Raw genomic sequence first — 56,382 nt, 5'->3', positions numbered from 1 at the left:
GGTGTCCAAACAGCCCGGCAGCCGCTGCAGTCCGTGTGACCGGCAGTCATCCCGCTCGGCCCAGGCCATCGCGCGGGCCAATGGTTGCGCCTGGGCGGGGGACAGCCCATCCTGCGTCAGAACCTTCATGGCGAGGTCGATCACCCCTTCGACCGAAAGGACAACCTCGTCGCGCGCGTCCTGCAAGTTCAATTCCATGTCTCCTGTATCGACGGACATCCGTGAGACCGCATCAAATCATTGATTTTACACGATATACATACAGTATACAGAACCTGGCCCACCTTTACCAGCCGACCCGGCCTGCCAGCATGGCCGAAGGACACCTGGATAGGTCGATCCGGGCCATCAAAACCGCTGACAACGGCATCGGTCGATCACCGTCCCGACAAGGCGTCAGTCGGCAACCGAACTGGTTCCACGGGAGCACTTTCTGCCCGACTGGAGGTCGCTCGACTGATAGCCGGTTTCCGCCGCTCGAATTATCGTGTAGGCAGGCACACCTTTTGCAGATTGCTGTGCGGCGCGTCCGGCCGGACGCGCGGGGAGACATTCCGGCTCATGATCGTCGTGCGTTCCATACTGTTCAACCTGGCCTTCTATATCAACCTGATCGGGCAGATGATCGTGCTGTCGCCGGCCTATTTCCTGCTGCCGCGCAAGAAGGCCATGATGATTCCCAAGAACTGGGCTCGCAGCAATCATTGGCTGTTTGATAAGATCGTGGGCACCACTTTCGAGATCGAGGGCCTGGAGAACATCCCCAAGGGGCAGGGCTACATCTTCGCGCCGAAGCATCAGTCGCTCTGGGACACCTATGCGCTGCTGCCCTGGCAGGACGACCCCTTCTATATCCTCAAGCGGGAACTGACCTGGATCCCGCTTTTCGGCTGGTACATCCTGAAACAGCGAATGGTGCCGGTCGACCGCGGCGCGCGCGGCCGGGTCATGGCTGCGGTAATGGAGCGCGCAAAGGCCGAGATGAAGTCCGGACGCCAACTGATCATCTATCCCGAGGGTACCCGCCGGCCGCCCGGCGCGCCGCCGGAGTACAAATACGGTATCGCCCGCCTCTATCGCGATCTGCAAGTGCCGGTGCTGCCCGTCGTCATGCACCCCGGCCTGTTCTGGCCGCGGCGCAAATTCCTCCGCTATCCCGGTCATTTCAAGGTGCGCATCCTGCCGCCGATCCCGGCCGGCATGGACCCGGACGATTTCCTCGCCCATCTGGTCGACGTCATGGAGACTGCCAGCGACAAGCTGCTGCTTGAAACGGTCGAAGCCAATCCGCACGTGCCTCTGCAACCCACCGCCGCGACGAGGATCGCCGAGTTGCGTGCGCGAAGCATCTGACCGGGATCGTCAGCCACCGCACGTCAGCCGCTCGACTGTGCGGCCGACCTCCTCCAGCCAGTGGTCGCGTATGCCCATCTCCCGCAGATGGGCGAGCGTGTTGGCGACGTATTCGGTGTTCGGCCCGGACTTGCCCCTTGCCGTGCTGACGGTGACAGCAGCCTCCTCGACCGAAAGGGCGCCGGCGTATTGATGATGGGCGCGGTCGATCACATAGGCGAGCGCCGGTGCGCGGACCCCATCCAGGAGGGTGACAGGCAGCGTGCGCTCCTTGTAGACGTGGGTGACGAGTTCCCGCTCCCGCAAATAGTCAAGGACGGCGTTCCGGCGCTCCGGCGCGACACGAAAGGCCATCCCCCAGCAGGATCCCCCCCGGTCGAGGCCAAGGACAAGACCCGGCTGGTCCGGCGTGCCCCGATGCACCCAGGAACGAACGCAGAGCGCCCGACGAAAGCCATGGAGGCGCGCAGGCCGGCTCTCCTCGACTTCGAAGCCAGGATTCCACATCAGCGAACCGTAGCCGAAGACCCAAAAATCGTTTCTGTCCACCGCGCGATACCGTATCTACCTGAAAGCCGCCGCAATTGATGGCTCTTTGCCGGCATCAGCACAAGCTATGCAAATCAATTTTCTTCCGTCAAAACGGAGACCATGATGACATCGGCAAACGACGCCACCCCGCGCGGCACCAGCCGCAAGTTCTGGCTCCTCGGCCTCGGCATCATCGTGTTCGCGGGACTCTATAGCGGGGCGTGGTTCTTCGGCGCCGACCGGCTCAAGACCCTCGTGCGTGAACGGCTTTCGGATTCGTCCGTCTCGGTCGCCTGCACCGGCCTCGACGTGAAGGGCTATCCCTTCCGCATCGGCGTCTATTGTGATGCCATCGGCATCGACGACAAGCGCACGGGGACATCGGCGAGCTTCGGCGCCCTTCGATCGGCGGCCCAAGTATACAACCCCGGCCATGCGATTGTCGAACTCGACGGTCCCGCCGTTGTCCGCGTCTCGCCTGACATCGTGGTGACGGCCGATTGGAACCTCCTGCATGCCAGCGGGGTAGCAGGCTTCGGCGGCCTGGATCGCGCATCGATTGCCTATGATGCCCTGAAGGGGACCTTTGTCGCGGGCATGCGCGACGTAAAGCTCGGCTTTACCGCCAGCCATGGCGAGATCCACACGCGTGCGAACGGGACTGCCCTCGATGCGGCCCTGTCGGTGGACGGGCTCGAGCTGACCGTGTCCGACACTCGCGTCCCGAAGGTCGACGTGACGGCCGACGTGACGGTTGCCGACGTGACGGTTGCCGACGCGGCCGGCTGGCTGCAGGACGGCGTGCCGATCAATGCGCCACGTGATACGCGGGGCGATCTGCGCCGGCTCGGCCTCGACTTCGGCAACGGAAATGCGGCCGTCCTTTCCGGCTCCTATGAGATCAGCGCCGAGGGGCTTCTCTCCGGCAAGTTCGAGCTGCAGATCGACGGCATCGACACGGTCCGCGACATTGTCGCGGAGGCGTTTCCGGAAGTCGCCGAGACGGCCACAAGCGTTGCCAGCACGATCCGGGGTCTTTCGGGGGGCCGCGACGATGCCCGGGTGAAGCTCCGGGCAAAGGACGGCATTCTCTATCTCGGCATCATCCCGATCGCCGCCATCGGGCCTCTCTGAGGCTGCTGCCGAGCGCAGATCCGGGAACCGCCTCTAGTCTGGCGGCGTCGCACCGGGTCGACCGAAGTTCGCCGCCGCCGTATCCTGTCCCGCATCGATGATCGAGCGGCGGATGGCGCGGGTCCGCGTGAAGAGGTCGAACAGTTTCTCTCCATCCCCCCAGCGGATCGCGCGTTGCAGATAGGCGAGGTCTTCCGAGAAACGCGCCAGCATTTCGAGGATTGCGTCCTTGTTGTGCAGGCAGACGTCGCGCCACATGGTCGGATCGGAGGCGGCGAGACGGGTGAAATCGCGAAACCCCGACGCTGAATACTTGATCACTTCGGATTCGGTCACCGTTTCCAGATCGTCGGCGGTGCCGACGATGTTGTAGGCGATGATGTGCGGCAGGTGGGAAACAATAGCCAGCACCTTGTCGTGGTGCTCGGTGTCCATTTCGTCCACCTTGGAGCCGAGCGTCTCCCAAAAGGTCGCGAGGCGCTTCTTGGCCGCCTTGTCGGTGCCGTGAACCGGGGTCAGGATGCACCAGCGCCCGCGAAACAACTCGGCGAAGCCGGCATCGGGACCGGAATGCTCCGTACCGGCGAGCGGGTGGCCCGGAATGAAATGCACCCCTTTCGGGATGTGGGGCAGCATCTGCGCGACGACGGACCCCTTGGTGGAGCCGACATCGGTGACGATCGCGCCCTGTTTCAGGTTCGGCGCGATCTCCTGGGCCACGCTGCCGGAGGCGCCGACGGGCACAGAAACGATGACGAGATCAGCGTCACGCACGGCCTCGGCGCTGTCGAGATAGTAGTCGGTGCCGAGTTCCAATTCGCGCGCCCGCTGCAGCGTCTCCGCGCTTCGGGTCGCGATCGCGACGGAGCCTGCAAGCCCCTTTTCCTTGACCGCGCGCGCGATCGACGAGCCGATGAGGCCGATACCGATCAGCGCGATCCTGTCAAACTGTTGCTCCGACATGCTGCCGCCTCTTTGCACAGGGACGCGTGCGCGCCCGATACCCCTCCACCGCCCAGGCGTCTTCGGCCGGAATGGCTGCGCCAGCCATTACCGGCGTGACGGACGATTGTCGAGAGGGCGATAACTGACCCCTGAGCGCGTGCTCGGCACGCCGGAGGGCGCAAGCACCGGCACGAAGACGCGACGCGAGGCGCGCACGGCCACCGGCAACCCCTGATAAAGGCGCTTTTGTGCTTCCACCACGAGCACGCCGGAAAACATCGGCCACAGCCAGCGTCCAAGCCGCTCGAATGCGCTGCGCAGCTTCTGGACGCTGCGATGCTTCGACGGCGGAAAGAACAGCGCCTCGGCGCTGGCGCCGGGCGTGAAGTTGGTTTCGCGCAACAGGTGGGTGAGCTGACCACGCGAATAGGGGCGCCCCGAGCCGAAGGGCGTATGCTCCATGCGTGCCCAGACACCCCGCCGGTTCGGCACGACGATCACCAGCCGTCCGCCGGGCGCAAGCACGCGCCAGAGCTCCTTCATCGTCTCGCGCGGATTCTCGGCGAATTCCAGCGCGTGCACCATCAGGACGCGGTCGATGGATGAGTCGGGTAACGGCAATTCCTCGTCGAACACCAGGGCCGTGGCAGAGGCTTCGCCAACGGGCCAGTTCACGGCCCCCTGCCCGGCCGGCATGAATGCGAAGGTGCGCTCGGTATCCGCGCGAAACCGCTCAAGATAGGGCACGGCGTATCCGAGGCCCATGAGACGCTCTTCCGGCAGCCGGGCCCAGATCGAGGCGAGCGCCATGGTGATGGAGTTCTCCGCGAGGTGGCCGAGGGGGGAATGGTAGAATTCGCGGAGGTCGACGATATCTGCGTGCATGGACAAGATGTTAGCGACCGCCTTGTGGACTTCAAGAGCCAGGTGTCTACATTCGGCCGTGCGCGCGAAATGCCACGGGAAAGGGACCACCAATGAAGCCGCTCGATATCGAACTCTTTGGCTGCCGGAGCGACAATTTCGGGGTGCTTCTGCACGACCCGGCGACCGGGGCCACCGCCAGCATCGACGCGCCGGAGGAAACACCGATCGAGGAGGCGCTGGCGCGGCGCGGCTGGCGGCTGACCCATATCTTCACCACCCACCACCACGGCGATCACGTGGCGGCAAACGCGGCGCTCAAATCGCGCTTCGGCGCAACGGTCATCGGGCCCGCGCCGGAGGCAGATCGTATTCCCGGTATCGACCGGACCGTGGACGACGGCGACCGTTTCGATTTCGCCGGCCACCCGGTGGAGGTGATCGGGACGCCCGGCCACACGGCCGGCCACGTTTGTTACCACCTGCCGGCCGACGGGCTGCTCTTTGCCGCGGACACGTTGTTTGCACTCGGCTGCGGCCGGCTGTTCGAGGGGACCGCGGCGCAGATGTGGCAATCGCTGTCGAAGCTTGCCGCACTGCCCGAGGAGACCGTCGTATATTTCGGCCATGAATACACGCTTTCCAACGCACGGTTTGCGCTCACCGTCGATCCGGACAACGCCACGCTCAGAGAGCGGGCCGCCGAGATCGAGCGCATGCGCGCTGCAGGGCGCTTCACGGCACCCACGACCATCGGGCTGGAAAAGGCGACCAACCCGTTCCTGCGCGCCGCCGATCCCGGCCTCCGCAAAGCTCTCGGCATGCCGAACGCAACCGATACCGAGGTCTTCGCCGAGATCCGGGCCCGCAAGGACCGCTTCTGATGACACCGCGGGAGATCATTGCGACGCTCTGCATGGAGCGCCACCCTGAAGGCGGCTGGTACGTTCAAACATTTCGCGATCCGGAAGGTGGCGCCCGCGGGCACTCCACCTGCATCTACTATCTGCTCGAACGGGGAGAACGGTCGCATTGGCACCGGGTCCGGGATGCCACGGAGATCTGGCACCACTATGCCGGCGGTCCGATCGCACTCTCGCTATCAAACGACGGCATGACCAGCCAGGATCATGTGCTCGGCCCCGATTTGGCAAGGGGCGAGCGACCGCAGGTGGTCGTGCCTGCCAACTGCTGGCAATCGGCCGAACCGCTCGGGGAATGGTCCCTCGTAGGCTGCACCGTGGCGCCGGGCTTTTCCTTTGACACTTTCGAGCTCGCGCCGCCCGATTGGCGGCCGGGCGGATAGGCAGCAAACGAGCCCACGGGTGGAGTCCGGGGGCCGGCCCTTTTAGGCGTTGGCCCGCTCGGCAATCGCGCCCGGCTTGCGCCGGAAGATCATGTCCCTTGCCGCCAGCACCGCCCCCCCGGTCACCAGCGCACAGGCCAAGGCAATCCGCCACGACGGCTCAGCGAACCCGGTGATAACGAGCATCAGCGTTGAAAGAACCGGTGCGGCATAGCTCGCGGCACCGAGGATCTGGATGTCCCCGTTCTTGACGCCGTAGTCCCAGGCGTAGAAGGCCGCGCCGACCGGCAGCAGCCCGAGTCCGAAAACGGCGAACCACTCAAAACCGGTCGCAGGCCAAACGGTCGTTTCCAGCGCCAGATGGCAAAGGAAGGACAGCAACGACGTGACTAGGCAGAAGCCGGTGACCACGTCCGTCGAGACCGCTTCGAAGCGCCGGGTCAGCAGCGAATAGCCCGACCAGGTGAAGGCGCAGAGGAAGGCAGCACCGTAGCCCAGCGTGTAGGCGCCGTCGAAGGCAACGCCGTCGCGGGCGACGATCAGCACCGTTCCTGCAAGCCCAGCGAACGCACCTGCGACGTGATACCAGCGCAACCGCTCGCCCGGCAGCATGGCGGAACCGACGACGATCAGCAGCGGCCACAGATAGGCGATCAGGCCGGCCTCGACCGCCGGCGCATTCCGCAGCGCCGTGAAATAAAGGAAGTGATAGCCGAACAATCCCGCAATGCCGACGATCCAGACCTTCGCCGGTTGGCGCAGCAGCTTCAGCCGTTCCGGCCTGGCCACAAGCACAGCGATGCCCGGGAGGCTGCCGATCAGGAAGCAGATCGCGGACAGCTGGAACGGCGGCATTTGGCCGGAAGCAGCGGTAAACAAGGCCAGCAGCGACCACATCAGAATCGCCGAAAAACCAATAAGCGTCGCCTTCAATTTCCCGCCTCTGCGCTTGAAACGTTGCTGCCATCAGCCGCCAAAACGGGTGGCCGAGACCGTAACCGGACCGAGCGCTGTCGGAATCCGGACGAATACGGGAGCATACATATCAACTGCTTCGGCTTTGGCAAACCAGATCTCCATCGAAGCCAGCTTGCGCAGGTACTCGACGTCCTTGCGCCCCTTGCGATAGCCGGCCCGCGGCACGAACCGCACGCCGCAGACTTTCACCTCGCCCTCGAAGCCTCGCGTCGAGAACGGCCGCGTGCCTTTGTCGAAGAGCTTTATGTCCATGCGGGATTCACCATCGAAGATCGGCAAGGTCTTGGGGCAGACCTTCGTCGAGGCCGGAATGATCAACCCCGAGATCGGATCGAGGACAGAACGCATGTCGCTCGCTTTGACCGGCACCCAGTTTTCCGGCTGACGCTTGCGTTCCGGACGGACGGATGCCCGGACCACGTCGCCGTTGCGGAACGCCACGTCAATCGCACGCGCCCGCTTGCCGCTGCGGTAGGACATGGAATAGTTGGTTGCCCGCAGCTTGCCGTCCGCAAGCGTGCCGGACACCGAGGTCGTGCCATGCGTGCTGGAGAGAATTTCGGCAAGACCGGCGGAATCCATCCGACCGGAGATGGTGTATCTGCGCCCGTCAAAGGCAGAACGGAAACTCGCGGTCGCGACCGGAAATCCCGCCAACCGAATGCTGTAGTCGGTAATGTGACTGATATCGGCAGCCGGCGCGGCAGCGGGGGACCCCGCCAATACCGCCGGAACGGCCGCTGCTGCAAACCAAGCCCGCCAGTTCATTTTCCTGCGCTCCTTGACCTGTGTCGACTACAAATCCTTTGCGGCAATTCTACGCCGGTGCTATCCCTCGCGACATGGAATGCGCGGCGCCAGTCCGGCTATTGGCCGCAAACGGCGGCGATTTGCAATCGTTTTCCCCGAATGCGGCAAGGTTTGGCTTGACGCCATCGCTTCGGGTGACTATAGAACCGCGACTTTTCCAATAAGGCCAGACGGATTGCGGCCGGACACGGCGCCGGAATCGTATTGTCCGAACCCAAAGAAGAATAGGTGCATCCATGTCCCGTAGTTGCGAATTGACCGGCAAGGGCGTCCAGTCGGGCCACAATGTGAGCCATGCCAACAACAAGACCAAGCGCAAGTTCCTGCCGAACCTGTGCAACGTCACGCTCATCTCCGACAGCCTCGGCCAGCGCTTCCGCCTGCGCGTTTCCGCAGCAGCGCTCCGCTCGGTCGAGCATCGCGGCGGCCTCGACGCCTTCCTGCTGAAGTCGGACGAGAACGAACTGTCGATGCGCGCCCGCCTGCTGCGCCGCCAGATCGTCAAGAAGACCGCCGCCTGATCGAGCGCAATTCTTTCTGATTGCTTCGAGGCTTGGCCGGGCGTCCGGACAGGCCTCGTTTCGTTGAAACATCGTCGTCTCCAACTGGTGGCATCACCCAGGATAAAAAAATGCAAGCGAACCGCATTACCCTGATCTACGTCCTGATGATGACGCTCGTCGTCGTCGCTTCCAACATCCTCGTTCAGTACCCGCTGCCCTGGACCCTGTTCGGGATCAACCTCGGCGACATCCTGACCTTCGGCGCCTTCAGCTATCCGGTCGCCTTCCTCGTCACCGACCTGACCAACCGGCAATTCGGGCCGCGGGTGGCGCGCAAGGTGGTGATCGCCGGCTTTGCCGTCGCGGTCCTGTTCTCCTTCGCCGTCGCCTCGCCGCGCATTGCGATCGCCTCCGGCTCCGCCTTCCTGTTCGGCCAGTTGCTCGACATCTCCGTCTTCAACACGTTGCGCCGCCAGTCCTGGTGGCGCGCGCCGCTGGTCGGCTCGCTGTTCGGCTCCGCACTCGACACCCTGATCTTCTTCTCCCTCGCCTTCGCGCCCGCCTTCGCCATCTTCGGCCCGAACGAGCCGTTTGCGATCGAGAACGCGCCGATCCTTGGCGTTTTCGCCGTCGAGACGCAACGCTGGGTTTCCTGGGCGCTCACCGACTTCGGCGTGAAGCTGCTGATGGGGCTGGTAATGCTGCTCCCCTACGGCGCGCTGATGAGCACGCTCAGGCCGATGCCGGGCGTGGAGAAGGCCGCGGCATGAACGTCTATCCGACTTGAAAGCCTCAAAGGCCGCCTGGGGCAACCGGAGCGGCCCTTTTCGTCAGGAGGGCCGAAGGCCGCCGGTCAGGCGGAATTCGAGCATGAGGTTGCGCTGCAGGATCGAGTGGTTGTCATCGGAAACGACGATAATGCGGATGTCGCCATCCGGCATCTGCACCACGTCGACACCTTCCATGTTGTCGATCTGGTGGCTCATGTCGGCGTCGATCAGCACCTCGCCGTCGACGACGGCCCCGGGCCGGATGTCGGCGCCCCTGATGCGGCGGATGCGCATGCCGGCACCGTCGGACAGACGGAAGCGGCGCTCGAGCAGCAGGAGGTCTCCGTTCGGCAGGAAGGCACCGTCGGTGGCGTCATACGGATCGTTGCGCACAACGGAGAACGTGCCCTTCATCGGCCCGTCAAGGATCGCCGCCAGCAGGTTTCCCTGTTCGTCCAGGCTGCGCTCGGCGATGATCACCGCCGCACCGGCAAGCGGCCCCTCCGCAGGCGCGACGACCAGCGTTTCGAAACCGCGATTGCCGCGAAGGCCGGACCGCGGATAGGAAATCTGGTAGCGACCGGACGGGCGGGACGTCTCGAAGCCGGGATCGGGATAGACGTCCACGCGATGGCGCTGCTCGAAACTGACGATCGCGGCGCCCGAGGCCAGCGCCAGACCCTCCGCATCCATCGTTGCCTTCGCATTGCCGCTCTCGCCGTCCGAATTCAGCATCGACGTGATGTGGAGATCGGAGAGACCCGAAAGCGCCCCTTCACCATCGCGCTGGATCCGCCCGGTCAACCAGTGGCCGGTATCGAGCACGGCGACAAAATGCAGCCGATCGGGTCGAAACCGGATGGAGGAAACGGCGCCGAGCAGCCTGTTGGGGGAGGAAAAGGTGATGCCGCCGACGAATTCGAGCTTGCCGAAGGCGCGTTCGCTGGAGCCGACGGCGAAGTGCGAGATGATCCGGCTGTCCACCCGCATTGCGACGCTGGTGGCCGAACTCGGGGCGGCGACAGCGGCGGAAGCAAGAGCCAGGGCAAACAGGGCGGACAATCGCGTCATCGGCTACTCATGCCAAGCGAACGCAGCCGCCCGGGTTCGGTTGATGTTCAGCCGGCGCGGCGGAGGCCGCCCGGCCGTCTGCGGCCTGTCGTTTCGTCGGCGAAGAGCGCCGCGAGCTGTTCCGTCATGGCGCCGGCAAGCTCGTCCGCATCGACGATCGTCACCGCGCGACGATAGTAACGCGTCACGTCGTGGCCGATGCCGATCGCCAGCAGCTCGACCGGCGAGCGGGTCTCGATCTGCTCGATCACCGCGCGCAGATGTCGCTCGAGGTAGTTGCCGGGATTGACCGACAGGGTGGAATCGTCAACCGGCGCGCCATCGGAGATCATCATCAGAATGCGGCGCTGTTCGGGCCGGCCGAGAAGCCGGTTGTGCGCCCAGATCAGAGCCTCGCCGTCGATGTTTTCCTTCAACAGCCCTTCGCGCATCATCAGGCCGAGATTGCGCCGGGCGCGGCGCCACGGCGCATCCGCCGACTTGTAAATGATGTGGCGCAGGTCGTTGAGGCGGCCGGGTGCCTGCGGCTTGCCGCTGGCCAGCCATTTCTCGCGTGACTGCCCGCCCTTCCAGGCCTTGGTGGTGAAGCCGAGGATCTCGACCTTGACGCCGCAGCGCTCCAGCGTGCGCGCCAGGATGTCGGCGCAGGTGGCCGCGACCGTGATCGGCCGGCCGCGCATCGAGCGGGAGTTGTCGATCAGCAGCGTGACGACCGTGTCGCGGAAGTTCGTGTCCTTCTCGCGCTTGAAGGAAAGCGGCTGCATCGGATCGATGATGATGCGCTGCAGACGGGCCGAATCCAGGTAGCCCTCCTCAAGGTCGAATTCCCAGGACCGGTTCTGCTGCGCCATCAGCCGGCGTTGCAGGCGGTTGGCGAGGCGGCCGACGGCGCCCTGAAGGTGGGCGAGTTGCTTGTCGAGGAACGCGCGCAAGCGGTCGAGCTCAGCCTCGTCGCACAACTCTTCGGCGGCAATCGTCTCATCGAACTCTTCGGTGAAGACCGAGTAGTCGACCTTCTCGCTCAAGTCGCCGAAGATGTTCGGACGGCGGACCTCGCCGGGTGTCTCGCTGTCCTCGTTTTCCTCGTCGGCCAGATCGTCGTCGGAAATCTCCGCGCCGTCCATCTCGCCTTCTTCCATTTGCTCCTCAGCCGCCTGGTTCTCGTCGGCGGGCGCCGCGTCATCGCCGGCCTCTTCCTGCGAATCGCTTTCGTCCTGCTCGTTACTGCGCGGCTGGTCCTCGTCGGTCTCGCTCTCCTGGTCGTCCGGTTCGGTGTCCTCCTCGCCGATATCCTCGGCGACGTTCATCGAGGCCAGCATGTGGCGGACCACCTTGGCGAAAGCCTGCTGGTCGTTCATCGCGGCGACAAGATCCGGAAGATCGCCTTCGGTCTTCTCCTCGATGAACTCGCGCCAGAGATCGAGGACCTTGCCGGCGGAGGCGGGCGGCTTCTGCCCTGTGAGCCTTTCGCGGACCAGCAGCGCCACCGCTTCTTCGAGCGGAGCATCGGCCTGGCGGGTGATCGCGCCAAAATTGGCCCTGGCGTATTTTTCCGACAGCATTGAATTGATGTTGGCCGCCATGCCGCTCATGCGGTTGGCGCCGATCGCCTCGACACGGGCCTGCTCCACCGCATCGAAGACGGCGCGCGCGTCGGCGCCGGGCGGCGACATGGTGGCGTGGATGCGCGCATCGTGGCAAGCCTTGCGCAACGCCATGGAGTCACCGAGCCCGCGGGTGACAGCCAGTTCCTCGCGCGTCGGGCGCTTGGAAAGGTCCGGCAGGCGAATGCGCTCGCCGGCAATGCCCGGCCGTTCGTTGGCGAACACCACCTCGACCTCGGCGTCGCCGGCGACCGAACGGATGCAGCCGGTCAGCGCCCTGCGGAAGGGCTCGACGTCGACCGGGGCGCCGGGTCTCGGCCTGGAATTGTCACCGCGAGCAGCCATGTCTCACCTGTTCAGCCGTCAGGCCGTCGCCTCGAGCACGATATTGGCCGCGCTCTCCTTGAGCTCGACTCCGAAGGCGCGCTGGTAGTGTTCGGCAACCAGCGGCCGCTCCAGCTCGTCGCACTTGTTGAGGAAGGTCACCCGGAAGGCAAAGGCGATGTCGCCGAAGATCTCCGCGTTCTCCGCCCAGGTAATGACGGTGCGCGGGCTCATGACGGTGGACAGATCGCCGTTGATGAAGGCGGCCCGTGTCAGGTCGGCGACGCGCACCATGCGCGAAATCGTCTCGCGGCCATCCTTTTTGCCCGAAAGCGACTTCACCTTGGCGGCGACGATGTCGACCTCGTTGTCGTGCGGCAGGTAGTTCAGCGTGGTGACGATCGACCAGCGGTCCATCTGCGCCTGGTTGATCTGCTGGGTGCCGTGGTAGAGGCCGGTGGTGTCGCCGAGGCCGACGGTGTTGGCGGTGGCGAACAGGCGGAAGGCCGGGTGCGGACGGATGACGCGGCTCTGGTCGAGCAGGGTCAGGCGGCCGGACGATTCCAGCACGCGCTGGATGACGAACATCACGTCCGGGCGGCCGGCGTCGTACTCATCGAAAACGAGAGCGACATTGTGCTGGTAGGCCCAGGGCAGGATACCGTCCTTGAATTCGGTGACCTGCATGCCGTCCTTGACGACGATCGCGTCCTTGCCGACGAGATCGATGCGGCTGACGTGACTGTCGAGGTTGACGCGGACGCAGGGCCAGTTGAGCCGGGCGGCAACCTGCTCGATGTGGGTGGACTTGCCGGTGCCGTGGTAGCCGGAGACCATGACGCGGCGGTTGTGGGCGAAGCCGGCCAGGATAGCGAGCGTGGTCTGGCGATCGAACAGGTAATCGGGATCGAGATCCGGAACATAGGCATCCGCCTTCGAATAGGCCGGGACGCGGATATCCGTATCAATGCCGAAAACCTCCCGTACCGAAACCGTGGTGTCCGGGAGGTTGGAAATATCAAGATCCATCTTGCTCATAATGTCTCCGCAGCAGACGCCGCTCGCATCCGCCCTATATCGTGGTGCCGCCGGGATGCTCTAGCAGAACCCGGCTTGCTTTAACAATTGATATGCTTGGATGACCGCCCGAAAACGCTCTTCCGATCCCCTATCTCCGCCATTTGCATCCGGATGGTGCTTTTTGACAAGCGCTTTGTAGGCCGTCTTGATGTCGCCAGCGGTGGCATTGGCATGCAGGCCGAGCGTGTCGAAGGCCCTTGCCTCGAGGGTCTTCAGCTTTCTGGCGCGCGGCTCCATCCGTGGTCCGCGTCCCCGCCCCTCGTTGACGAATCCGAACGGGTCGCGGATGCGTTGCTGCGCGCCTGCCGTGCCCGAACGCACGTTCCCATGCGCCGGACCGCCCTTTGCGGTCTTGTTGACCCCCATTGTCCAGGTCGGGCGATGACCGGTGATCGCCTCCTTCTGGTAGCGCGCGATCTCTGAATCGGAGAGGCCGGAGAAATAGTTGTAGCCCTTGTTGTAGTCCTTCACGTGCTCGAAGCAAAAAAGGAAGAACTGACCTTCGGCATTGCGGCCGACCGGCGCGCGGTGGAGGCCGGGCTTGTCGCAACCGTCCCATTGGCAGGCCGGCGCAACGGGTTCGGGACGCTCCACGCGCCGGCGCGTCCGGATCCGGTCGAAATATTTGGAATCGAGTTTCATGGACGCAATTATGGGACTCGCGGCGAGTCACAACAAGAATTGACAAAGCGGATTGTTGCTGGCTTTTTGGGGCCATTTTGGCGCTGTGGGCCATAGGTTTTGCATCAGGTACAGGGCATCACATGTCAGTAAAATCCCGCATTGAATCTAGGTTGACCGAGGCGCTTTCGCCAGAGCGGCTCGAAGTGATCAACGAAAGCCACATGCATGCGGGGCACCAGCCCGGCTTCACCGGCGCGGGCGAGACGCATATGCGCATTCGCGTCGAATCGGCGCAGTTTTCCGGTGCAAGCCGCGTCGCCCGGCACCGGATGGTCAACGAGCTGGTGAAGGACGAGTTCGACGCCGGCCTTCACGCGCTGGCAATCGAGACGGCGGCACCGGGAGAGCCGGTCCGCTGGTAGTTACCCCTGCCCCGTTGCTCCGTTGGCCGGGCGGATGCGCAGCTTGGTGATACGGTTCTTGACCCGCTTCATCACGATGAAGCGCTTGCCGTGGAACGTAAACGCCTGGCGCTCCTCCGGGATCAATTTCGTTTCGTGGATGACCAGGCCGGCAATCGTCGTCGCCTCTTCGTCCGGCAGCGCCCAGTCGAGGGCTCGGTTGAGATCGCGGATCGGCACACTGCCGTCCACGACGATGGACCCGTCCGCCTCCTGCCTGACGCCCTGGATGTCGATGTCGTGCTCGTCAGAAATGTCGCCGACGATTTCGTCCAGAATGTCCTCGAGCGTCACGAGGCCCTGGACCTCACCATACTCGTCGACAACGATGGCCATGTGCGTCTTGCGGCGCAGGAAGGCGTTCAGCTGATCCTTGAGGCTGGTCGTGTCAGGAACGAACCAGGGCTTGTCGGCGACCTTGGCGATATCGACCGTTGACGGCTCGCACCCCGGCTCGGCAAGTGCCCGAAACAGCTCCTTGGCGTGGACGATACCGATGATGTTGTCCGTCGAGCCACGCCAGATCGGCATCCGCGTGAAGGGGCTGTCGAGGACCGACCGGACGATCGCCTCCGGCGCCTCGTCCGCATTGAGGCCGCGCATTGCGGTGCGATGCACCATGACGTCGGACACCTCAAGTTCGCTGAAGTCGAGCATGCCCGCTGAGCGGTCGGGCCGCGTCGCGGCCTCGCGCGCGGCAAGCTCTGCAGAAACGCGACCGTCGCCCGGCGGCGGCAGAAGCGCGACATCCCGAACAGGCGTCAGGCCCAGGAACCCGAGAAGCCGGCGCAGCATGTCGTTGCACGTGCTCATCGAGGCTGCTTCTCCTTCAGGAAGGCGAGAACCTCGGAGGCCGGCACGTCGTCGGCAACGAAAGACTGGCCGATGCCACGCGTGAGAATGAAGGTCAGCTTACCCGCCTTCACCTTCTTGTCCTGCGCGATCGCGTCCATCAGCACCTCTGCGGAGGGCAAGCCACCGGGGATGGCATTCATGGAAATCGGCAGGCCGACTTCGGCCAGATGCGCCTCCACCCGGCGCGCGTCGTCGGGGCTGGCCAGGTTCATGCGGGCGGAGAACTGGTGCGCCAGCACCATGCCGATGGAAACACCTTCGCCGTGGACGAGACGGGCGCTGTCGTACTCGGTCGCCGCCTCCAGCGCATGGCCGAAAGTGTGACCAAGATTCAGGAGCGCGCGCAGGCCGTTCTCGCGCTCGTCCGCGGCCACCACGTCCGCCTTGGCCTGGCAACTGGTCGCTATCGCCTCGATGCGGGCCGGACCACCGGAAAAGATGTCGCGCCAATTTCTCTCCAGCCAAGCGAAGAAGTCCGGCTTGTCGATCAGGCCGTACTTGGCGACCTCGGCGTAGCCTGCCCGGAACTCGCGCGGCGAAAGCGTGTCGAGCACGTCGGTGTCGGCCAGGACCAGATCCGGCTGGTGAAACACGCCGATCAGGTTCTTGCCGTGGCGCGAATTGATGCCGGTCTTTCCGCCGACCGAAGAGTCGACCTGCGCCAGCAGCGACGTCGGCACCTGGATGAAGCGCGACCCGCGCCGCACGATCCCCGCCGCAAACCCGGTAAGATCGCCGATGACGCCGCCGCCGAGCGCGACAACCGCATCGTTGCGTTCGATGCGCGCGCCAAGCACGCCGTCGCACACCGTCATCAGGTGTTCGAAGCTCTTCGTCTTCTCGCCGGCCGGCAGGATCTGCGACACGGCTTCGATGCCGCTCTGCGCCAGCGACCCCATGAAGGGCTCGAGATAGATGGGCGCGACATGCTCGTCCGTCACCACCGCAACCCGGCGGCCCTTGAGGCGCGCGCTGATCTCTGCGCCGGCAGTGGCAATCAGGCCCGGCCCGATAAGGATGTCGTAGGAGCGATCGCCGAGATCGACACGGACGGTGCGGGAAATTGCGGTGGCGGGGCTGGTCATGCGGATCACTTCTTGATTGGGCAGGCGGCGATGGCGGCAAGCACCTCCTCGACCACCACTTCTTTCTTCACGTCGCGCGAATGGACCGCAAGGTCCGCTTCCGCATAGATGGGATAGCGCGCGTTCATCAGGTTTTCGAGCGTCTGCATCGGATTTTCGGTCTTCAGCAGCGGCCGGGTGTCGCGCTTGTTGACCCGCTCCCAGAGCACGTCGAGATCAGCCTTCAGCCACACGGTCAGGCCGCCGCGCTTGATATGCCTGCGGGTGCGCTCATTGATGAAGGCGCCACCGCCGGTGGAGACGACCTTCGGCCCGGTCTTGAGCAGACGCTTCATGACCCGCGCTTCCAGGGCCCGGAACTCCTCCTCGCCGTAAGCGGCGAAGAGGTCCGAGATCGTCATGCGCGACACCCGTTCGATTTCATGATCCGAATCGACGAACGGCACCGACAGCGCCTGGGCCACCAGCCGCCCGATCGCCGATTTTCCAGCCCCCATCAGTCCGACCAGAACGAGATTGCGCTTGCCGAGCACCATCCGCGCCTTCTGCACGAGTTCCGGGGAGGACGTTTCCATCAGGCCGATCATCAGCGAGTTCCGGTTGTTGTTGTTTTCGGTATCTGCAAAAGCATCGGAAGCGTCAAGTGTTTGAGCCCGGTGACGTCTTGCGCTTGTCGTCCCTCGGAGCGATATAGGACCGCAGTCCCACGGAGCGCGCAATGCCGACACTCTTCCGTTTCCTGTTTTTCTGCGCGGTTGTCGCCGGCATGATCTACGGGGCAATGGTCGCGCTCGTCGCCTTCGTGGAGCCGCGCGAGCGGGACGTCACCATCCGCATCCCTTCCGAACGGGTGAACCCGCAGCCATGACCAACCGCGCGGCGATCCAGATCGAGGCCTTTCTGGAGATGATGAGTGCCGAGCGTGGTGCTGCCGCGAACACGCTGTCCTCCTACGAGCGGGACCTGGAGGACGCCCGATCCTATCTCACGGAGCGGCAGGTTCAGCTTACCGAGGCCAGCCCCGACGATCTTCGCGGCTATCTCGGTCACCTGGCACGTCAGGGGTTCAAGGCATCTTCGCAGGCGCGTCGGCTTTCCGCGCTTCGCCAGTTCTACAAGTTCCTCTACGCCGAAGGCCTGCGCGGCGACGATCCAACCGGAATCCTTGACGCGCCGCGCAAGCAGCGGGCGCTGCCGAAGACGCTCTCGGTGGACGACGTCACCCGTTTGATCGCCCTTGCGCAAGAGGAGGCCAGGGCGCCGGGCGCGAACCACCTGAACCGGCTGCGCATGCATGCGCTGATCGAACTTCTCTATGCGACCGGCATGCGGGTCAGTGAGCTTGTCTCGTTGCCGGCGACGGTCCTGGCGCAGAATGGCAGGTTTCTCGTCGTCAAGGGCAAAGGCAACAAGGAACGGCTGGTACCGCTGTCGCGCTCCGCCATTGCGGCGCTGCAGACTTACGGTGCGGTTCTTGCCGAAGAGCAAGCGCGCCAGGAGAACGCCAAGGAAAGTCCCTACCTCTTTCCCTCCACGAGCAAGGAGGGCTATCTGCCGCGGCAGGTCTTCGCGCGCGACCTCAAGGCGCTGGCGTCGCGCGCCGGAATCCGCGCATCGACGCTTTCGCCGCACGTGCTCCGCCACGCCTTCGCCAGTCACCTGCTGCAGAACGGTGCCGACCTGCGCGCCGTCCAGGAACTGCTCGGCCACTCGGACATTTCGACCACCCAGATCTACACGCATGTGTTAGAAGAGCGCCTGCATCGGCTGGTGCAGGACCATCACCCCCTTGCCAAACAGGCAAAAAAGCCGGCATAGAGCCCCCATTCCGTCGCCAGGCCTCCAAAGGCAGGTCGACGGGACAGTTGGAGCAAACGATCGGAAACGCATCTCATGCACAATTACCTCGACTTCGAAAAACCCATCTCGGACCTCGAAGGCAAGATTCACGAGTTGCGCAAGCTCGCCGAAGAGGACCAGAGCATCGACACGTCTGACGAGGTGAGTCGGCTAGAGGGGCGTGCCCGCGAGGCGATGGTCGACATCTATGCGAAGCTGACGCCGTGGCAGAAGACGCAGGTTGCCCGCCACCCGCAGCGACCGCATTTTCTCGACTACGCGGCAAAACTATTCGAAGAATTCACGCCGCTTGCCGGCGACCGCAAGTTCGCCGAGGATGAGGCGATCCAGGCCGGCCTCGGCCGGTTCCGCGGCCAGTCCGTCGCCATCATCGGCCAGGAGAAGGGCAACGACACCAAGTCGCGCCTGAAGCACAACTTCGGCAGCGCCCGTCCGGAAGGATACCGCAAGGCGATCCGCGTCATGGAAATGGCTGACCGTTTCGGCCTGCCGATCATCACGCTGATCGACACCGCCGGCGCCTATCCGGGCATTGGGGCGGAGGAACGCGGTCAGGCCGAGGCGATCGCGCGCTCGACCGAGATGTGCCTCAATGTGCGTGTGCCGATCGTTTCCGTCGTTCTCGGCGAAGGCGGCTCCGGCGGCGCGATCGCGATCGCGACCGGCGACCGGGTCTACATGCTGCAGCATGCAATCTACAGCGTGATCTCGCCGGAAGGGGCTGCCTCCATTCTCTGGCGCGATGCCACCCGGGCCAAGGAAGCCGCGAGCAACATGAAGATCACCGCCGACGATCTGAAGGCGCTTGGAATCATCGACGGCATCATTCCCGAACCGATCGGTGGTGCTCACCGCGACCCGGAGGCTGTCATCACGGCGACCGGCAACGTTGTGGCCGATGCGCTGCGCGATCTTGCCGCCAAGCCGGGCGATCAGCTGCGCCGCGACCGGCGTCAGCGTTATCTCAACATCGGCCGGCAACTCTGAGCGGAAACGCTGCGGGAATACACCGATTTCACATCGCTGACGGGAATATGGCCAAACCTTGGACATATTCCCGTGTTCTCAGCGTATCCACAGATCGAGAGTGAAGGATTCAAGGCTAACACTTGATTAAGTATAAACGCCTATGATTCCGTGTCCGGCGTGCCGGTATGGATGAAGTAGACAGATTTTTTGGAACTGACGCATGCGCCTCAAGGTACTCGCCGCCGTTTCCTTGCTCGCCGTGGCCGTTGCCGGCTGCACCAACGAGACGCTCGATAGCGTCGGCGTTGACGTCAAGAAGATTTCCAACAAGACGCAGTACGAACTCTCCGGCCCGGTTGTCTCCAAGATGGCCTCGCTGAACATCGACCGCCATGCGCCGTTGATGATCCGCATCTTCAAGGAAGAGGGAACGCTGGAAGTGTGGAAGGCCGACCGGTCCAACCGCTTCCAGTTGGTCAAGACCTATAATATCTGCGCCTGGTCCGGCAAGCTCGGTCCGAAGCAGAAGGAAGGCGACCGGCAGGCGCCGGAGGGATTTTATCCGCTCGGCCCGCAGCATATGAACCCGAATTCGCAGTATTATCTTGCGATCAACACCGGCTTTCCCAACCGCTACGATCAGGCTAACGGCTTCTTCGGCACCAACCTGATGATCCACGGCGCCTGTTCGTCCTCGGGCTGCTATTCGATGACCGACGAACAGATGCTCGAGATTTTCGCCTTCGCCCGCGACGCCTTCAAGGGTGGTCAAAAGACGATCCAGCTCCAGGCCTTTCCCTTCCGCATGACGGCGGAGAACATGGCGCGTCACCGCGACAATCCGAACATCGAATTCTGGAAGATGCTGAAGGTCGGCTACGACCATTTCCATGTCACCAAGCGCCCGCCGGAGATCGGCGTGTGTGAGAAGAAGTATGTCTTCAACCAGCAGGTTGCGGAGGGCGCCCTCAACGCCAGCGGGCAATGCCCGGCCATGTCGACGCCGGCCCCGCTCCAGATGGCTCTCACCGCCTACAACAAGACCTATGCTGCCGACTACGCCAAGGCGATGAAGAAGTACGAGGGCACCGTCTGGCTCGAGCCGTCGGAAGCCCAGCGCAAGGCGATCGTTGCCGACAAGCGCAAGGGGCGCGAACTCGCCTATGCGCCGACCGGCAATTCGATCGATGCAGGCAAGCTGATGAGCGTGCGGCAGATCGAGGCCGAGAAGAAGAAGGCCGAAGAAGAAGCCCGGCGCAAGATCGAGATGGCTGAGAAGGCCAGGCAGGAGGAGGAAGCCCGCAAGGCGGCCGAACTGCAGAAGCTCGCTGACGACGTTGCCGCACAGAAGGCTGCCCAGCATACGGCGGGCACCGGCGTGCCCGTGCCTCAGAGCAACCCCGGCCATGCGTCCGCTCAGGCCGATGCCGATGTCTCGAGGAAGCCGTTCTGGAAGCTCTGGTCGAACCAGAGCAAGGCGGCAGCCGGAACAGCGGGAAGCGCCGCAGCAGCAACAGTTACCGCCGCGCCGCCACAACCCGCGCAGCAAAGCCAAGCTGCGGCCGAGGCGAATATTGCCGCCGCAAATGCTCCAGCCGCCAAGCGGCAGCAGCCGACCGAGCAGGCTCAGCCGCCCCAGAATACCGGCGCCGTGGGTGACGGCGCTTCGTTGACGGCACCTGCCGTGGAAACGACCGCCGACGCCAGCGCCACCCAGAAGTCACCGTTCTGGAAGTTCTGGAAGAAGCAATGAGCCGCACCGCCACCAGCCCGGCCGAGATCTACGACCTCAAGGGGCTGAAATGCCCCCTGCCGGTCTTGAAGACGAAGAAGCGGCTGGAACAGCTTCCAACTGGAGCCACGCTCTGGATTGAGACGACCGACCCGCTCGCCGTCATCGACATACCGCATTTTTGCAGCGAGCAGGGCCATACGCTCGAAGCCAACGAAAAGACCGAGGGTGGCCACCGGTTCCTGATCCGGAAGTAGCCCCGAGCATCGCCTGACGGTTGCCGGACTTGTCTCTCCTCTCCGCAGCGCCTATAGGTGGGCTTCGGCAGAAGGAGATTGATGCGCAGAAGCCCAAAGTGAGAACCGCTTCGACGCGGTGACGCATGGCGTCCCGTGGGCGCTATTCTGTGTACTCCATTCTACGGAAAATCATGAAACACGTGGATCTTTTCATCCGCGCCTATGAAGAGGCGACGGATCTCGAAAAACTCTCGACCATCTGGTTCGATGCATCTCTTCGCGCACATTCGTTCATCGGTGAGCGGCGTTTGAAAGAGCAACGGCTCGCCGTCGAAACGATCTATCTTCCCAAAGCCGAGACCTGGGTCGCATGCCACCGGCAAGAACCGGTCGGATTCATCAGTCTGTTGGGATCGTTCATCGGCGGATTGTTCGTCGCCCCCGAACAGCAGGGGCTCGGCGTGGGCCGGGCTTTGGTGTCCCACGCCCTCGGGCTGAAGGGCGAACTATGCCTGGAGGTCTACACCGGCAACACCCAGGCGGTCGGCTTCTACCAAAGCCTCGGTTTTGAGGAGATCTCGCGGCGAGCGCAGGACGACGAAGGTCTGCCGTTTGAGAACGCGCGCATGCGCCTGACCGCCTGACGATCCGGCAGGGCGAGATTCAAGCCGCCCTGCCGAAGTTTCGGTGTCAGAGCCTGAGTCCCGGCACAGCCAGGGGGTTGTCCTCCAGCGCCGCGCGGTCCGGGCGGTCGATGCGAGGCTGGCCGACAAAGGCGTCGAAGAGATCGCGCACGAATTCTTCCGGCAGATCGTTTGTGATCAGCACCATGCGCGTGCGGCGGTCGGACGGATCCGGCCAGGCGGAAAGCCGCTCCGGCGGATGAAACACGGACTGCACCCCATGCAGGATCAGCGGGCGCTCCGGGTTGTCGGACAAGGCGACGATCGCTTTCATCCGCAACAGTCTCTCGCCATGGGCGGAACGCAGGAGATCGACGAACAGGTCGAGCGCCATCGGATCGATCGGGCGGTCGTGTACGATCGCGTAGGACCGGATGGAGGCGCTGTGACGGGTCACGTCATGGGGGTGCGGGTGGGAAGACACGTCTTCGCCGTGCGCGTTATCGTGGGCGTGGTGATGCGCATGATGGTGGTGATGGCCGTGCGCATCATTCGCCTCGTCGCTCAACCAGCGCCTGACGTCGGCGATCTTCGAGCCCGGGTCGTAGAGGCCGCAGGCCAGCACGGACGGCTCGATTCCGCCAGGATCGTTCCCATCAAGGATCGCAGCCCTCGGGTTGAGTTCCGCCAGCGCCTTCGCCAGCCGGTCGACCGCCCCGGCGTCAGCGAGCGCCGCCTTGGTCACGACGAGACGGTCCGCCACGGCGACCTGCTTCACCGATTCCGGATGCTGCGCAAGCGTCGCCAGTCCGTTCACCGCATCGACCAGGGTGACGACCCCGTCAAGCCGGAACGAGTGCGCGATGACCGGATGACCGATGACGGCCTGGATCACCGGCGCGGGATCCGCCAGACCGGTGGTTTCGACGACAACGCGTTTCAGCGGTCGGATGCGCCCCGTCTGCATGCGGTCCATCAGATCGGCGAGCGTGTCAACCAGTTCGCCGCGGATTGTGCAGCACAGGCAGCCGTCGGAGAGCTCGATGATGCCGTCGCCGGAGCGCTCGACCAGAAGGTGGTCGATCCCGACCTCGCCGAACTCGTTGATGATGACGGCCGTATCGGTCAGCTCCGGATGCTTGAGCAGCCGGTTCAGCAGGGTCGTCTTGCCGGCACCGAGGAAGCCGGTCAGGATGGTGACCGGCACGGTGCGATCAGCGGCTGACATGTGCGCTCCCTGTCAGAAAGTCGGCCGGGGGACCGGGATCGGGACGTTCGAGGCGTCGCCGACGTCGCCGACCGCCGCCTGCTCGTTTGCGCCGGGCTTGGCCGTGCTGCCGGAGATCAGGCCGGCAAAGACGAACCGCGGCGGCCGGTTCATCTCGCGAATATAGGGCGACAGCAGCTTTTGCCGGCCCGCTTCGTCGCGCCCTTCGCTGCGCACCTTGGCGGCGTGCTGGCTGCAGATTTCCTTGGAAATGTCGGCGACCTCGCCGGTATCGCCATAGGGGGCAAGCCCGCCGAGCGTCGGCCCGCCGCCGCGTTCGGTCAATCCCTTATGCAACATGCGTGCCGATTCGTCGGCGCGCGCACCGAGGCTCTCCTCGCCCAGGACGACCGACACGACGCTGCGGCCGTTGCGGGTGGCCGAGGAAACCTGGTTGAAGCCCGATGCGCAGATGAAGCCCGTCTTCATGCCATCGGCGCCGTCAAACCGGCCGATCAGCATGTTGAAGTTCGGATATTGTTTCTTGCCCGTGGTGAAGCCTTCGAGCGCAAAATAGGGGGCGTACTGCGGAAACTCGCGCTTCAAGGTCACGGCGAGCACGGCCAGATCGCGCGCCGTCGTGTACTGGCCCTTGCCGGGCAGGCCGTTCGGATTGATGAAATGTGTCGACGTCATGCCGATGCGCGCTGCTTCGGCGTTCATCCGGTCGACGAAGGCCTGCTCGGAGCCGCCGACGGCTTCCGCAATCGCGACGGACACGTCGTTCGCCGACTTGACCAGCATGATCTTGATCGCGCTGTCGAGGGTCAGGGACTGGCCGGGCTTGAAGTACATCTTGCTCGGCGGCTCGGCGGCGGCGTTCTTCGTCATCACCACCGGCGTCTCAAGCGTGATCTCGCCCGCCTTGATGGCCCGAAAGACCGTATAGGCGGTCATCAGCTTGGTCAGCGAAGCCGGATACCATTTGCGGAAGGCATCGCGATGCTCGATCACCTTGAGCGTGTTGACATCGACCAGCAGACGCGGGCCCGTGTCTGCCAGCGCCGCGCTCGCCAGCAAGGTGGCGGCGAGTGTCACCGTTGCTCCAATGCATGCCATTTTGCGGCGCATGAACCGTTCAGCAATCTGCAAGTGCCAGTCCTCGGAAAATCGGGAGTTGTCTCGAATGCTCCGCCTATTTAGCCTATATGGCAGGCTCATGGCAAAGCCCATGCTTAAAGAAAGGCCGTTTTTCGGCCACAACGGTAACAGGAACAGCGAATGCCCATTTTGAACCGCGCCGCGGAACTGCAGGATGAAATTGCCGGCTGGCGCCGCCAGATCCATCAGCATCCTGAAACGATGTTCGCCGTCGAGAAGACCGCCGCCTTCGTCGTCGAGAAGTTGAAGGAATTCGGCGTGGACGAGGTCGTGACGGGCATCGGGCGCACCGGCGTCGTTGGCCTGATCAAGGGCAGAGGGCCGGGCCGGACCATTGGCCTGCGCGCCGACATGGATGCCCTGCCGATCACCGAGACGACCGGCAAGCCCTGGGCGTCCACGGTGCCGGGCAAGATGCACGCCTGTGGTCACGACGGGCACACGGCGATGCTGCTGGGGGCGGCGAAGTACCTCGCCGAGACGCGCAATTTCGCCGGCAACGTCGCCGTCATCTTCCAGCCGGCCGAAGAGGGCGGCGGCGGCGGCAAAGAGATGGTCAAGGACGGCATGATGGAGCGGTTCCGGATCGACGAGGTCTACGGCATGCACAACATGCCGGGCATGCCCGTCGGCGAGTTCGGCACGCGTCCCGGCCCGATCATGGCCGCAACCGACGAGTTCGATATCACCGTCAAGGGCCGCGGCGGTCATGCCGCCCAGCCCCATCGGACGATCGATCCGATCGTCATCGGCGCGCAGCTCGTCACCATGCTGCAGACGCTCGTGTCGCGCAACACCGACCCCGTCGCCTCGCTCGTCGTCTCGGTGACGAAGTTCAATGCCGGCTTCGCTCACAACGTCATTCCCGAGGAGGCGCGGCTGGGCGGAACGGTGCGCACGCTCGCCCCTGCGCTGCGCGAAGAGGCCGAAACCCGCATCCGTCAGGTCTGCGCCGGACTTGCGAGCGCAAACGGTGCCGACATCAGCGTCACCTATCAGCGCAACTACCCGGTGGTGGTCAACCACGAGGCCGAGACCGGACACGCGCTGGCCGTGGCGAGCGAAATTGCGGGAGGCAGCAACGTCAACGGCGCCCTCGATCCGCTGATGGGCGGCGAGGATTTTGCCTACATGCTGCTTGCGCGCCCAGGTGCCTTCGTGTTCGTCGGCAACGGTGATACGGCGGGCCTCCACCACCCGGCCTATGACTTCAACGACGATGCCATCCCCTATGGCGTCAGCTATTGGGTCAAGCTCGCCGAAGCACGCCTTGCGGACTAACCTCCGGTGATGGACGGTGCCTGTCGTCGGGTTGCCAGGGCCTCAGCATCCGAAAATGCCGGCGGCGCCGTTCAAAATCACTTGGCTTCAAGCGCCGGCTTTTGTATGGGTGCTGCAGTGGTCCCGTAGCTCAGCAGGATAGAGCACCAGATTCCTAATCTGGGGGTCGCGCGTTCGAATCGCGCCGGGATCACCATCCACTGCGGGCCCTATCACCGCACCTTTTCCCGTCATCATCATCATCATCATCACCGCGCGATCGGGAGTGTCGGACATCCGAATCCCCCAAAGGTTGCAGCAACATCCGACACATCAACCGAAATGCGAGTACCTACGCCTTTTGCCTAGGTGATCCTCCATTGGCTGATAGTGGAAGTCGAACGGTCATGTATCACCATCGGAAGATTTACGGCAAATTTGCACGCTCAGGCAGTAGCAAAGGGGGAGAGCAGGATCCGGTTACTAACCGGAACAGACACAACAGAACCGAGGAGCAGAGCGATGTCTACAGAACCACATCGGCCGTCGCAACTTGATCGCGCGCGGCGTCATTTCCTGGGTCTGACCGTCTCCGCGGGCGCGAAGATCGCTGCGGTCGGTGGGATTTCTTCACTACTTTTACATAACGCGGCGTGGGCAAGGCGAAGGGGTCGCGGCCCCAGGTGCTTCTTACGCGGCACCGCGATCTTGACGACTGCGGGCGAAATCGCAGTTGAAGACCTGAAGCCCGGAGACTGCGTCAGAACCGCGGCCGGCCAGACGTTGGCGATCAAGTGGATCGGTCGTCAGACATTCAGACGAAGCGGCCGGTCGTGGAACAGGGATATCGTGCCGATCCGGATTGCAAGGCATGCCCTGGAGGACCGCACACCGCATACCGACCTCTACGTCTCCGCCTATCATGCGCTGCTGGTCGATGGTGTATTGATCAGGGCGAAGGACCTCATCAACGGCACGACGATCGCCCCCGTCCTCCCAGAGGGCCGGGCCACGATCGAGTATTTTCATATCTTGCTCGACAGACATGATGTCGTCCTTGCCCAAGGCGCCCCAGCGGAGACATTCCTCGCCGAAGCGGGCAATCACGAGATGTTCTCCAATTTCGCCGAGCTGGCGCGCCACATTCCGGACGGGGCACCGACGATGAAGCCCTTTGCTCCGATTATGCAGCGTCGCGGACGGGACCATCTCAACGCCCTGCTTCAGTTGGCACGTCATCCCTTCGCGGCGAAAAGCGATCCGATTGAAGAGGTGCGTGAACGGCTCGCCCATCGCGCGCGGGCCTTCGCCGTCTGAAGCCGACGCCTGGCCAAAGGTTCGACGTTCCCGGCCCGGGAGCGTCGAATCCGGATCGGCACGCGCCGCCGCAGCCGCGATCAGCCTGATAAATCACCATCTGCGCGCGAAGCCGCCGCCCCTGTCGATCGGGACGGGGCCGGATCAGACCTGCTCTTCTTCCCGCTCCGGCGTCGTCACGCGCGGCTTCGGCCTGACCGACGGCACGATCGAAGGCCGTGCCTCGATCTTCGGGCTCGGCGCCTTGATGCCCAGCATGCTCTTGATGCGGTCGGAAACCAGCGGACGGAACCGGCTGGCGCGGAAGGGCATGTCAACCGCGCCATAGCCCTCCGGGCCGTCGTCGTTGCCGCGGTAGAGCTCCATCAGCTTGATGCCATAGAAATCGCCGTCGACGTAATGCCGGTAGTGGCCCACCCAGCGGACCGTGTAGATCTGCCCCTTGCGGATCCCCTGGTCGATCGAGACGTTCTTGAAGGTATCGTTGATGCAGACGACCTTCTGTCCGACGCGGAAATGGGCCATGGATATCTCCGTGGAAGGGCATGGAAGCGGTCAGCTTCCGTGAATGCTCATGCGATCAGGGAGCCCTGTGGCAGGCGATTCCGGGCGCTTCAGCACCCTTGGTGAGATCCTTCAGCGTGCCTTCGTCCCCCTTTGTCCACCACTCGAACTGCCCGCCGGAATAGCGCGCGCCGGAGCCGGAGATCACGTTGCTGGCAATCACGAAATTGTCGCCGAAAGACAGAATTGCCAGTGAGACGGACTCGGCATTGATGTAGTCCGCCTTCACCTTGAGATCGCCATCACAATCATAGGCAACCGTCTGGCGATCGACGGTGATGGTGTTGGGCACCTGCAGGACGATGTCGGTCGTGTTCTTCAGCATCGCCAGCCGCATCGCATGACCGCCGTCCTTGTCGGCGAGGTGCAGCAATCCGTTTTCGAGCTTCCACGACCTGACCGTGCCGAGCGCATCGAAGAACTTCTGCTCCTGGTCCATGACCGCCGGGGCACACATCTTGCGGGTCGCTGCGGCCGGTGCAAAGGTCACTTCGCCCTCCTTGCCGAACTTCAGGTTGCCGCGGTAGGTGTTGCAGCCACCATTGCCGCCATACGATCCGTCCGTGCGAATTTCCAGCGTCGTCTGGAGGTCATCGATGACGCCCTTGCCGTTGAGGTCCTCGACCACCCAGGTCGCGCTCATCCCCGGCGGCAGCGCATCCGCGGCGAAGCCATTCGACGCAGAGCCGACAGACAGCAACAAAGCCGCGAGCGCATTTACCGACAACCGCACGAACAACCTCCAAAATCACCTGGGCGAACCATTGCTCGCCAGCGGCGACGTTATGGCGGCTCCATTGAAAACGTCAAGCCTGTGCACGCCGACGTGTCCAGGAACGCGCGCATCAACAGCTTGTTGCGCGTGGCAATCGGCTGTAGAGCCTCATCAAGACAATAAAATGATCGCGGAAGATATTATGGCACCCAGCGAGGCGAACAAGCGCCGCGTCACCATTCTCGGCTCGACCGGTTCGATCGGCAAGAACACATTGGATGTGATCGAACAGCTTGGCGGACGTGACGCCTTCGAGGTGGTTGCCGTCACCGGCAGCGCGAATATCGAGCTTCTGGCAAGGCAGGCAAAGGCCGTCGGCGCGGGTCTGGCCGTCACCGCCGACGAGCGCCGCTACGACGAGCTCAAGAGCGCGCTGTCCGGCACCGGCATTGCCGTGGGCGCCGGCCGCAATGCCCTCTTGGAAGCAGCGACCGCGCCGTCGGACTGGGTCATGGCGGCGATCGTCGGCACCGCCGGGCTCGCGCCGACGCTGGCCGCCGCCGAGCGCGGCGCGGACATTGCGCTCGCCAACAAGGAATGCCTGGTCTCGGCCGGAAATCTGTTCGTCGAGGCGGTCGCCGCCGGCGGCGGCCGCCTGATTCCGGTCGACAGCGAGCACAGTGCCGTGTTCCAGGCGCTTGAGGCCGACCAGCGCCACGCGGTCGAGCGCATCGTGCTGACCGCTTCCGGCGGGCCATTCCGCACCTGGTCGCGCGAACAGATGGCCGGGGTGACGGCAGCGGCCGCCAGTGCCCATCCGAACTGGTCGATGGGCCTGAAGATCTCGATCGGCAGCGCCTCGATGTTCAACAAGGCGCTGGAGATGATCGAGGCCAAGCATCTCTTCGACGTCCGGCCCGATCAGATCGAGGTGGTCGTGCATCCGCAATCGGTGATCCACTCAATGGTCGGCTACAGCGATGGATCGGTGCTGGCGCAACTCGGCTGCCCCGACATGCGCACGGCGATCGGTTATGCGCTGAGCTATCCGCGGCGGCCGGTGCTCAATGTCGAGCGGCTGGACTTCGCCAAGCTCTCGCGGCTCGATTTCGAGGCGCCCGACGAGGCACGCTTCCCCGCGCTAAGGCTCGCCCGCACGGCGCTGACGCGCGGCGGGCTGCAGGGCGCGGTGATGAATGCCGCCGAAGAGGTCGCGTTCCAGGCCTTCGTCGATGCGCGCATCGGCTTTCTTCAAATGGCCGATATTGCCGAGGTGGTGATGGACGCCATGGTGGACTGGGGCGCCGCCTCGTCGATGGCGGATGTCTTTGCGGTCGACGAGGAAGCACGCCGGCGCGCCGGGGAAGTGATCACCAAAATCGAAATGGCCGCGTAAGCCGCGGCCATCGGATTTCCTGCCGTTTTCAGTGCCACCCGTCAGGCGACGGCACGAGCCAGCGCACAACGCGACCATAGTGCGTGCAATGCGCCCACCAGATGGTCGATATCCGCATCCGAGTGCAACGGCGTCGGCGTTATGCGCAGGCGCTCGGTCTTCTTCGGCACGGTCGGATAGTTGATCGGCTGGACGTAGATGCCGTAATTGTCGAGCAGCAGGTCGGAGATCCACTTGCACTTGGCCGCGTCCCCGACCATCACCGGAACGATATGGCTCGGGTTCGGCATGTGCGGGATGCCGTTCTTGTCAAGCAGCGCACGCAGCCGGCGCACCCGCTCCTGATGGGCGAAGCGTTCCTGCTGGCTCTCCTTCAGGTGGCGGATTGCCGCGAGCGCGCCGGCGGCGAGCGTCGGCGGCAGCGCGGTGGTGAAGATGAAACCCGAGGCAAACGAGCGGATGAAGTCGCAAAGTGCCGTCGAGGCGGCAATGTAGCCGCCCATCACGCCGAACGCCTTGCCGAGCGTGGCTTCGATGACCGTCAGGCGGTGCATCAGCCCCTCGCGCTCGGCAATGCCGCCGCCGCGGGGCCCGTACATGCCGACGGCATGGACCTCGTCGAGATAGGTCATGGCGCCGTACTTGTCGGCGAGGTCGCAGATGTCCTTGATCGGGGCGATGTCGCCATCCATCGAATAGACCGATTCGAAGGCGATCAGCTTCGGCGCCTGCGGGTCGGCGGCGGCCAGCTTGGCCTCGAGATCCTTCAGGTCGTTGTGCTTCCAGATCACGCGCTCGCATTTCGAATGGCGGATGCCCTCGATCATAGAGGCATGATTGCCGGCATCGGAAAAACAGATGATGCCGGGGATCTTGGAACAGAGCGTGCCGAGTGCGGCCCAGTTGGAGACGTAGCCGGAGGTGAAGAGCAGCGCCGCTTCCTTGCCGTGCAGGTCGGCGAGCTCGCGCTCCAGCAGCACGTGGTAGTGGTTGGTGCCGGAAATGTTGCGGGTGCCGCCAGCACCGGCGCCACACTGGTCGATGGCGAGCTTCATCGCCTCGGTGACGGTCGGATGCTGCCCCATGCCGAGATAGTCGTTAGAGCACCAGACCGTGACGTCCTGCACACCCGAATCCGTATGCCGTGTTGCCCTTGGGAAGCTGCCTTTCTGGCGCTCCAGCTCAGCGAAGACGCGATAGCGGCCTTCCTGATGCAGCCCGCCGAGTTCGTTTTCGAAGAAAGCCTCAAAGTCCATCACTGTCTCCAGACCGGTTTCCCGGCACATCCGGGCGGAGTATGCCACCCACTTCGCCGCCTCCGCCTACACCTCGGGCGGGCCTCTCGCAACGCAAAGGCGCTGCGGCAAATCCGCACCGACCTTTGAAACATCCGGAGTGAGGCTACAAGCTCAAAAACCATCGCAACTTGATGCATGTCAAGCAAGAACGATTGCGGGGCGGCTCGCGCCGCCCCGCAAGGCCAGTCCGGCAGGATGCGGTGAGCGATCAGGCCGCCGCAACGGCACGCTTTGCCATCACATTGACGAGGTTCGCCCGGTACTCGGCGCTGCCGTGGATGTCGGAGAGCATGCCGGAGGCATCCGTCGTGACGCCGGCAAGCGCGCCCGGCGAGAAATCGGCGGACAGGGCCGTCTCCATTGCCGCGTGCCGGAACACCCCGCTGGAACCCGCACCGGTGACCCCGACGCGGACGCCGCCACCCCCCTTCGCCACGAAAACGCCGGCCATGGCATAGCGCGAAGCCGGGTTCGGGAACTTGCAATAGGCGGCCTTCTCCGGCTTTGTGAAACTGACGGCGACGATGATCTCCCCCTCTTCCAGGGCCGTCTCGAACAGGCCGGTGAAGAAGTCGTCAGCCGCAATCTTGCGCCTGTCGGTCTCGATTGTCGCCCCCAGCGCCACCATGGCGGACGGATAATCCGCAGCCGGATCGTTGTTGGCAATCGAACCGCCTATCGTCCCCATGTGCCGCACGTGCGGATCGCCGATCAGGGAGGCGAGATGGGCCAGCGCCGGGCACGCGGCTTTCAGATCGGCGGACGCAGCAACCTCGGCGTGGGTGGTGGCAGCGCCGAGGCGAACCGTGTCGCCAGAAACGGTGATCCCCTTCATCTCCGGCACATGCCTGAGATCAATGAGATCGGTGGGCGCTGCCAGGCGCTGCTTCATGGTCGGAATCAGCGTCATCCCCCCGGAGACATATTTGCCGTCGTCCGCGGCCCCCTTGAGCCGGACAGCGTCAGCGACCGAGGATGCGCGATGATAGTTCGTTGCATACATATCCTGTCACTCCCTCAATGGGCCGCATGGGCCGCCGCCCAGACCTTCTGGGGCGTGGCGGGCATGGTGAGATCGTTGTTGCCGATCGCGTCGGTGATGGCGTTCATCAGCGCCGGCGGCGAACCGATCGCGCCGGCCTCGCCGCAGCCCTTGATGCCGAGCGGATTGTTCGGGCAGGGGGTGTTCTGGTGCGAGACCTGGAAGGATGGCAGGTCGTCGGCGCGCGGCATGGCATAGTCCATGTAGCTCGCCGTCAGCAGTTGGCCGGTCTCCGGGTCGTAATGCACGCTTTCCAGCAGCGCCTGGCCGATCCCTTGCGCGATCCCGCCATGCACCTGGCCCTCGACGATCATCGGGTTGATGATGTTGCCGAAGTCGTCGGCGGCGACGAACTGGATGATCTCGGTCTTGCCGGTCTCCGGATCGACCTCGACCTCGCAGATGTAGCAGCCGGCCGGGAAGGTGAAGTTGGAGGGGTCGTAGAAGGCGCCCTCCTTCAGCCCCGGCTCCAGGCCGGCGGGCAGGTTGTGCGCGGTGTAGGCAGCGAGCGCCACCTGGAACCACGGCACTGACTTGTCGGTCCCGGCGACCTTCAACTCGCCGTTCTCGATGACGATATCGCTCTCGTCGGCTTCCATCAGGTGGGCGGCGATCTTCTTCGCCTTGGCTTCGACCTTGTCGAGCGCCTTGACGACCGCCGACATCCCGACCGCGCCGGAACGCGAGCCATAGGTGCCCATGCCCATCTGCACCTTGTCGGTGTCGCCATGGACGATCGAGACGTTGTCGATCGGCACGCCGAAACGGTCGGAGACGAGCTGGGCGAAGGTCGTCTCATGCCCCTGGCCGTGGCTGTGCGAGCCGGTCAGCACCTCGATCGTGCCAACCGCGTTCACCCGCACCTCGGCCGATTCCCAGAGGCCGACGCCGGCGCCCAGCGAGCCGACCGCGGCCGAGGGCGCGATCCCGCAGGCCTCGATGTAGCAGCTCATGCCGATGCCGCGCTTCCTGCCGCGCTTTTCGGCCTCGGCCCTGCGCGCCGCGAAGCCGGCCCAATCGGCCTGCTTCATCGCCGCCTCGAGCGAGGCTTCATAGTCGCCGGCGTCGTAGTTCATGATCACCGGCGTCTGGTAGGGGAAGGAGCGGATGAAGTTCTTCCGTCGCAGTTCCGCCGGCGAGACGCCGAGTTCGCGGGCCGCCGTCTCGATCGTGCGCTCAAGCAGATAGGTGGCCTCCGGCCGCCCGGCGCCGCGATAGGCATCGACCGGGGCGGTGTTGGTATAGACCGCCCGGACGTTGGCGTGGATCGCGGGGATGGCGTACTGGCCCGAAAGCAGCGTCGCATAGAGATAGGTCGGCACCGCCGCGGAGAACAGCGACATGTAGGCGCCGAAGTTGGCAATCGTATCGACCTTGAGCGCGGTGATGCGGTTGTCCTTGTCGAAGGCCATCTTCACGGTCGAGACATGGTCGCGGCCGTGTGCGTCCGTCAGGAACGCCTCGGTGCGGTCCGACGTCCACTTGACCGGCACGCCGGTCCGCTTGGAGGCCCAGAGGCACACGATCTCCTCGGGATAGATGTAGATCTTCGAGCCGAAGCCGCCGCCGACGTCGGGGGCGATCACGCGCAGCTTGTTTTCCGGCGCGACATTGTAGAAGGCGCTCATCACCAGCCGCGCGACATGCGGGTTCTGGCTGGTGGTGTAGCAGGTGTAGTGATCCTCGGCGCCGTCGTAGATGCCGAGAGCGGCGCGCGGCTCCATCGGGTTCGGCGACAGCCGGTTGTTGACGATCTTCATCTCGGTAACGTGGGCGGCCGCGGCGATCGCCGCGTCGGTGTCGGCCTCGCTGGTGCCAAGCGCCCAGTCGTAGATGAGGTTGCCGGCCGCCTCCGGATGAATCTGCGGCTGGCCGGGCTGCAATGCCGTCACCGCATCGGTCACCGCCGGCAGTTCCTCATACTCGACGACGACCTGCTCGGCCGCGTCGCGCGCCTCGCCGACGCTGTCGGCAATGACGACCGCAACGGCATCGCCGACATAGCGCACGGTCTCGTGGGCGAGCGGCCGCCAGGCGCCCATCTTCATCGGGCTGCCGTCCTTGGAGTGGATCATCCAGCCGCAGATCAGGTTGCCGATCCCGTCGGCGAGCAGCTGCTGCCCGTTCAGGATGCCGATCACGCCCGGCATGTTCTGCGCAGCCGACGTGTCGATGCTTTTGATCCGCGCATGGGCATGCGGCGAGCGCACGAACACTGCATATTTCATGCCCGGCACGACCATGTCGTCCGTGTAGCGACCCTTGCCCGTCAGGAACCGCTTGTCTTCCTTGCGCGCCACCCGCGCACCGATACCATCGACACCCATCAGTCATCTCCTCCCGAGATCCGTCGAGCCGACAGGAGGCAGCCGAGGCTTCAGCGAGATCGCCCCTTTCCGGCCGCCAACACCATCGGACTTGCCCATCTGGCTATTGGCTAATCCTACTCGCCGGCCCTATTCGGCCGCCTGTCGACCGGCGCTCATCTCCTCGGCGGCAGCCAGGATCGCCTTGACGATGTTGTGGTAGCCCGTGCAGCGACAGATGTTGCCTTCCAGGTTCTCACGCACCGTCTTCTCATCCAGCTTGCCGCCGTAGCGATTGATCATGTCGACCGCGGTCATCACCATGCCCGGCGTGCAGAAGCCGCATTGCAGGCCGTGATTGGCCTTGAAGGCTGCCTGCACCGGATGCAGTTCGCCGTTCTGGGCGAGACCTTCGATCGTCGTAATGGAGGCGCCGGCGGCCTGGACCGCCAAGGTGGAACAGCTCTTGATCGACTTGCCGTCCATGTGCACGACGCAGGTGCCGCATTGCGAGGTGTCGCAGCCGACATGCGTCCCGGTCAGGCCCAGCTTGTCGCGGATGAAGTGGACGAGCAGCGTGCGGTCCTCCACCTCACCGCTGACCTGCCGGCCGTTGACGGTCATCGTAACCTTCGTCATTCGTTCCTCCCTCGTGGTTCACGCCCGCGAGGCATTCCGGATCCGAATATCGGCTTGGGCGGCGAATTCGAAAGACCGAAACACCTGCAAATTCCACGCCGCAGCGGGAGACCCTTGTCGGTCTCCCCCTTGTCGGCGGCGCCCCCTCGCCGTCCGACCCTGCAGCCAGCGCATCATTCGTCCTTTTCAATCTGTGATCAACCGCTTCTTTGCCGGCTGACTGAAATTTTTGCGCTGAACCGGACAGAACGGCAGACGCCACGCCTTTATTCACGAACCAAAAAAATACTTTGCGCCCATAGACTTCCCCATTTTCGGCCGTATTGTTCGCGTTTGTGACATTGCCAAAACGCGAATCGGCCACGCCGATTTGGGGACATTCGAGACGCCGGCGCCTTGTCTGCGCCGGTACAACCTTGGAGAGATTTGCATGAAGAAAGCCATTGCGCTCGTGCTCATCGGCCTGGCCGCCGCTAGCTGCACGAAGACGGAGAAGGGAGCCGGCATTGGCGCTGCCACCGGCGCGATCATCGGTGGCGCGATCACCGGTGACGTTCGCGGCGCGGCCGTGGGTGCCGCGATCGGCGGCGTCAGCGGCGCGGTGATCGGCCATGTCGCCGACCAGCCCGGCCAGTGCTACTACCGCGACCGCTATGGCCGTCGCTACATCGACGATTGCTGAGCCAAAGCGAAGCACAGCGACAAGGTTCACGGGACCCCGGCATCGTCCGGGGTCTTTTGCATCGATGCAACGGTTGCGGCGTAAATCCGCCCTACACTGCAAATTTTCTTCCCAACCGGCTGGAACCGCCGTTAATCTTAGGGAAATGCTAACGGGCTAGGCTCAAGGCGAGCCTGCGTGGCCTGACAGACCGTCGTTCGGACTGCGAGTGCCGCACAATCTGAGGAGAGACGGGCACAAGCCTGTCCATCGTCGGAACGGGAAAGGCAACAACAGCGGATGCGGCAGCGTATCGACCGGCCGAGATTGAGTACTGCGTTCTTGCGTGCTGGCACGAGCCTTGCGGCCGCGATCGCGCTCGCGATTCTGCCTGCCGCCGCCACGCCCGCCATGGCCTTCAAGATTTTCGGCATGCGCTTCTTCGAGAGCGATGCGGAGGAGGCGGAGGTCATCGATCCGGTCAACTATTCCCTGACCTTCGAAACCGGCACCGATGACGACGAACTCAAGAAGGCGATCGAGGCAAGCGCGCTGTTGAAGCAGGACGAAGGCCAGCCGGTCTCCGGTGATCTCGGCCTCGTCATCAAGGCGCGCGACGATCGCGACAGAATCCTGGCCACCCTCTATCAAAAGGCCCGCTACGGCGGCGTGGTCGACATCCGCATCAACGGCACTCCGCTCGATTCTTTGCCGCCGATTCCCGATTTTCCTCCCGGTAGCGTGCCGGTGGCGGTGACGGTGCGGCCCGGCCCGGCCTTCACCTTCGATTCCGTGGCCTTCTCCGGGGATGCCGCCGGGCGCTCGCCTGCGGACTATGGCCTGACCCGCGGCGCCCGGGCGGATTCCACCCTCATCATCAAGGCCGGCGAGAGGGTGGTGGCGGACCTCAAGGCCGAGGGGCGGCCGCTGGCCAAACTCACCGACCGCACGGCGATCGCCGACCACAAGACGAACACCGTCGATGTCGTCATCGCCGCCGAAGGCGGACCGGTCGCCAATGTCGGCGATGTGGCCGTAACAGGGGCAAAGGGCGTCGACCCTGGCTTCGTCAAATACTATTCGCGCATCAATGCCGGCCAGCCCTACTCGCCGGAGCAGTTGACCAGAGCGGCCGATCGCCTGCGCCGGCTCGGTGTGTTCTCCAGCGTCACTATCCGCGAGGCCGAGGCACTCGCCCCCGACGGCACGCTGCCGATGACGATCGAAGTCTCGGAAGGCAAGCAGCGCTATTTAGGTGTCGGCGCGCAATACTCCACCATCGATGGCTTCGGTCTCCAGGGCTATTGGGGTCACCGCAACCTGTTCGGCCGCGCCGAGTCGCTACGGATCGAGGGGACGATAAACGGCATCGGCGAGGGCAGCGGCTTCGACAATATCGGCTACACGGCCGGGTTTCTGTTTGCCAAGCCTGGCGCCTTTGGGCCCGCATCGACCTTCACCGCCAGCCTGAAGGCCGCAATCGCCGACACGGACGCCTACTATGCAAAGAGCCTGACATTGGCCGCCGGCGCAATCTTCGAGCTGACGGACCGCGACACGCTGTCCATCGGCGGCGAAGGTGGGTGGGTGGACGTGAACGATCCATTCGGCGACAACACCTACCTGCTCGCGGCCGTTCCGATCGAATACATTCGCGACACACGCGACGACAAGCTCAACCCGACGGCAGGCTATCGGGCAATGATCAACGCCAAGCCAACCTACGAATTCGACCACAGCACGTTCTTTTCAAGTTTCGAGACCTCCGGGTCGGTCTACCAGGCGCTCGGAGCCGAGGAACGCGTGGTGCTGGCGGGCCGGATCGGGGCGGGGACGATCGTCGGTGCGCCGACACTGCCAGACATCCCGGCGCCGCGCCGCTTCTATCTCGGCGGCGGCGGCACGGTCCGCGGATACGGCTTCCAGGACATTTCACCGCTGAACAGCAAGGGCGAGCGCCTCGGCGGCCGCTCCTATGTTCTCGCCTCGGCGGAGGTTCGGTTCAACGTCACGGAAAAGATCGGCATCGTGCCGTTCATCGATGCCGGCACGGTTTCGCGCGACGAGATCCCCGATTTCAGCGACATCCGCGCCGGCGCCGGCATCGGCCTGCGATACGCCACGCCCTTCGGTCCGATCCGCCTCGATGTCGCAGTCCCGCTCAACCCCTACGACGACGGTGATACTTTCGGAATCTACGCCGGCGTCGGGCAGGCCTTTTGATTGACGCCGCGCGCGAACCTTTTGGATCAGCGTACTTCGATTCGGGAAAACGATTCCGGATTTCGGGGTTATGCTTTAGGACTTGAATCATGAGCCGGTTCTTGAAAATCCTGCAGCAGGCGCTTCGCTACCTGGGCTACGTTGCCGCCCTGGTGGTTGTCGCCTTCGTGAGCGCGATCGGATTTGTCGGCTTCACCGACGCCGGCGCCCGGCTCGTCGCCTCCTTTATCGAGGATGCAACCGCCAAGTCCGACACCCGAATTGCGATTGCCGCACCGTCCGGCCTGTTGACGGGTCGCTTTCGCGCCGACGCGATCACCCTCAGCGATCGGGAAGGCACCTTTGCGGAAATCCGCGCCGTTGCCGTCGACTGGTCGCCGCTCGATCTGATTTTCCTGCAGTTCAATGCACAGCGCCTCTCGGCAAGCGATCTGCTGGTTTCGCGCCGCCCGGTGTCGGGCAGCAAACCCGGGAGCGCTTCCGGCGGCAAGGCATTCTCGCTGCCCGTCACGGCGCAAGTCGACAGCATCGAAGTTGCGAATATCCGCCTGGCCGAAGAGGTGGCGGGCATCGAACAACGGCTGCGCCTTTCCGGCAGCGGTGGCTTCGACCGCAAGAGCATAGCGCTGAACCTTGCCCTGACGGCGAAGGATCAGCCTGGCATCTCCGCAGTGGCGGATCTGGTTTTCGATCCCGCTGCCGACAAACTCCAGTTGAAGGCGGACATCACCGAGCCGCCGGGCGGCATGCTCGCCCGCGCGCTGCTCATTCCCGGCGAGCCCGCCGTGGCCGTGCGACTGACCGGCGACGGGCCGCTTTCCGCATGGAGCGGGCGGCTGACGGCGGCACTCGATGGAAGCGAGGTCCTCGCCCTCGACGCGCGCCACGACCAGTCCACCAACGGCCTTCACACCGTGATCCTCAAGGGCGGTGGTACGTTCGAGGCTTTGCTGCCCGCGCACCTGCGGCCGCTCTTCGCCGGCGCGACGGCAATCGACGTGGCCGCCGCCACGAACGGCCGCGACCTTCTGCAGATCGAGCGTGGCCTCGTGACGACGGGCGCGTTGTCGCTGAACGCAGCCGGCTCGCTGCAGACAACGGGTGAGAACACCCTCAACATCCGGCTGACAGGGGCCAATAGCGCGACGCCGATCCCGATCCGCTGGCCGGTCGCCAATGGCGATTTCACAGCCGATCTCTATGGCCTTCAACTGGTCGCCTCGGGCCCCGCTGAGGCAACCGCCGTTAACCTTAATGTGAACCTTGCCAGCGCAGCAACGCCGCAGGGACGGCTCGAGAGGGTCCTTCTGACGGCCAGCAGCGCCGACACCAACGTCTCGACGAAAACAGGACATGCGAGCGTGACGCTGATCGCCGAGCGGTCGGCCATGGCGGATCCGAGCCTCGAGCGGCTTGTCGGCACGCCGCTGAAGGTCAACGCCGCCCTTGCCTTCTCGCCCGAGCAACTGAGCTTCGACCCTGTCACCATCGAAAGCAGCAGCATCGGCGGCCAGATCGCGGGCCGCTATCAACTGGCACCATCGACGGGAACTGCCACCTTCAATTTGTTCGCGCTGCCGGACGTCCTGCCCGACGCGATGGCTTCGCGGGTGCAGGGAACGATTGCGCTCAAGGGAGAGGCGGCGATCGGAGCGGGTGGTGCATTGTCGCTCTCGAACCTTCAGCTCAAGTCGAACGTGGCGGAAGCCACCGGAGAAGCGAGCCTTGGCGATGGCAGCCTGCAGGCTAGGCTTGCCGGGCGGCTGATCGATGCCGGCGCCTTCATCGCGGGCGGCCGCGGCGAGATCGCCTTCGACGCGACCGCGAGCGGCCCGGCAAATGGGCCGAGCGTAAAGGCGCAGATCACGTCCACCCAGTTGGGGCTTGCGGGTCGTACGCTCGACAACATTGCGATCGACCTCAACGGCAAGGCCTCCGCAACAGCAGCCGCGGGCGACTTCACCTTGACCGCCTCCATGAACGGCCAGGCGATCAACGTGCGGTCCAGTGTCGTTTCCGACGCCGGCCGAATTTCGGTGCCGACGCTTGAGGCGGTCGTGGGCAGCAACACGCTGAACGGCGCGCTGACGCTGGGCGAAGGTTTTATGCCGGATGGCACGATCCGCTTCGATTTCCCCGACCTGCCGACGCTTGCCACGCTCGCCGGCCAGAGCGCCACCGGCGATCTCGCTGGCACGCTGACCTTTGCCAACGTAAATGGCAAGGGATCTCTGGTCGTTGCCGCGACGGGAGCGGAGATCCGCCGCGACACCGCGGCAATCTTCAAGCCGGTTCTCGACGCAACCATCGAGGACCTCAGGTCTGCCGCCGTGTCGGGCACGCTGCGCGCCGATCGTGCCCGTGTCGGCGAAAACGACCTGGAAGCACCGGTCTTCACCTTCAGGCATTCGGGAAGCATCACCGGCTTCGACGTTGCCGGGCGCTACGAAGCCGCGCCGCTGTCGATCAAGGGTGATGTCGCCCGGCACGATGCGACGACCGTCATCGCGCTTCGGGCATTGGATGCCGCGATCGCCGGCATTCCGTTGTCGCTGAAGGACGCGGCCTCGATCTCCATTCTCGACGGCAACATCTCCTTCGACAATCTCGCGATCAGGGCCGGAAACGGCGTCATCGCCGTTTCCGGTTCGGCCAATCCGGCCGACAAGAGCAGCCTTGCGATAAACCTCACCGGGGCAGACGGCCCGGCGGAGTACCGGATTTCCGTGAAAGACGGTGAAGCGATCGCGCGCATCGAGGCCGCCCAGCTGACGCTATCGGGTGAGCTTAACGCAGCGGCGCTATCGCTAACGGCAACCGTCGCATCGGCACAGGCGCCGCAAGGGGCGGTGTCGGGCGCCGGCCTTGTCGTCACGAGCGATGCTTTCGACCTGATCAACCGCCGCGGCAATCTCAAAGCGGGCGTTACCGCCGCAATGGTCGACCTTTTGAACGCCGACGCCAACCGGCTGCTCCAGGCGCCGCTCGACGCAACGGCATCGCTCGCGGTCACGCCCCAACGCATCGACTTCAACGACGTTGCCATCGACGGCACCGGCCTGAAAGTCAAAGCCGATGGCCATTTCGTGACGGAAGATGCTTCGGCGGCGGCAAAGGTCGAGGCAAGCGTTGCCGCAACCGCGCTACCGGCTGCGCTGTCCGCCCGCTTCGACGCGCCCCTTCGGCTGACGGCCGATGTCGTCCGCGGGGCGGATGCAGCAATCACCGTCCAGTCGTTCGATCTTGCCTCCGGCACGATTGCAGCGAAGGGAACGGCGAAGCTCGCCGGGGAGAGCCTTGAAGCAAGCGTATCCGGGACGCTGCCCGACCTTGCAAAGCTGCTTGCCGATGCCAAGGGCCGGGCGACCTTCGAGGCGACAGCCACGGGGCCGCTCGCCGCGCTCGGGGTCAAGGCCGAACTGCAGGCAAGCGGCGCCGAACTCGCAGGCCGCACGCTGAGCGATCTCGTGGTGACCCTCGACGGCACGGCAGACCGGACCAGCCCGTCGGCCAACCTGACCGCGACGGGCGCGATCGGTGGCCAGGCGATCAACGTCAAGTCCAGCGTCGTTTCCGAGAACGGCAAGATATCCGTTCCGTCGATCGATGCGCGCATCGGCGGGAACGTGCTGACCGGTGCGCTGAAACTGGATGCGGATTTTCTCCCGGACGGCTCCGTCAAGTTTGACTTCCCCGACATCGGCCTGCTGGCGGCGATGGCCGGCCAACAGGCAAAGGGCGACCTTGCCGGATCGGCCAGCATAAGCACGGTGGACGGCAAGGCCGCAGTCTCGATCCAGGCTTCCGGTTCCGGCATCACGCGGGACCAGTTTCGCGTCATCGAGCCGCGGATCGACCTGAAAACCGACGATCTTCGCTCCCTCGCCATCTCCGGCGTCGTTCGCGCGGAGACGTTTGCCTCCGGCACCAACCGGCTGGATGCCGTGGCCCTGAACTTTACGCAGCGGGGCGCCAAGACCGTGTTCGAACTCGACGGCCGCTACGATGGCGCGCCACTTGCGGTCAAAGGTTCGGCAGAGCAGCAGCAGAGCGGCATGGCGATCGGGCTCGACGCCTTCCAGGCCACCCCGCGGGGGATTGCCGTTCGGCTCGACCGGCCGGCGGTCCTGACAGTTCGGGGCAATGCGGTCTCCATGAGCGATTTCACGATCCGCACCGGCAGCGGCAGCATCGCCGTCAACGGCACCGCGGGTGAAAACCTCAGCCTCGCCGTCAAGATCAATGCCGTGCCGGCCAGCCTGGCCAACACCTTCTCGGCCGGGCTCGGGGCAGACGGCACGATCGGCGGTACGGTGAACGTCAGAGGCACGGCCACCGCACCGCAGGCGAACTACGCGCTGACCTGGAGCAATGCGGCGACGAGCCAAACGCGGGCAGCCGGCGTCGGCCCGCTGACGATCGCCGCCGAAGGCCGACTCGCCAACAACGTCCTGCAGGTTCAAACGAGCCTCACCGGCCCGAACGGGCTCAGCTTTGGGGGCGGGGGTAATGCCGGGATCACCGGCAACATGACCCTCGACCTGACCTTCTCCGGCACAGTGCCCTTCGCACTGCTGCAGGGTCCGCTTGGCCAGCAGGGTTTCACGCTCAGCGGAAACGCCGCGGTTGACCTCGCCGTCCGCGGCCCCGCCAGAAGCCCTGCGATCACCGGCACGATAACCACCTCGGGCAGCCGATTGGTCGATGTAAGGCGCAATGTCGCGCTCGAGAATCTGACGGGTCGCGTGGTGCTGGACGGCAGGCAGGCGGTGATCGAGCAGTTGACCGGCCGGGTCGCGACCGGCGGCCAGATCTCCGCGACCGGTTCCGTCGGCATCGTGCCTGGGTCCAACTTTCCGGCTGATCTGTCGATCAAGCTGAACGACGTCACCTATGTCGACGGCCGGCTGGTGACAGCCAACCTCGACGGTGAAGTGACGGTCAAGGGACCGTTGCTCGCAGGCCCCGTCCTCGGCGGCCGTGTCGAAATCAGGCGAGCCAACATTACCATTCCGCAGCAACTGCCGGGTTCGCTTGCCGAGATCGACATCAAGCACCGCAACGCGCCGGCCGACGTCAAGGCGATGGCGGCAGCGCTTCGCGACGAGGGCGGCGGAGCCGGAGAGGTGCGCGGTATCGGGCTGGACTTGCGGATCGATGCACCGAGCCGGATTTTCGTGCGCGGCCGCGGCATCAACGCAGAGCTGGGCGGCAGCCTGACCCTGCGCGGCACGTCACTCAACCCGATCGTCTCCGGCGGCTTCGACCTGCTGCGCGGACGATTGGAAATCCTTGCCAAGCGGCTCGATTTCACGAGCGGCCATATCGGTTTCACCGGCGGCCTCGTCCCGACGATCAATTTCGTCGCCACCTCCAGCGTCAGCGCGACGACGATCAACATCACCATCGCCGGACCGGCCAACAATCCATCGGTCACCTTCAGCTCGTCGCCGGCCCTTCCGCAGGACGAAATCCTGGCGCGCCTGATTTTTGGCCGCTCCATGAACAACCTTTCCGCCTTCCAGATTGCCCAGCTCGCAGCCGCGGTCGCCGATCTCGCCGGCGGCGGTGGGGGGTCCCTGCTCAGCGGACTTCGCAGCAAGCTCGGAATCGACGACCTCGACATCACCACCGACGCCCAAGGACGGGCCCAGGTTTCGGCCGGCAAGTACCTGAACGACCGGACCTATCTGGAGTTGAAGCAGGATCCCGAGACCGGCGGCGGCAAGGCGGCGATCAACCTGGACATCGGCAGGGGCGTAAAGTTGCGCGGCGAAGCCGGCAGCAACGGGGCCGGCGCCGCCGGGATATTCTATGAGAAGGAATACTGAGGGCGCTCCTCAGCCGCGCGAGCGATTGGCTCCCCGTCAAGGGGGCCGCTACGCCAGCACGTTCTTGGTCGTCTTCAACAGGATGTTCGTCTCCGTCGAGTTGATCCCGTCGATCAGGCGGATGCGCCGCAGCGTTTCATCGAAGGTGCCGAGATCCTTGTCCTCCAGTTCGGCGATGAAGTCCCAGCGACCATTGGTCGAGTGAAGAGCGCGGACCTGCGGTAGCCCGCGCAGTTGCGCGGCCACGCGGTCAGCCATCTTCCCGAGCACCTCGATCATCACGATGGCGCGAACACCGCTGCCGCTGAGTTCCGCCCCGGTGCGGATCGTGAATGCCGCGATCGTGCCCGATTGCACGAGGCGGTCGATGCGCGCCGACACCGTCGCCCGCGACGTCCCGGTTATTGCCGCAAGCGAGGAGACCGGCGTGCGCGCATTGTGTCGAAGCGCGCTGATGAGGGCGTGGTCGAGATCGTCAAGACTTATCATTCTGCTCTGACCTGCTTGTCATTATGCTGTTTTCGGCCTTCCATGTGCCAGTTTACCCCCTTTTTGCCAACACGGTGAAGGGCAATAATCGCCCCGAATTCCGGCCGGACCGGAAACAAAGTACGTGCGCTCTGCGGGGATTGGACATGACGGCTCAGAAGCAAACCATCGCGCTGATCGGCGCGCCGCTCGAGGAAGGGTCGGGGCGTCGCGGCGCCGCCATGGGACCGACGGCGCTCAGGATCGCCGGCATCGACACCACGCTCGCCGAGCTCGGCCACGCCGTCGTCGACGAAGGCGACCTGAAGCCGCTGCCGGCCCGGGACCTTGCCAACCATCCGCGCGCCAACAACCTGCAGACAGTGGCGGCCTTCACGCGCGCACTCGACGCGGCCGTGCACGAGGCGGCCCGTGCTGGACGGTTTCCCCTGATCCTCGGCGGCGATCACGCGCTCTCGATGGGCAGCGTCTCCGGCATGGCGCGCCATGCCAGGGACGTCGGAAAGCCGCTGTTCGTGCTGTGGCTGGACGCGCATGCCGATTTCAACTCGCCCGAGACCTCGCCGTCCGGCAACATGCACGGCATGCCGGTTGCCTTCTTCTGCGGCGAGGCCGAGTTCGCGCCGATCCTTGCCGCGGGCCGGCCGCTGGTCGACCCGAAGAACGTCTTCCAGGTCGGCATCCGCTCCGTCGACGCGCGCGAGCGTGTCGAAATCGCCGAGCACGGCGTCAACGTCTACGACATGCGCGCCGTCGACGAGACCGGCATGGCACACATCATGCACGACATCATCGACTCGGTCAGGCAGGCTGGCGGGCTATTGCATGTCAGTCTCGACGTCGATTTCCTCGATCCGGAGATCGCACCCGGCGTCGGCACCACCGTTCCGGGCGGCGCTACCTTCCGTGAGGCGCACCTGATCATGGAGATGCTCTGCGACAGCGGCCTCGTCGCCTCGCTGGACCTGGTGGAGTTGAACCCGTTTCTCGACGACCGCGGCAAGAGCGCGCGCATCCTCGTCGAACTGACCGCAAGCCTATTCGGCCGCCGCGTCCTTGACCGCCCGACGCGCAGCGCCTGATCATCTGGAGGAACTGATGACACCGACGACCGCAAGCCTGATCGAAACCGAATACCGCCTCGGCGCCCATAACTACAAGCCGCTCGACGTCGTGCTGTCGCGTGGCGAGGGTGTCTACGTCTGGGATATCGACGGCAACCGTTATCTCGACTGCCTTTCTGCCTATTCGGCCGTCAACCAGGGCCATTGCCACCCGAAGATCCTGGAAGCGATGATCGAGCAGGCGAAGAAGCTGACGCTCACCTCGCGCGCCTTCCGCAATGACCAGCTCGCCCCGTTCTACGAGGAGATCGCATCCCTGACCGGCTCGCACAAGGTGTTGCCGATGAACTCCGGCGCCGAGGCCGTGGAAACGGCGATCAAGGCGGTGCGCAAGTGGGGCTACGAGGTCAAGGGCGTCGAACGGGACAAGGCCGAGATCATCGTCTGCAACAACAACTTCCACGGCCGCACCATGGGGATCGTCGGCTTCTCGACCGATCCGGACGCCCGCGAGGGTTTTGGCCCGTTCGCCCCCGGCTTCAAGCACGTGCCCTTCGGTGACATCGACGCCTTCCGCGCGGCGTTAACCGAGAACACCGTCGCCTTCCTGGTCGAGCCGATCCAGGGCGAGGCCGGCGTGCTGATCCCGCCGGCCGGCTATTTCGCCGCCGTGCGCGAGCTTTGCACCAAGCACGGCATCACGCTGATCCTCGACGAGATCCAGACCGGCCTCGGGCGCACCGGCAAGCTGCTCGCCGAGGAGCATGAGAAGATCGAGGCCGACGTGACGCTGGTTGGCAAGGCGCTGTCCGGCGGCTTCTATCCGGTCTCGGCGGTGCTTTCCAACAGCGAGGTGCTCGGCGTGCTCAAACCCGGCCAGCACGGTTCGACCTTCGGCGGCAATCCGCTCGCCTGCGCCGTCGCCCGCGCTGCGCTGCGCGTTTTGACCGAGGAGGACATGATCGGCAACGGCGCCCGCATGGGCGAGCGCTTCCACAAGGGCCTCACCGAGATCCGCTCCAACATCATCAAGGAAGTGCGCGGGCGCGGCCTGATGCTCGCCGTCGAGCTCGACCCGGCCGCCGGCGGCGCACGCAAGTATTGCGAGGCGCTGAAGGAGCGCGGCATCCTCGCCAAGGACACCCACGGCGACACGATCCGCATCGCGCCGCCGCTCGTCATCACCGCGGACCAGGTGGACTGGGCCGTCGAGCAGTTCGCAGCCGTGCTGCGCGACTGACTGCGGCAGCGGACACCGCCAGATCCCCCGCTGCCGCGAGGCCGGCCCGCTCAGTGCGGGTCGGCGTGCCCACCGGTTGAGCAATCCTTAACCTCGACGCGGCTATCCTCATCGCCTGCAAGCGATATTGCGCGATAGATGAGGCACGAATCTCCCATGACGACTTTCAAGACGGCCGGCTTCGCCGGGGAAACCCTAGAGATCATCGCCTTCCGGCTGCATGATCAGGAATTCTGCGTCAAGACGACCACGATCCGCGAGATCCGCGGCTGGGCGCCGTCGACGCCGATCCCCCATTCGCCGCCGGACGTCATCGGCGTGATGAACCTGCGCGGCACCGTCATTCCGATCATCGACCTGGCCCACAAGCTCGGCATGAAGAGCACCGAGGCCAACGAGCGCAGCGCCATCGTCGTCGCCGAGGTGCACAACATGGTGGTCGGCCTCGTCGTCGATCGCGTGTCGGACATCCTCACCATTCGCGCCGACCAGATCCAGCCCGTTCCGGAAGTCACGACCTCCTTTGACAAGGTCTATGCCGAGGGCATCATCGCCCACGAAAACGGCATGATCTGCTTCCTCAACCTGGCGCGCATGTTCAAGGAGCGTGACGTCGAGGAAATGGCAGCCTGACGCTGAAGAAGCAAACCTGATCTGACGAAGCCGCCCGATTGACCGATCAGGCGGCTTTTGTCGTCATCGGACAAACGGGTTCCGGCTGGATTGGCCGACGCTGAGGCCGGCGACCATTATGCGATGCTATCCCCTCGCGCGCGCCGTCACACGGCGCACGTGCGCCTGCCAGGCGGAGGTGGTATCGATGGCGACGGCCTCGAGAAACCGGTCGAGGACGGGGTTGAAGACGTCGGGCCGCTCCCAGAAGGGCGCATGCCCGGCTCCCTCGATCACGATGGGCTCGTCGGAAAAGTGACCCGGAAGGTGGAGTCCGGAAAGATAGCCGAGCCTGACGAAGGGGTCCTCGGTGCCGGCCACGATGGCGATCGGGATCGATGCGGTTTCGACTGCTTGCCGCTGATCGGCGCCCTCCCCGCGCGCAAGGCTCTGTGCGAATACGGATCGCACCAGACCGTCCGTTCGCAGGACGAGTTCCTGATAGGGGGCGGGCTCCGAACCGAAGCACAGCGAGGCAAAACGGGCTGCGTCCCGTTCGCCGAAGGTCTGTTTCGAGGTGAGAAGAAGGTCGCGCGACGGGTGAAAGGCGCGAAACATGCCGATCAGGCCCCGCGGCATCGGCGGCGCACCACAAAGCATCAGCCCGCGAATGCGCGTGCTGCGGCTCATCCACTCGATTGCGGCATGGCCACCGAGCGACCAGCCAAAAACGGCCAGCCGTTTCAGGTCGAGGGCTTCGGCAATCTCATCGAGGCAGGCGGCGAAGCCAGTGACGGTGTAGGTGGACCGCGGATCGCGCGCGTCTTCCGAATCGCCATGGCCCGGCAGATCAACGGCGATCAGCCGCCAGCGCCCGGCAAGCCCGCTGTCGAACTGCCTCTCGAAAACACGCCGGGAAAAGCTGGAGCCATGGATCAGAACGACCGGGAATCCGGATCCACCCGTGTCGCTGTAGCGCACAGCCCCGTGGCGGGTCATGATCGTCCGAATGTTGAACACCATCATCCAGTTCCAGGTGAGAAGGCTGCGCGCGTGGACTGCCGAGGATACGCTCCGATGATGAACGAGACGCTAAGGCTGATAACGCGATCGTGTGGGCAGAAATGAGCGGAAGGCGGCAAATTGCAGGGTGCAGATATCCTGGTTGCGCATTGCGGCCGCCTCGCACCGCCGATATGGTTCGGTACCGCACAAGAGAGGGGTCGGCTTAGCGCCGGCAAGGGAATGGAAACAGCACTGGATATCGCAGTTGCCTGCGTGAGCGTCATCGTCGTCGGCTTCTACACCTGGTCGCTGCGCGGACATTTTTCGTCGCCGCGCATGCCGGCCGGCATGAAGGTCGTATCGGCCGCGGTGACATTGACGACACTCTGCTTTCTCTATCTCGTCTGGAGCCGCCAGCAGCCGGTTGCCGCACAACTGGTCGGCCTGGGTCTCGAAATTGCAGCCATGGCCCTCTTCTGGTGGGCGATATCGGCCTCGCGCAAGGCGCGCCTGCGCTTTGCCTTCGACCCGGACAAACCCGACAGCCTCGTCACGATCGGTCCGTACCGCCTCGTGCGGCACCCGTTCTACACGTCCTACATCGTCTTCTGGACCGGTTGGGCGATCGCCACCTGGACCAGCTGGGCCGCCCTTCCGGTGCTCGCCTTCGTGATCATCTATGTGGTCGCGGCGAAAGGCGAGGAAAGCAAGTTCGCCGCCACGCCGCTTGCGGCGGAGTATGAGGCCTATCGCCGCCGCACCGGCTTCCTGATCCCGAAGCTGGCCCGGGCCTGAATCGGGAGGGAACCGACGTCAGCCGCCGGAGGCGTTGCTGCCCACTTCGGGCGCCGGCGGGCGGCGGATCAGCGGCACGGCATCGAGGACCATTGGGTCGAGGCCTTGGCCGCGCTGGTTTTCCACGATCTCGAAGAACTGGCGCCGCATGCGCGGCTCCCAGAACCTGTTGATATGGGTCGCGACCCCCTTCGGCCCCTCCTCACCCGGCTGGGAGTGGAAGAAGGTTGCGATCTGGTTGGCCATGCGGATCAGCTTTGCGTCGTTCGACATGAAGTGTTTCCTACCTGTTGACGACCCAGCGGCCGGCTTCGTCCGAAGACGACACGACGCGCTCGGTACCTGTGAAGATCTCAAACTCGTCGCCGCGCACCAGCGCAATCAGTGTCATGCCCGCTTCCTCGGCCGTGCGGATGGCGAGCGCGGTGGGCGCCGAGATTGCAACGATGATGGGGCTGCCGATCACGGCGGTCTTCTGCACCATTTCGACGGACACCCGACTGGTGACGACCACCGCCCCGGCACTGCCGCGATAGCCGGCCCGGGCGGCGGCACCCGCGAGCTTGTCGAGCGCGTTGTGTCGACCCACGTCCTCGCGTACGGCAATCAGCCCCGCACCGGGAACGAAAAAGCCGGCGCCATGGACAGCGTGCGTCTCCATGTGCAGCGGCTGCTGGCCGTTTAGAAGACGCACCGCTTCGGCGACCTCGCCCTGCGTCAACGCCAGCGCCGACGCGCGCACTGACGGCGTCACCCGGACGGCCTGCTCGATCGATTCGATGCCGCAGAGCCCGCAGCCGACTGGACCCGCCATATGGCGACGGCGCGCGGTCAGCGCGGCACTTTGGGTGTCGGCCAGGCGAATCTGCAGGTCGATGCCCTTCTCTTCGGCGACGGCCTCGACCAGTTCGATCTCGTCGGCATCGGCGATGATTCCCTCCGTCAGGCTGAAGCCGACCGCGAAGTCCTCAAGATCCGCCGGTGTCGCCATCATCACCGCATGGGTCGAGCCATGATAGGTGAAGGCGACTGGAACCTCTTCAGGAACAGTGCGCGCACCCTCCTCGAGCTGCCCGGCGCGCCGGGCCAACTCGGGAACCCTGGTGGTTGTGCTGAAATGCGTCATCGGCACATTCCGACCCTATTCCGCCGCCTCCAGCTTGCCGGCGATGCGGCGCGACTGGCGGGCCAGCTCGCCGTACTCGATCTGCCATTCGGACGGGCCGTTAGAGGGCGAGACCTGCACGGCTGTGACCTTGTATTCCGGGCAGTTCGTCGCCCAGTCGGAGAAGTCGGTGGTGATGACGTTCGCCTGCGTGTCGGGATGGTGGAAGGTCGTGTAGACCACGCCCGGCGCCACCCGATCGGTGATCAGCGCCCGCAGCGTCGTCTCGCCCGCGCGGCTGGCGAGCCGCACCCAGTCGCCGTCGCGGATGCCGCGGTTCTCGGCGTCGTGCGGGTGGATCTCCAGCCGGTCCTCATTATGCCAGACGACGTTGTCGGTGCGCCGCGTCTGCGCGCCGACATTGTACTGGCTGAGAATCCGGCCGGTGGTCAAAAGCAGCGGGAAGCGCGGGCCGGTCTTCTCGTCGGTCGCCACATACTCGGTGCGGATGAACTTGCCCTTGCCGCGGACGAAGCCGTTCACGTGCATGATCGGCGAACCTTGCGGGTTCTTCTCGTTGCAGGGCCACTGCACCGATCCCATCTTTTCGAGATAGTCGTAGGAGACCAGCGCGAAGCTCGGCGTGGTGGCGGCGATCTCGTCCATGATCTCGGACGGGTGCTTGTAGTTCCAGGAAAGACCCATCGCCTGCGCGAGCTTCTGCGTCACCTCCCAGTCGGCATAGCCGTTGCGCGGCGTCATCACCCGGCGGACGCGGTTGATGCGGCGCTCAGCGTTGGTGAAGGTGCCGTCCTTTTCCAGGAAGGTCGAGCCCGGCAGGAAGACGTGCGCGTAGTTCGCCGTCTCGTTCAGGAACAGGTCCTGCACGACGACGCACTCCATCGCCGCCAGCCCGGCGGAGACGTGCTTGGTGTCCGGATCGGACTGCAGGATGTCCTCGCCCTGGATGTAGATGCCCTTGAACGTGCCTTCCACGGCCGCGTCCAGCATGTTCGGGATACGCAGGCCCGGCTCCTCGTTGAGCTTCACGCCCCAGAGCTTCTCGAAGATGTCGCGCGTGGCATCGTCGGAGATGTGGCGGTAGCCCGGCAACTCGTGCGGGAACGAGCCCATGTCGCAGGAGCCCTGCACGTTGTTCTGGCCGCGCAACGGGTTCACGCCGACGCCCGGGCGGCCGATATTGCCGGTCGCCATGGCAAGGTTGGCGATCGCCATGACGGCGGTCGAGCCCTGGCTGTGCTCGGTGACGCCGAGACCGTAATAGATCGAGCCGTTGCCGCCGGTGGCAAACAGCCGTGCGGCGCCGCGGATCATCTCGGCGGGGACTCCGGAGAGTTTCTCCACTTCTTCCGGGCTGTGGCGCTCCTCGGAGACGAACGAGGCCCAGTCCTCGAATTCCGACCAATCGCAGCGTTCGCGGATGAACTTTTCGTCAAAGAGCCCTTCGGTGACGATGACATGGGCAAGCGCAGTGATGACGGCGACGTTGGTGCCGGGCTTCAGCGGCAGATGGTAGCTCGCCTCGATATGCGGCCCCTTGACGAGGTCGATGCGGCGCGGGTCGATGACGATCAGCTTCGCGCCCTGACGCAACCGCTTCTTCAGCCGCGAGGCGAAGACCGGGTGGCCGTCGGTCGGGTTGGCGCCGATGAGGATGACGACGTCCGTCTCCTCGACCGAATCGAAGTTCTGCGTGCCGGCCGAGGTGCCGAAGGTCTGGCCGAGGCCGTAGCCGGTCGGCGAGTGGCAGACACGGGCGCAGGTATCAACGTTGTTGTTGCCGAAGCCGGCGCGGATCAGCTTCTGGACCAGATAGGTCTCTTCGTTGGTGCAGCGCGACGAGGTGATGCCGCCGACCGAATCACGACCATACTGGTACTGGATGCGGCGGAACTCGCTCGCGACATGCGCAAAGGCCTCCTCCCATGTCACCTCGCGCCACGGATCGGTGATCTTTTCGCGGACCATCGGGTTGAGGATGCGGTCCTTGTGGGTCGAGTAGCCGTAGGCGAAACGGCCCTTGACGCAGGAATGGCCGCGGTTCGCCTGGCCGTCCTTCCACGGCACCATGCGCACGAGTTCCTCGCCGCGCATCTCCGCCTTGAACGAGCAGCCGACGCCGCAATAGGCGCAGGTGGTGACGACCGAATGTTCCGGTTGGCCGATCTCGATCACCGACTTCTCCTGCAGGGTCGCCGTCGGGCAGGCCTGCACGCAGGCGCCGCAGGAAACGCATTCGGAGGAGACGAAATCCTCGTGCATGCCGGCGGAAACGCGGCTGTCGAAGCCCCGGCCCTCGATCGTCAGCGCGAACGTGCCCTGGACTTCCTCGCAGGCGCGCACGCAGCGCGAGCAGACGATGCACTTGGCCGGATCGAAGGTGAAATAGGGGTTCGATTCGTCCTTCGGCTGCCACTTGATGTTGATGGCGCCGTCGTTGCGGGCCTTGACGTGGTTCTCGCCGTCATAGCCGTAGCGAACGTCGCGCAGGCCGACAGCGCCCGCCATGTCCTGCAGCTCGCAGTCGCCGTTGGCCGCACAGGTGAGACAGTCTAGCGGGTGGTCGGAGATATAGAGCTCCATCACGCCGCGGCGCACGTCCTTCAGCCGAGCCGTCTGGGTCGAGACGACGAGGCCGGGCGCGACCGGCGTCGTGCACGAGGCCGGCAGGCCGGCGCGGCCCTGGATCTCGACGAGACAGAGCCGGCAGGAGCCGAACGCGTCGACCATGTCGGTGGCGCAGAGTTTCGGGACCTCGATGCCCGCTTCCATCGAGGCGCGCATGATCGACGTGCCTTCCGGAACGGTGACCTCGCGGCCGTCGATCGTCAGCGTCACCATCTTTTCCGACTTGGAGGCGGGCGTGCCGAAGTCGATTTCCTTGATAAGATTCATTGGCTTCTCTCCTCCCTCACTCGGCCGCCTGCACGGCAGGTGCGGGTGAAAAATCGTCCGGAAAATGGGTCATGGCGCTCATCACCGGGTAGGGCGTGAAGCCGCCGAGCGCGCAGAGCGAGCCGAACTTCATGGTGTTGCAGAGGTCGGCGAGCAGTTCGCGGTTCTTCTCCGGCTCGATGCCGCGGGCAATCTTGTCCGCCACCTCGACGCCGCGCGTCGAGCCGATGCGGCAGGGCGTGCACTTGCCGCAGCTCTCGATGGCGCAGAACTCCATGGCGAAGCGGGCCTGGTGCAGCATGTCGGCGGTGTCGTCGAAGACGACGATGCCGGCGTGGCCGATCAGCCCGTCCTTCGCGGCGAAGGCCTCGTAGTCAAAGGGCGTGTCGAACAGGGCGCGCGGGAAATAGGCGCCGAGCGGGCCGCCCACCTGCACCGCCTTCACCGGCCGTCCCGACGCCGTGCCGCCGGCGATCTGATCGACGATCTCGCCGAGCGACAGGCCGAAGGCCGTCTCGTAAAGGCCACCGTGCTTGACGTTGCCGGCGATCTGGATCGGGATCGTGCCGCGCGACCGGCCCATGCCGAAGTCGCGATAGTGCGCAGCGCCCCGGTCGAGGATGACCGGAACGGAAGCGAGCGAGATGACGTTGTTGATGACGGTCGGACAGTCGAACAGGCCCTTGTGGGCCGGCAGCGGCGGCTTGGCGCGAACGACGCCGCGCTTGCCTTCCAGGCTGTTCAGCAGCGACGTCTCCTCGCCGCAGACATAGGCGCCGGCACCGACACGCACCTCCATGTCGAAGGCGCGGCCCGAGCCGAGCACCGACGGACCGAGGACCCCGGCCTTGCGGGCGATCTCGATTGCCTCGCTCATGACGGCGATCGCATGCGGATATTCGGAACGGGTGTAGATGAAGCCCTTGGTGGCGCCGGTCGCAAGCCCGGCGATCGCCATGCCCTCGATCAGCACGAAGGGATCGCCTTCCATGATCATCCGGTCGGCGAAGGTGCCGCTGTCGCCCTCGTCGGCGTTGCAGACGATGTATTTGCGGTCACCGGCAGCCTCGAGCACGGTCTTCCACTTGATGCCGGTCGGGAAGCCGGCGCCGCCGCGGCCGCGCAGGCCGGAATCGGTCACTTCCGCGACGATGTCGGCCGGCGCCATGGCGACCGCCTTTTCGAGGCCGGCCAGGCCGCGCAGGGCACGGTAGTCGTCGAGCGAGAGCGGATCGGTGAGGCCGCAGCGCGCGAAGGTCAGCCGCGTCTGCTGCTTCAGGAACGGGATGTCCTTCGTCGGTCCGTGACAGAGCGGATGCGCGCCACCCGTAACGAAGCCCGCCTCGAACAGCGATGGCACATCAGTGGCCTTCACCGGGCCGTAGGCGATGCGCTCGTCGCCGACGACGACCTCGACCAGCGGCTCCAGCCAGTGCATGCCGTGCGAGCCGTTGCGGACGATCGCGACATCGAGGCCGCGAGCCTGCGCTTCGCGCTCGATTGCGGCGGCGACCTTGTTGGCGCCGAGCGCCAGGGCTGCGGTATCCCGGGGAACATAAATCTTGACGGTCATCGGCGTGCCTCCTCGACGAGTTCGGCCGCGGAGGCCGCATCAAGCCGTCCATGCACCTCGCCGTCGAGCATCGCCGACGGCGCGCAGGAACAGAGGCCGAGACAGTAGACGGGCTCCAGCGTCACCGCGCCGTCGAGCGTCGTCTGGTGAAAATCGATGCCGAGCAGGGCCTTGACCCGTTCGGCGACCGCATCGGCGCCCATCGACTGGCAGGCCTCGGCGCGACAGAGCTTCAGCACGTGCCGGCCGGCGGGGCGTTCGCGGAAATCGTGATAGAAGGTAACGACGCCATGCACCTCGGCGCGCGACAGGTTCAGCTCGCGGGCGATGACCGGCAGGCTTTCCTGGGGCACGCAGCCGAATTCGGCCTGGATCTCGTGCAGGATCGGCAGCAGCGGACCCTCGAGTCCTTTCAGCGCGCCGATGATGGCCGATGTTCTCGTCCCGACGTCGCCGGAAACGTGCAGATTCATGCGCAGACCTCCCGAATGGCAAAGGCCTGCCGCCTGTGAATGCAGCAAATAGTCGGGCCCAATGCCTTGAAACCGAAGGGAAAGACCGGAACCCTGTCGATCCTCACCCCTTATCGAAACAGCTTCTCAGGGAAGACCGAGGGGGTCAATAAGGCTATCCCGTCAATTGATAGTTTTTTTCTATTGATCTAGCTCGCGCTCGGCCAAAATCCGCGCCTCATGCAACAAAGCCGACACCAGTGGCGTGAATGGCTCACGATGCGTCGCAACCAGGCCGACAAGATGGTGCGGGGCAGGATCGACGATCGAAACGATTTTGATTTCGTCATGAAAACCGAAAGAAAGTGCGACATTTCTAGGCATTATACTGCACCAGCGCCCGGTACGGACATGCGAGAACAGCACGATCGTCGAGTTCGACTCAAGCGTCGGCTGCACCGTCACGCCGACCTCGGCGAAATGGCGATTGATGATGCGCCTGTTCTGCATGTCGGAAGTCAATAGACAAAGCCTAACGTCGGCCACCTCCTTCCAGGTCACGCTTTCGCGATCGGCCAGCGGCCCGTTCTTTGCGGTGATCAGGTGGTAGTGTTCCGCGTGCAGCGGCACGCTGGTCACGCGTCCGAGCGGCTCGTTCTCGAGGTAAGTAAGGCCCGCGTCGATCTCCAGGTTTTCCAGCAGGCTGAGGATTTGCAGCGAATTGGCGGAGAGCACGGAAAAGGTGACGTCGGGATGCTTCTCCTGGAAGGGCGCCGTGATGCGCGGAACCATCGCCAGCGTCGTCGGAATGGCGGCAAGGCGGATGTGCCCGGACAGCCCCTTGCGCGCCGCCCGCATTTCCTCGCGCATCGTGCGCGCATCGCCGACGATGCGCCGCGCCCATTCGAGCACGCGCTGCCCCTCCGGCGTCAGCCCCTGGAAGCGGGAGCCGCGATTGACAAGCACAACGCCGAGCTGGTCCTCGAGCTGGCGGATGGCCGCCGAAAGCGTCGGCTGCGAAATGCCAAGCTCGTCCGCCGCCCGGGCGAAATGCCGCTCGCGGGCAAGCGCTATGAAATACTCCAGCTTGTCGATCATCTGCGCCCGTCCCTCCGTTGCCGCCCGCCTCATACAAAAGAACGGTGGCACGACCCAGCCATCGGGATATAGAAAGACGAGAGGCGGAGGAACTTGCAATGACTTTTAGAGCGCTCCTGGTTGAGAAGGCCGAGGACGGCGCGATCTCGGCGTCGGTAAAAGACCTGCAGGACGACCGCCTGCCGGACGGTGACGTGACGGTCGCAGTCGAATATTCCACCCTGAACTACAAGGACGGGCTCTGTATCACCGGCCACGGCGGCCTTGTCCGGTCCTTCCCGCATGTGCCCGGCGTCGATTTCGCCGGCACGGTGGAGGCGTCCGACGACCCGCGCTATCGGCCTGGCGACAGGGTGGTGCTGACCGGTTGGCGCGTCGGCGAAGTCTGGTGGGGTGGCTATGCCACCCGCGCCCGGGTGAAGGGCGACTGGCTCGTGCCGCTTCCGGATACGCTCACGACGCGCCAGGCGATGGCGATCGGCACCGCCGGCCTGACCGCGATGCTCGCGGTGATGGCTCTGGAGAAGGCCGGCCTCTCGCCGCCCAAGGGCGAGGTCCTGGTGACGGGAGCGGCCGGCGGCGTCGGCTCGGTCGCCGTGGCGATCCTTGCCCGCCTCGGTTATCGCGTTGCAGCCGTCACGGGCCGGCCCGAGGCGGCCGCCTATCTGCGCGAGCTTGGCGCGGAGACCATC

Annotated in this window: 52 protein-coding genes, 1 tRNA gene and 1 pseudogene (2 of these 54 only partly in view); 25 read left to right on the top strand and 29 right to left on the bottom strand. The window is 64.6% G+C overall.

Annotation, left to right across the window (positions count from 1 at the left end):
* Window positions 1-192: the 5' end (the start) of an Ldh family oxidoreductase gene (locus tag JNC62_RS05990; RefSeq protein WP_374836882.1), read on the bottom strand. The gene continues 840 nt to the left of window position 1, outside the view; the window shows 192 of its 1,032 coding nt (coding positions 1-192); the start codon lies at window positions 190-192; its stop codon lies off the left edge, out of view.
* Window positions 193-561: 369 nt separating this feature from the next.
* On the opposite strand from JNC62_RS05990, the gene JNC62_RS05985 reads away from it, so the two are divergent.
* A complete protein-coding gene (locus JNC62_RS05985; RefSeq protein ID WP_374836880.1) occupies window positions 562-1,353 on the top strand; it encodes a lysophospholipid acyltransferase family protein in 792 nt (263 codons plus the stop codon).
* A gap of 9 nt (window positions 1,354-1,362) precedes the next feature.
* On the opposite strand, the gene JNC62_RS05980 is transcribed toward JNC62_RS05985, so the two are convergent.
* A complete protein-coding gene (locus JNC62_RS05980) occupies window positions 1,363-1,902 on the bottom strand; it encodes a gamma-glutamylcyclotransferase (protein WP_374836878.1) in 540 nt (179 codons plus the stop codon).
* 105 nt (window positions 1,903-2,007) lie between these two features.
* On the opposite strand from JNC62_RS05980, the gene JNC62_RS05975 reads away from it, so the two are divergent.
* Window positions 2,008-3,018: a DUF2125 domain-containing protein gene (locus JNC62_RS05975; RefSeq protein ID WP_374836877.1), complete on the top strand. Its 1,011-nt coding sequence runs from the start codon at window positions 2,008-2,010 to the stop codon at window positions 3,016-3,018.
* 33 nt (window positions 3,019-3,051) lie between these two features.
* Here JNC62_RS05975 and JNC62_RS05970 read toward each other — a convergent pair whose 3' ends face one another.
* Window positions 3,052-3,981 (bottom strand): prephenate/arogenate dehydrogenase family protein, encoded by a 930-nt coding sequence (locus JNC62_RS05970; RefSeq protein WP_374836875.1) that lies wholly within the window; start codon window positions 3,979-3,981, stop codon window positions 3,052-3,054.
* Window positions 3,982-4,068: 87 nt separating this feature from the next.
* Window positions 4,069-4,848, bottom strand: a complete 780-nt coding sequence (locus tag JNC62_RS05965) for a class I SAM-dependent methyltransferase (RefSeq protein WP_374836949.1) — start codon at window positions 4,846-4,848, stop codon at window positions 4,069-4,071.
* 92 nt (window positions 4,849-4,940) lie between these two features.
* Between JNC62_RS05965 and gloB the strand changes: the two genes are divergently transcribed.
* Both gloB and JNC62_RS05955 read left to right on the top strand, forming a co-directional pair.
* Complete coding sequence (gene gloB / locus JNC62_RS05960; RefSeq protein WP_374836873.1) at window positions 4,941-5,711, top strand: hydroxyacylglutathione hydrolase; 771 nt, start codon at window positions 4,941-4,943, stop codon at window positions 5,709-5,711.
* Window positions 5,711-6,133: a cupin domain-containing protein gene (locus JNC62_RS05955; RefSeq protein ID WP_374836871.1), complete on the top strand. Its 423-nt coding sequence runs from the start codon at window positions 5,711-5,713 to the stop codon at window positions 6,131-6,133. The genes gloB and JNC62_RS05955 overlap by 1 nt, the downstream gene beginning before the upstream one ends.
* A gap of 42 nt (window positions 6,134-6,175) precedes the next feature.
* Here the strand turns inward: JNC62_RS05955 and yddG are convergent, their stop codons facing one another.
* Both yddG and JNC62_RS05945 read right to left on the bottom strand, forming a co-directional pair.
* Complete coding sequence (yddG, locus tag JNC62_RS05950) at window positions 6,176-7,066, bottom strand: aromatic amino acid exporter YddG (RefSeq protein WP_374836869.1); 891 nt, start codon at window positions 7,064-7,066, stop codon at window positions 6,176-6,178.
* A 33-nt stretch (window positions 7,067-7,099) separates the two neighbouring features.
* Window positions 7,100-7,879: a DUF3108 domain-containing protein gene (locus JNC62_RS05945; RefSeq protein ID WP_374836867.1), complete on the bottom strand. Its 780-nt coding sequence runs from the start codon at window positions 7,877-7,879 to the stop codon at window positions 7,100-7,102.
* A gap of 278 nt (window positions 7,880-8,157) precedes the next feature.
* Between JNC62_RS05945 and rpmB the strand changes: the two genes are divergently transcribed.
* On the top strand, window positions 8,158-8,442 hold the full coding sequence (gene rpmB / locus JNC62_RS05940; protein WP_374836865.1) for a 50S ribosomal protein L28: 285 nt from the start codon (window positions 8,158-8,160) through the stop codon (window positions 8,440-8,442).
* 110 nt (window positions 8,443-8,552) lie between these two features.
* On the top strand, window positions 8,553-9,194 hold the full coding sequence (locus JNC62_RS05935) for a VUT family protein (RefSeq protein ID WP_374836863.1): 642 nt from the start codon (window positions 8,553-8,555) through the stop codon (window positions 9,192-9,194).
* A 60-nt stretch (window positions 9,195-9,254) separates the two neighbouring features.
* Here JNC62_RS05935 and JNC62_RS05930 read toward each other — a convergent pair whose 3' ends face one another.
* Genes JNC62_RS05930 through JNC62_RS05915 form a run of 4 tightly spaced genes read right to left on the bottom strand, consistent with a single transcriptional unit; the run spans window position 9,255 to window position 13,924 of the window.
* A complete protein-coding gene (locus tag JNC62_RS05930; protein ID WP_374836862.1) occupies window positions 9,255-10,265 on the bottom strand; it encodes an esterase-like activity of phytase family protein in 1,011 nt (336 codons plus the stop codon).
* 47 nt (window positions 10,266-10,312) lie between these two features.
* Entirely contained in the window at window positions 10,313-12,214 is a 1,902-nt protein-coding gene (gene cobT / locus JNC62_RS05925) for a cobaltochelatase subunit CobT (protein ID WP_374836860.1), read from the bottom strand.
* An 18-nt stretch (window positions 12,215-12,232) separates the two neighbouring features.
* Window positions 12,233-13,231: a cobaltochelatase subunit CobS gene (gene cobS, locus JNC62_RS05920; protein WP_374836858.1), complete on the bottom strand. Its 999-nt coding sequence runs from the start codon at window positions 13,229-13,231 to the stop codon at window positions 12,233-12,235.
* Window positions 13,232-13,291: 60 nt separating this feature from the next.
* A complete protein-coding gene (locus JNC62_RS05915; protein WP_374836947.1) occupies window positions 13,292-13,924 on the bottom strand; it encodes a J domain-containing protein in 633 nt (210 codons plus the stop codon).
* Between the two features lie 113 nt (window positions 13,925-14,037).
* Here JNC62_RS05915 and JNC62_RS05910 point away from each other — a divergent pair, with 113 nt between their 5' ends.
* Window positions 14,038-14,319 (top strand): BolA family protein, encoded by a 282-nt coding sequence (locus JNC62_RS05910; RefSeq protein ID WP_374836856.1) that lies wholly within the window; start codon window positions 14,038-14,040, stop codon window positions 14,317-14,319.
* Here JNC62_RS05910 and JNC62_RS05905 read toward each other — a convergent pair.
* The 3 genes and pseudogenes from JNC62_RS05905 to JNC62_RS05895 all read right to left on the bottom strand — a co-directional run.
* Window positions 14,320-15,030: pseudogene (locus JNC62_RS05905) on the bottom strand (transporter associated domain-containing protein); the annotation flags it as partial.
* 137 nt (window positions 15,031-15,167) lie between these two features.
* The gene (gene aroB, locus JNC62_RS05900; protein ID WP_374836855.1) at window positions 15,168-16,298 is read right to left on the bottom strand and encodes a 3-dehydroquinate synthase; all 1,131 of its coding nucleotides are present in this window, start codon (window positions 16,296-16,298) and stop codon (window positions 15,168-15,170) included.
* A gap of 5 nt (window positions 16,299-16,303) precedes the next feature.
* The gene (locus JNC62_RS05895; RefSeq protein ID WP_374836945.1) at window positions 16,304-16,990 is read right to left on the bottom strand and encodes a shikimate kinase; all 687 of its coding nucleotides are present in this window, start codon (window positions 16,988-16,990) and stop codon (window positions 16,304-16,306) included.
* Window positions 16,991-17,016: 26 nt separating this feature from the next.
* On the opposite strand from JNC62_RS05895, the gene JNC62_RS05890 reads away from it, so the two are divergent.
* The 6 genes from JNC62_RS05890 to JNC62_RS05865 all read left to right on the top strand — a co-directional run bounded on the left by JNC62_RS05890 (window position 17,017) and on the right by JNC62_RS05865 (window position 21,742).
* Window positions 17,017-17,166: a hypothetical protein gene (locus JNC62_RS05890; protein WP_374836853.1), complete on the top strand. Its 150-nt coding sequence runs from the start codon at window positions 17,017-17,019 to the stop codon at window positions 17,164-17,166.
* Entirely contained in the window at window positions 17,163-18,116 is a 954-nt protein-coding gene (gene xerD / locus JNC62_RS05885) for a site-specific tyrosine recombinase XerD (RefSeq protein WP_374836851.1), read from the top strand. Before JNC62_RS05890 ends, xerD begins: the two co-directional genes overlap by 4 nt.
* A gap of 75 nt (window positions 18,117-18,191) precedes the next feature.
* Entirely contained in the window at window positions 18,192-19,145 is a 954-nt protein-coding gene (locus JNC62_RS05880; RefSeq protein ID WP_374836850.1) for an acetyl-CoA carboxylase carboxyltransferase subunit alpha, read from the top strand.
* A 202-nt stretch (window positions 19,146-19,347) separates the two neighbouring features.
* A complete protein-coding gene (locus tag JNC62_RS05875; protein ID WP_374836848.1) occupies window positions 19,348-20,880 on the top strand; it encodes a L,D-transpeptidase family protein in 1,533 nt (510 codons plus the stop codon).
* On the top strand, window positions 20,877-21,116 hold the full coding sequence (locus JNC62_RS05870) for a sulfurtransferase TusA family protein (protein WP_374836846.1): 240 nt from the start codon (window positions 20,877-20,879) through the stop codon (window positions 21,114-21,116). The genes JNC62_RS05875 and JNC62_RS05870 overlap by 4 nt, the downstream gene beginning before the upstream one ends.
* A 173-nt stretch (window positions 21,117-21,289) precedes the next feature.
* A complete protein-coding gene (locus JNC62_RS05865; RefSeq protein WP_374836844.1) occupies window positions 21,290-21,742 on the top strand; it encodes a GNAT family N-acetyltransferase in 453 nt (150 codons plus the stop codon).
* A gap of 46 nt (window positions 21,743-21,788) precedes the next feature.
* On the opposite strand, the gene JNC62_RS05860 is transcribed toward JNC62_RS05865, so the two are convergent.
* Together JNC62_RS05860 and JNC62_RS05855 are read right to left on the bottom strand one after the other, a co-directional pair.
* Window positions 21,789-22,949, bottom strand: a complete 1,161-nt coding sequence (locus JNC62_RS05860) for a CobW family GTP-binding protein (RefSeq protein ID WP_374836842.1) — start codon at window positions 22,947-22,949, stop codon at window positions 21,789-21,791.
* A gap of 12 nt (window positions 22,950-22,961) precedes the next feature.
* Window positions 22,962-24,047, bottom strand: coding sequence for a D-alanyl-D-alanine carboxypeptidase family protein (locus JNC62_RS05855; RefSeq protein WP_374836841.1), 1,086 nt, complete (start codon window positions 24,045-24,047; stop codon window positions 22,962-22,964).
* 162 nt (window positions 24,048-24,209) lie between these two features.
* Here JNC62_RS05855 and JNC62_RS05850 point away from each other — a divergent pair, with 162 nt between their 5' ends.
* From JNC62_RS05850 to JNC62_RS05840, 3 genes are all read left to right on the top strand, one after another.
* Window positions 24,210-25,370: a M20 aminoacylase family protein gene (locus tag JNC62_RS05850; RefSeq protein WP_374836839.1), complete on the top strand. Its 1,161-nt coding sequence runs from the start codon at window positions 24,210-24,212 to the stop codon at window positions 25,368-25,370.
* A gap of 119 nt (window positions 25,371-25,489) precedes the next feature.
* Window positions 25,490-25,566: transfer RNA gene (locus tag JNC62_RS05845), tRNA-Arg, on the top strand.
* Between the two features lie 305 nt (window positions 25,567-25,871).
* Window positions 25,872-26,666, top strand: coding sequence for a Hint domain-containing protein (locus tag JNC62_RS05840; protein WP_374836838.1), 795 nt, complete (start codon window positions 25,872-25,874; stop codon window positions 26,664-26,666).
* Between the two features lie 144 nt (window positions 26,667-26,810).
* Here the strand turns inward: JNC62_RS05840 and JNC62_RS05835 are convergent, their stop codons facing one another.
* A complete protein-coding gene (locus JNC62_RS05835; protein ID WP_374836836.1) occupies window positions 26,811-27,191 on the bottom strand; it encodes a CAP-Gly domain protein in 381 nt (126 codons plus the stop codon).
* A 55-nt stretch (window positions 27,192-27,246) separates the two neighbouring features.
* Window positions 27,247-27,873 (bottom strand): META domain-containing protein, encoded by a 627-nt coding sequence (locus tag JNC62_RS05830; protein ID WP_374836834.1) that lies wholly within the window; start codon window positions 27,871-27,873, stop codon window positions 27,247-27,249.
* Between the two features lie 274 nt (window positions 27,874-28,147).
* On the opposite strand from JNC62_RS05830, the gene dxr reads away from it, so the two are divergent.
* Window positions 28,148-29,341 (top strand): 1-deoxy-D-xylulose-5-phosphate reductoisomerase, encoded by a 1,194-nt coding sequence (gene dxr, locus JNC62_RS05825; RefSeq protein WP_374836943.1) that lies wholly within the window; start codon window positions 28,148-28,150, stop codon window positions 29,339-29,341.
* 41 nt (window positions 29,342-29,382) lie between these two features.
* Here dxr and hemA read toward each other — a convergent pair whose 3' ends face one another.
* The 4 genes from hemA to JNC62_RS05805 all read right to left on the bottom strand — a co-directional run bounded on the left by hemA (window position 29,383) and on the right by JNC62_RS05805 (window position 34,626).
* Entirely contained in the window at window positions 29,383-30,597 is a 1,215-nt protein-coding gene (hemA, locus tag JNC62_RS05820) for a 5-aminolevulinate synthase (protein ID WP_374836832.1), read from the bottom strand.
* 250 nt (window positions 30,598-30,847) lie between these two features.
* Window positions 30,848-31,642, bottom strand: coding sequence for an FAD binding domain-containing protein (locus tag JNC62_RS05815; RefSeq protein ID WP_374836830.1), 795 nt, complete (start codon window positions 31,640-31,642; stop codon window positions 30,848-30,850).
* A gap of 14 nt (window positions 31,643-31,656) precedes the next feature.
* Entirely contained in the window at window positions 31,657-34,008 is a 2,352-nt protein-coding gene (locus tag JNC62_RS05810) for a xanthine dehydrogenase family protein molybdopterin-binding subunit (RefSeq protein WP_374836828.1), read from the bottom strand.
* Window positions 34,009-34,137: 129 nt separating this feature from the next.
* Window positions 34,138-34,626, bottom strand: a complete 489-nt coding sequence (locus tag JNC62_RS05805) for a (2Fe-2S)-binding protein (RefSeq protein WP_374836827.1) — start codon at window positions 34,624-34,626, stop codon at window positions 34,138-34,140.
* Between the two features lie 430 nt (window positions 34,627-35,056).
* Here JNC62_RS05805 and JNC62_RS05800 point away from each other — a divergent pair, with 430 nt between their 5' ends.
* From JNC62_RS05800 to JNC62_RS05790, 3 genes are all read left to right on the top strand, one after another.
* A complete protein-coding gene (locus JNC62_RS05800; protein WP_192250970.1) occupies window positions 35,057-35,308 on the top strand; it encodes a YMGG-like glycine zipper-containing protein in 252 nt (83 codons plus the stop codon).
* Window positions 35,309-35,587: 279 nt separating this feature from the next.
* Complete coding sequence (locus tag JNC62_RS05795; protein ID WP_374836824.1) at window positions 35,588-37,510, top strand: autotransporter assembly complex protein TamA; 1,923 nt, start codon at window positions 35,588-35,590, stop codon at window positions 37,508-37,510.
* 89 nt (window positions 37,511-37,599) lie between these two features.
* Window positions 37,600-43,341 carry a translocation/assembly module TamB domain-containing protein gene (locus tag JNC62_RS05790; protein ID WP_374836822.1) on the top strand — a complete coding sequence of 1,914 codons (5,742 nt, stop codon included), beginning with the start codon at window positions 37,600-37,602 and terminating at the stop codon, window positions 43,339-43,341.
* A gap of 48 nt (window positions 43,342-43,389) precedes the next feature.
* Here JNC62_RS05790 and JNC62_RS05785 read toward each other — a convergent pair whose 3' ends face one another.
* On the bottom strand, window positions 43,390-43,830 hold the full coding sequence (locus JNC62_RS05785) for an Lrp/AsnC family transcriptional regulator (RefSeq protein WP_374836820.1): 441 nt from the start codon (window positions 43,828-43,830) through the stop codon (window positions 43,390-43,392).
* 146 nt (window positions 43,831-43,976) lie between these two features.
* Between JNC62_RS05785 and rocF the strand changes: the two genes are divergently transcribed.
* The 3 genes from rocF (at window position 43,977) to JNC62_RS05770 (ending at window position 46,767) form a co-directional block, all read left to right on the top strand.
* Entirely contained in the window at window positions 43,977-44,912 is a 936-nt protein-coding gene (gene rocF / locus JNC62_RS05780; RefSeq protein WP_374836818.1) for an arginase, read from the top strand.
* Window positions 44,913-44,928: 16 nt separating this feature from the next.
* The gene (gene rocD, locus JNC62_RS05775) at window positions 44,929-46,134 is read left to right on the top strand and encodes an ornithine--oxo-acid transaminase (protein ID WP_374836816.1); all 1,206 of its coding nucleotides are present in this window, start codon (window positions 44,929-44,931) and stop codon (window positions 46,132-46,134) included.
* Window positions 46,135-46,290: 156 nt separating this feature from the next.
* On the top strand, window positions 46,291-46,767 hold the full coding sequence (locus tag JNC62_RS05770; RefSeq protein WP_374836814.1) for a chemotaxis protein CheW: 477 nt from the start codon (window positions 46,291-46,293) through the stop codon (window positions 46,765-46,767).
* Between the two features lie 126 nt (window positions 46,768-46,893).
* Here JNC62_RS05770 and JNC62_RS05765 read toward each other — a convergent pair whose 3' ends face one another.
* Entirely contained in the window at window positions 46,894-47,769 is an 876-nt protein-coding gene (locus JNC62_RS05765; RefSeq protein WP_374836812.1) for an alpha/beta fold hydrolase, read from the bottom strand.
* A 222-nt stretch (window positions 47,770-47,991) separates the two neighbouring features.
* On the opposite strand from JNC62_RS05765, the gene JNC62_RS05760 reads away from it, so the two are divergent.
* Complete coding sequence (locus JNC62_RS05760; RefSeq protein WP_374836810.1) at window positions 47,992-48,546, top strand: methyltransferase family protein; 555 nt, start codon at window positions 47,992-47,994, stop codon at window positions 48,544-48,546.
* 18 nt (window positions 48,547-48,564) lie between these two features.
* Here JNC62_RS05760 and JNC62_RS05755 read toward each other — a convergent pair whose 3' ends face one another.
* The 6 genes from JNC62_RS05755 to JNC62_RS05730 form a co-directional block, all read right to left on the bottom strand.
* Window positions 48,565-48,819 (bottom strand): formate dehydrogenase subunit delta, encoded by a 255-nt coding sequence (locus tag JNC62_RS05755; protein WP_374836808.1) that lies wholly within the window; start codon window positions 48,817-48,819, stop codon window positions 48,565-48,567.
* Between the two features lie 10 nt (window positions 48,820-48,829).
* Window positions 48,830-49,672, bottom strand: a complete 843-nt coding sequence (fdhD, locus tag JNC62_RS05750; protein ID WP_374836807.1) for a formate dehydrogenase accessory sulfurtransferase FdhD — start codon at window positions 49,670-49,672, stop codon at window positions 48,830-48,832.
* Window positions 49,673-49,687: 15 nt separating this feature from the next.
* Window positions 49,688-52,567 (bottom strand): formate dehydrogenase subunit alpha, encoded by a 2,880-nt coding sequence (gene fdhF, locus JNC62_RS05745; protein WP_374836805.1) that lies wholly within the window; start codon window positions 52,565-52,567, stop codon window positions 49,688-49,690.
* Between the two features lie 16 nt (window positions 52,568-52,583).
* The gene (locus JNC62_RS05740; RefSeq protein ID WP_374836803.1) at window positions 52,584-54,140 is read right to left on the bottom strand and encodes a formate dehydrogenase beta subunit; all 1,557 of its coding nucleotides are present in this window, start codon (window positions 54,138-54,140) and stop codon (window positions 52,584-52,586) included.
* On the bottom strand, window positions 54,137-54,613 hold the full coding sequence (locus JNC62_RS05735) for a formate dehydrogenase subunit gamma (protein ID WP_374836801.1): 477 nt from the start codon (window positions 54,611-54,613) through the stop codon (window positions 54,137-54,139). Before JNC62_RS05735 ends, JNC62_RS05740 begins: the two co-directional genes overlap by 4 nt.
* Before the next feature lie 180 nt (window positions 54,614-54,793).
* On the bottom strand, window positions 54,794-55,690 hold the full coding sequence (locus JNC62_RS05730; protein WP_374836799.1) for a LysR family transcriptional regulator: 897 nt from the start codon (window positions 55,688-55,690) through the stop codon (window positions 54,794-54,796).
* Window positions 55,691-55,788: 98 nt separating this feature from the next.
* On the opposite strand from JNC62_RS05730, the gene acuI reads away from it, so the two are divergent.
* Window positions 55,789-56,382, top strand: partial view of an acrylyl-CoA reductase (NADPH) gene (gene acuI, locus JNC62_RS05725; protein WP_374836797.1) — the 5' portion only. It continues 402 nt past the right edge of the window; 594 of the gene's 996 nt are visible here — the first part of the coding sequence; its start codon is at window positions 55,789-55,791; its stop codon lies beyond the right edge, outside the window.

It is taken from the genome of Mycoplana ramosa (assembly GCF_041930185.1).
Lineage (GTDB): Bacteria > Pseudomonadota > Alphaproteobacteria > Rhizobiales > Rhizobiaceae > Mycoplana > Mycoplana ramosa.
Note: the sequence above shows the minus strand (reverse complement) of the source record. Positions and strands in the feature narration are given on the sequence as shown.

Coding starts and splice junctions, on each gene's coding strand:
- fdhF (WP_374836805.1), bottom strand. CDS start 52,567: ATGAATCTTATCAAGGAAATCGACTTCGGCACGCCCGCCTCCAAGTCG.
- JNC62_RS05865 (WP_374836844.1), top strand. CDS start 21,290: ATGAAACACGTGGATCTTTTCATCCGCGCCTATGAAGAGGCGACGGAT.
- JNC62_RS05735 (WP_374836801.1), bottom strand. CDS start 54,613: ATGAATCTGCACGTTTCCGGCGACGTCGGGACGAGAACATCGGCCATC.
- JNC62_RS05910 (WP_374836856.1), top strand. CDS start 14,038: ATGTCAGTAAAATCCCGCATTGAATCTAGGTTGACCGAGGCGCTTTCG.
- xerD (WP_374836851.1), top strand. CDS start 17,163: ATGACCAACCGCGCGGCGATCCAGATCGAGGCCTTTCTGGAGATGATG.
- JNC62_RS05985 (WP_374836880.1), top strand. CDS start 562: ATGATCGTCGTGCGTTCCATACTGTTCAACCTGGCCTTCTATATCAAC.
- JNC62_RS05975 (WP_374836877.1), top strand. CDS start 2,008: ATGACATCGGCAAACGACGCCACCCCGCGCGGCACCAGCCGCAAGTTC.
- JNC62_RS05795 (WP_374836824.1), top strand. CDS start 35,588: ATGCGGCAGCGTATCGACCGGCCGAGATTGAGTACTGCGTTCTTGCGT.
- aroB (WP_374836855.1), bottom strand. CDS start 16,298: ATGACCAGCCCCGCCACCGCAATTTCCCGCACCGTCCGTGTCGATCTC.
- JNC62_RS05730 (WP_374836799.1), bottom strand. CDS start 55,690: ATGATCGACAAGCTGGAGTATTTCATAGCGCTTGCCCGCGAGCGGCAT.
- JNC62_RS05880 (WP_374836850.1), top strand. CDS start 18,192: ATGCACAATTACCTCGACTTCGAAAAACCCATCTCGGACCTCGAAGGC.
- JNC62_RS05800 (WP_192250970.1), top strand. CDS start 35,057: ATGAAGAAAGCCATTGCGCTCGTGCTCATCGGCCTGGCCGCCGCTAGC.
- JNC62_RS05785 (WP_374836820.1), bottom strand. CDS start 43,830: ATGATAAGTCTTGACGATCTCGACCACGCCCTCATCAGCGCGCTTCGA.
- JNC62_RS05770 (WP_374836814.1), top strand. CDS start 46,291: ATGACGACTTTCAAGACGGCCGGCTTCGCCGGGGAAACCCTAGAGATC.
- JNC62_RS05815 (WP_374836830.1), bottom strand. CDS start 31,642: ATGTATGCAACGAACTATCATCGCGCATCCTCGGTCGCTGACGCTGTC.
- cobS (WP_374836858.1), bottom strand. CDS start 13,231: ATGAGCAAGATGGATCTTGATATTTCCAACCTCCCGGACACCACGGTT.
- JNC62_RS05935 (WP_374836863.1), top strand. CDS start 8,553: ATGCAAGCGAACCGCATTACCCTGATCTACGTCCTGATGATGACGCTC.
- JNC62_RS05855 (WP_374836841.1), bottom strand. CDS start 24,047: ATGGCATGCATTGGAGCAACGGTGACACTCGCCGCCACCTTGCTGGCG.
- JNC62_RS05955 (WP_374836871.1), top strand. CDS start 5,711: ATGACACCGCGGGAGATCATTGCGACGCTCTGCATGGAGCGCCACCCT.
- JNC62_RS05790 (WP_374836822.1), top strand. CDS start 37,600: ATGAGCCGGTTCTTGAAAATCCTGCAGCAGGCGCTTCGCTACCTGGGC.
- JNC62_RS05850 (WP_374836839.1), top strand. CDS start 24,210: ATGCCCATTTTGAACCGCGCCGCGGAACTGCAGGATGAAATTGCCGGC.
- JNC62_RS05740 (WP_374836803.1), bottom strand. CDS start 54,140: ATGACCGTCAAGATTTATGTTCCCCGGGATACCGCAGCCCTGGCGCTC.
- gloB (WP_374836873.1), top strand. CDS start 4,941: ATGAAGCCGCTCGATATCGAACTCTTTGGCTGCCGGAGCGACAATTTC.
- JNC62_RS05835 (WP_374836836.1), bottom strand. CDS start 27,191: ATGGCCCATTTCCGCGTCGGACAGAAGGTCGTCTGCATCAACGATACC.
- cobT (WP_374836860.1), bottom strand. CDS start 12,214: ATGGCTGCTCGCGGTGACAATTCCAGGCCGAGACCCGGCGCCCCGGTC.
- JNC62_RS05765 (WP_374836812.1), bottom strand. CDS start 47,769: ATGGTGTTCAACATTCGGACGATCATGACCCGCCACGGGGCTGTGCGC.
- JNC62_RS05760 (WP_374836810.1), top strand. CDS start 47,992: ATGGAAACAGCACTGGATATCGCAGTTGCCTGCGTGAGCGTCATCGTC.
- JNC62_RS05875 (WP_374836848.1), top strand. CDS start 19,348: ATGCGCCTCAAGGTACTCGCCGCCGTTTCCTTGCTCGCCGTGGCCGTT.
- JNC62_RS05970 (WP_374836875.1), bottom strand. CDS start 3,981: ATGTCGGAGCAACAGTTTGACAGGATCGCGCTGATCGGTATCGGCCTC.
- JNC62_RS05860 (WP_374836842.1), bottom strand. CDS start 22,949: ATGTCAGCCGCTGATCGCACCGTGCCGGTCACCATCCTGACCGGCTTC.
- JNC62_RS05930 (WP_374836862.1), bottom strand. CDS start 10,265: ATGACGCGATTGTCCGCCCTGTTTGCCCTGGCTCTTGCTTCCGCCGCT.
- hemA (WP_374836832.1), bottom strand. CDS start 30,597: ATGGACTTTGAGGCTTTCTTCGAAAACGAACTCGGCGGGCTGCATCAG.
- fdhD (WP_374836807.1), bottom strand. CDS start 49,672: ATGACGCATTTCAGCACAACCACCAGGGTTCCCGAGTTGGCCCGGCGC.
- JNC62_RS05755 (WP_374836808.1), bottom strand. CDS start 48,819: ATGTCGAACGACGCAAAGCTGATCCGCATGGCCAACCAGATCGCAACC.
- dxr (WP_374836943.1), top strand. CDS start 28,148: ATGGCACCCAGCGAGGCGAACAAGCGCCGCGTCACCATTCTCGGCTCG.
- JNC62_RS05830 (WP_374836834.1), bottom strand. CDS start 27,873: ATGAGCGCGACCTGGGTGGTCGAGGACCTCAACGGCAAGGGCGTCATC.
- JNC62_RS05840 (WP_374836838.1), top strand. CDS start 25,872: ATGTCTACAGAACCACATCGGCCGTCGCAACTTGATCGCGCGCGGCGT.
- JNC62_RS05805 (WP_374836827.1), bottom strand. CDS start 34,626: ATGACGAAGGTTACGATGACCGTCAACGGCCGGCAGGTCAGCGGTGAG.
- JNC62_RS05945 (WP_374836867.1), bottom strand. CDS start 7,879: ATGAACTGGCGGGCTTGGTTTGCAGCAGCGGCCGTTCCGGCGGTATTG.
- JNC62_RS05965 (WP_374836949.1), bottom strand. CDS start 4,848: ATGCACGCAGATATCGTCGACCTCCGCGAATTCTACCATTCCCCCCTC.
- rpmB (WP_374836865.1), top strand. CDS start 8,158: ATGTCCCGTAGTTGCGAATTGACCGGCAAGGGCGTCCAGTCGGGCCAC.
- rocD (WP_374836816.1), top strand. CDS start 44,929: ATGACACCGACGACCGCAAGCCTGATCGAAACCGAATACCGCCTCGGC.
- JNC62_RS05810 (WP_374836828.1), bottom strand. CDS start 34,008: ATGGGTGTCGATGGTATCGGTGCGCGGGTGGCGCGCAAGGAAGACAAG.
- rocF (WP_374836818.1), top strand. CDS start 43,977: ATGACGGCTCAGAAGCAAACCATCGCGCTGATCGGCGCGCCGCTCGAG.
- JNC62_RS05870 (WP_374836846.1), top strand. CDS start 20,877: ATGAGCCGCACCGCCACCAGCCCGGCCGAGATCTACGACCTCAAGGGG.
- JNC62_RS05890 (WP_374836853.1), top strand. CDS start 17,017: ATGCCGACACTCTTCCGTTTCCTGTTTTTCTGCGCGGTTGTCGCCGGC.